The sequence below is a fragment of the Lacrimispora sp. 38-1 genome (assembly GCF_049890855.1).
Classification (GTDB): Bacteria; Bacillota; Clostridia; order Lachnospirales; family Lachnospiraceae; genus Lacrimispora.
Genome location: NZ_JBANEW010000078.1, coordinates 115,343 through 173,013 on the forward strand (window position 1 = coordinate 115,343; position 57,671 = coordinate 173,013).

The following is a 57,671-nucleotide window of genomic DNA, read 5'->3' on the forward strand; positions in this document are numbered from 1 at the left end:
GTTCTTTTTCTGTCTTTTTGTAAGTTTCCTTATGGATTTTCTTTGATAAATCAATTTTCTCCAGCATAAACAGTCCCTCCTTACTGGTTTCCGTTAAGCCTGTATCTTTTCAAACACCTTTGCAACTTCCGGCATGACCTGGCTGATTTTAATCATCTGGGGGCATTCCTTTTCACATCTGTGACAGGTTTTGCAGCTGTCCGCTTTTATCTTAAGGCCTTCATACCCGGCTTTGGCCTCATCCTCTCTGTGGGCTGCAGTCATATTATAGTAGGAGAATATCTCCGGGATCTCCAGTCCGAAGGGGCAGGGAACGCAGTAGCGGCAGCCGGTACAGCCAACTAAAGCCATGGAGTCAAAGATCTCCTTTGCCTTCCGGTACATGGCGTGTTCTTCTTCCGATACCATACCAATATGGCTTCTGTCCGCATAAAGAAGATTATCTTCCAGCTGTTGTTCATCGCTCATTCCGCTTAAAAGCAGGCTGACTTCCGGCTGATCCCATAAAAAGTCAAGGGCATATTCCACACTGGATTTTTCTTCGCCTAACACTTCTTTTACATGAGGTGCAGGATTGGCCAGTCTTCCGCCTAAGAGTGGCTCCATAATGACTACGGCAAGACCTTTTTTAGCAGCCTCTTTCAGTCCTCTTAAGCCTGCCTGATGTGTTAAATCCACATAGTTATACTGAATCTGGCAGAAATCCCATCCATCATAATAATCTAGGATATCCTGAAATACGTCATATGAATCATGGAAGGAAAAACCAATATATTTAATTTTTCCATCAGCTCTCGCTTTTTCCATCTTCTCCACCAGCTTAAACTTTTTTATCTTCTCTTCAAACCGGTCTCTGCTTAGGGCATGGAGCAGATAAAAATCCACATGATCTGTCTTTAACTTTCTTAACTGCTCATCTAATACTTCTTCAAAATCTTCTTCCTTTTCAAGCTTCCAAACAGGACATTTCGTTGCCAGATAGGTTTTCTCCCTGTATCCTTCCTGCAGCGCTTCCCCTACTATCCTCTCGCTTTCCCCTTCATGATAGGGATAAGCAGTGTCAACGTAGTTGACCCCCTGATCAATGGCATGACGGATCATGGCAACCGCCCGCTTCTCATCTACCTGATTTTCTCCCGAAAGAGGAAGCCGCATGGCTCCGAACCCGAGTGCTGAAACTTTTATTCCTGTCTTTCCAAAATCACGATATTGCATATTCTTCCTCCGCATGATAAGATTCGCTATTGAACTAAAAGCTGCTTTAATAAATATTGTATCATATTTGTTTCCTGTCCAATAGTTTTTTTTACAAAATTTCCCACAAAAAAAGACAGACTTTGCGTTTGCAAATGCCTGTCTTTCTGTTACGAATATCTATTCCCGGTTCTTACACCTCAGTTGTTATAAAAATATCGTAAATCGCCTTAATTGCTTCCTCAAAATCACTGTTTCTCACGCCGATAATGATATTTAACTCACTGGAGCCCTGATCGATCATTTTGACATTGACTCTGGAATGGGCGAGAGCAGAGAAAATTCTTCCTGCAGTCCCTCTGGTCGCCTTCATGCCTCTGCCAACAACCGCAACCAGTGCAAGATCGGATTCCATCTCCACAAAATCAGGTTCTACCGCCCTGTGGATTCCGGCAATAACAGACTGCTCATATTCTTCAAATTCAGACTGGTGAACAAAAACCGTCATGGTGTCAATTCCTGATGGCATATGCTCAAAGGAGATTCCGTATTTTTCAAAAACCTCCAGCACCTTTCTCCCAAAACCGACTTCTGCATTCATCATGGCCTTTTCAATATTGATGGAGCAGAAGCCTTTCTTTCCTGCGATTCCGGTTATGGTATAACGGGGCTGTCTGCAGGTGCTTTCCACGATTAAGGTTCCCTTGTCCTCCGGCTTGTTTGTGTTGCGGATATTAATGGGAATGCCCTCTTTTCTCACGGGAAAAATGGCATCTTCATGGAGTACGCTGGCGCCCATATAAGCCAGCTCTCTTAATTCTCTGTATGTAATGGTTTCAATCACTTCCGGATCCTTAATGATTCTCGGGTCTGCCACCAGAACTCCGGATACATCCGTCCAGTTTTCATACATATCTGCATGAATCGCTTTTGCCACCACAGAACCTGTCACATCGGAGCCGCCTCTTGAAAAAGTCTTAATGGTGCCATCCTTCTTTGAGCCGTAAAATCCCGGGATAACTGCGGTCTGAGCCTGGCTTAAACGTTCGGAAAGCACCTGATCCGTAAGCTCCGCCTCAAAATTACCATCCTCATCAAAAAAGATCACCTCTGCGGCATCAATAAACTCATATCCCAAATATTCAGCCATGATCAGACTGTTTAAATATTCACCTCTTGAAGCCGCATAATCCCTGCCTGCCTTTTCTAAGAAGTTCTTTTCAATGGTATTAAATTCCTCATCAAGGCTCATATTCAGGGAAAGTCCGCTGATAATTTCCATATAGCGGTCTTTGATTTTTTCCAGAATGCTTTTGTAGCTCTTTCCCGCTTCAGCCGCATCGTAACACTGATACAGCAGATCTGTTACCTTTTCATCCTTGTCGTTACGCTTTCCCGGCGCAGATGGAACTACATATTTTCTGCTCTTGTCTGCGCGGATGATATTTCCCACCTTCTCAAACTGCCTGGCGCTGGCTAAAGAGCTTCCTCCGAATTTCACAACTTTTTTCATGGCGTCTTTCTCCTCTGATACAGGTTAATATCTACATATTTAACGGAAATAATATCTTAATTGTCACCAGCTGTCAAGTGGTTTTCTCTAATTATGTATATTTTTCCATCATCATGCATAAATTCTCTTTTCCAGAAACATATTCAAAATCGTTTCATTGGCCAGGCTGTTTCGTTTATCCGACTCTTCAATCCGCCTGTTTCCTCCGCTGATGCTGTTATATTCCCCGCAGATATCAACTGCCAGTACCGGTTCTTTCCTGCGGATTATCTCCCATGCCTGATGAAGCTGAGCCAGTGTCATACTTCCCTGATCCCAGTCGGTGATGAGTTCATTGGAAGAAAATACATCTTTATCTACGGATAAATACACAGGATCCTTCAATTGTCTGGCGAAGTCTGATATCCAGTCAGTTCCGGATAACTCCGATTCTGTATATATCTTCACTCTGTCCTTAAACTCCTCCCTGACTGCACAGGCCAGCTCATCGGACACACCGATTAAAATAACACGCTTTAAGAAATCATTTTCCTTAAGTATCTGGCGGATCCAGTTCCCGCAGGAGAGGATGCCCTCAAAGCTGGAGGCAAGCAGATCTGCGTGATGGTCAAATACCACCAGATCATAAGGCTCTTTGCAGTTCTTTTGCAGGATGTAGCTGACATAATGAAAATTTCCGCTGTCCAGAAACCGGAAGCTGCCCCCTGTTTTTTCAGCTCTGCGCTCAATCTCAGTCAAAGATTCACTGTCACAAAAGCCATGGACACCAGTTAAATCGGAACAGTCAACCCAGTCATAAGGAACCGTTCTGTAGAAATCCTGTCTTTTGTAAACATCTGTAAAATTAAATATGGTAACCGGTTTTATTTTCCTTTCAAAGCCTCCACCTCCTGATTTACTTCTTCCTCGCAGGAACGCATGGCAAGTATTGTTTTTTCAAATAGTTCCTCTAAAGTCCAGCCAAGATATCCGGCACCGGTTTCAATGATTTCTCTGGAACAGCCGGCAGCAAACTTTTTGTCCTTATACTTTTTCTTTAAGCTGGATACTTCCATATCCATAACACTTTTTGAAGGACGCATTCTGGCCGCTGCACCGATTAACCCGGTCAGTTCATCTGATGCAAAAAGAACCTTTTCCATCTCATGCTCCGGCTTTACCTGGGAGCAGATTCCATATCCATGACTGCATATGGCATGAACCAGCTCCTGCTCTGCACCGATTTCTTTTAAAAGCTCCGGCGCTTTTGTGCAGTGTTCCTCGGGAAATTGCTCAAAATCCACATCGTGGAGAAGTCCTGCAATTCCCCAGAAATCTTCTTCTGCCCCGTAGCCCAGTTCTTTTGCATACCACCGCATAACGCCTTCCACAGTCAGCGCATGAAGATGATGGAACGGCTCCTGATTGTATTTTATGAGTAAGTGCAGCGCCTGTTGTCTGGTTATCTCTGTTTTCATCGTGAATCTCTCCTTACTGTACCTGATTTAATGCTGCTCTCTCCAGTCACTTCGATTCCGTTTTCTTCCAACAAAGCTGCAGTGACACCGCTTCCGGGAATCTTTTTTCCGGAAAAAGTTCCGTCATAGATCATTCCGCGGCCGCAGGATGGACTGCGCTCCTTTAATATGGCCCTTTTGCAGCCGTAAATTTCGGCAAGCTTTAAGGTTTCGTCAGCACCTTTTACAAAAAAAGCGGTCACATCCTCACCAGACTGGTTGATAACGGATTCCCCTCTGCGCTCAGCCGGAGGTCTTGGTGTCTGCATTCCTCCCAGCTGTTCCGGACACACGGGAACCAGATGATACTGATCAAGCAGTGCCAGAACATCTTCATTCTTACCATTATTACCGTCATAACGGCAGTTCGCACCTAAAAGACAGGCGCTTACCAGAATTGTTTCTTTTTGATCCTTCATTCCTTTTCGCCTCCTTCCATAAGTCTTACTGTAGCAAAAAATGAAAAGGGGTTCAATCCTTTTTTTCAGATTAACCCCTAATCACAGCCTTATTTTCTTTTTTCTACAATTGCATCAATGATTCCATAATCTCTGGCCTCTGATGCTGTCATAAAATGATCTCTGTCTGTATCCCGTTCAATCTCTTCTTCGGAGTGGCCTGTATTCTCCCCAAGTATCCGGTTTAACCGTCTCTTATCCTTTTGAAGCTTTTCCGAAAAAATAAATATATCAGCCGCTTTTCCGCCAATTCCCCCTGATATACCTGGCTGATGAATCATAATCTCCGCATTGGGAAGAGCAAAACGCTTGCCTTTTGTTCCTCCTGCCAGAAGAAACGCCCCAAAGCTTGCTGCCATCCCCAGGCAGATGGTGGAGACATCGCAGCGTATAAACTTCATGGTATCATAAATTGCCAGACCGGCTGTTATGGAGCCTCCGGGGCTGTTAATGTAAAAGGAAATATCTTTTTCCGGGCCCTGGGATTCCAGAAACAACAGCTGTGCGATAATCAGCTTTGCAGAATCATCGCTCACCTCTTCACCCAGAAAAATAATCCGGTCCTTTAAAAGGCGGGAAAACAGATCATAGCTGCGTTCTCCAGAACCGGTCTGTTCAACAACATAAGGAACCATGTTCATGCTGCACACCTCCAGGCCTGGGAGTGTTTCATGACTACCTCTTTTCGCCTCATCTGCCTGTTAATTCTTGCTTTTCTGTATGTCATTGGCGTACAGCCATATACTTTTTTGAATTCCAGGGTAAATGCCTGCTGGGACTGGTATAATGCATCCTGGGCGATTCTTGCGATGGAGTCCTCTTCCATAACCAGCTTCCTCGCCGCCTCGCTGAGCCTGCGTTCCTTAACATACCGGTGAATGGTACAGTCCGTTATTTCAGAAAACATCCGGTTGATATGAAATTTAGAGTAACCGGCATAGCGGGCAATCTCCTCCACATTCAGTCTTTCCGGTGCAGATAAGTTTACTTCAATATAATCAATGATCTTACCGACTATTTTTTTCTTTTCATCCATGCTTTCTACCTCCGTGATTTGCCCTTATTATAGCAGGTTTCATTTTTTCTGTCTTAATAAAAAGTGCGGTTTCCAAAAAACACTGAATTCCTACTATGTTTATAGAAAAAGACCATGACATTTTGTTAAAAATATAGTATACTTTATACAAGATACTAGAACGAGCAATAGAAAGGAAGGCTGCAACATGTACTGTATCAAAAAAATAAAAGAAGATCTGTTCTGGGTTGGCGGAAGCGACCGCCGTCTTGCCCTGTTTGAAAATGCATATCCCATTCCCAAAGGAATTGCTTATAATTCCTACGTTCTGCTGGATGAAAAAACCGCGTTGTTTGACACGGTTGACAGAGCCATTACCGGACAGTTTATAGAGAATGTGGAAGCAGTTTTAGGAGGACGGAATCTGGATTATATTTTTGTTAATCACATGGAACCGGACCACTGCGCCACCTTAGGAGAAATGGTAAGAAGATATCCTGATGTAAAGGTCGTATGCAATGCAAAAACCGTCCCCATCATCAATCAGTTTTACGAATTCGGAGTCGATGACAGGGCTGTCATTGTAAAGGAAGGAGAGACCGTCTCTACCGGAAGACACAATTTCACCTTCTATATGGCTCCCATGGTGCACTGGCCGGAAGTTATGGTCACCTATGATACCACAGATAAGATTCTGTTTTCTGCAGACGCATTCGGCACCTTTGGCGCCATGAACGGGAATCTGTTTGCTGACGAGCTGAATTTTGAGCGTGAATGGCTTGATGATTCCAGAAGATACTATTCCAACATCGTTGGCAAATACGGCATCAACACTCAGGCATTATTAAAGAAAGTCTCAGACCTGGATATTCAGTTCCTGTGCCCTCTTCACGGACCGGTATGGCGTTCCAATATCTGCTGGTACATGGACAAGTACTGCACCTGGAGCAGCTACAAGCCGGAAGAGCAGGCAGTTATGATCGCTTACGGCTCCATATACGGCAACACGGAGAATGCCGCCAACATTCTTGCATGCCGTCTTGCAGAGCGGGGAATCCGGAATATCGTAATGTATGACGTTTCCGTAACCCATCCATCCTACATTATCTCAGAGGCATTCCGCTGCAGCCATCTGGTATTTGCATCTGCAACCTACAATGCAGGCATTTTCAGCAACATGGAGCATCTGCTTATGGATATGAAGGCCCACAACGTGCAGAACCGTACCGTTGCACTGATTGAGAACGGCTCCTGGGGCGTTATGGCAGGCAAAAAGATGACCGAAATCATCTCTGAAATGAAAAACATGACGATTCTGGACCAGACCATTACAGTAAAATCTTCCCTGAAAGAGGATCAGCTGTCGGAAATCGGGGCTCTGGCCAATACCATCGCAGATTCCATGTCTTAAAATAAATATCCCCCGGAAGAACCGGCAGATCACTGTCCGTTCCTCCGGGGGATATTCTTCTTTCTTCCATCTCTTAAAATCCCTTTATATCAATCCCTTCCTCTGTAAGGCCTTCCCTGATTTTCTTCACAAACGCCAGAGCTTTGGCACCATCTCCGTGAACACATACAGAATCAGCCTGTATGGTGATATCCCGTCCTTCCACCGTTTCCACTTTCCGTTCTCTGACCATACGGATCACCCGTTTTACAGCCTGATCTTCATCCTTTATCAGTGCACCCTTCTGGTTTCTCGGAACAAGAGTTCCGTCACTTTCATATCCCCGGTCTGCAAATACCTCACTTGCACAGAATACGCCGGTTGCTTTTGCAGCACGGATCATCTCACTGCCGCTTAAAGCCAGAAGCACCAGACTTTCATCTACCTCCTTCACCGCAAGACAGACAACCTTGGCCAGCTGATAATCCTCCGCTGCCATATTATAAAGTGCACCATGGAGCTTTACATGCCAGAGCCGCACTCCTGCTCCGGTGCAGAATGCCTTTAAGGCTCCAATCTGATATTTCACAGAGGCTTTTACTTCTTCCGGAGACAGCGACATATTCCTTCTCCCGAATCCGGCCAGATCCGGAAATCCGGGGTGAGCGCCGATTCTCACCCCATGCTCCTTACATAGTGCCACTGTCCGTTCCATCACCATGGGATCCCCTGCGTGGAATCCGCATGCAATGTTTGCAGAAGTAACGTATGGAATCACCTCTTCATCCATTCCGATCTTATAAGCTCCGTAACTTTCCCCCAAATCACAGTTCAAATCAATGACCGCCATAATCACCGCTTCCTTTCTCTAAAACCGTTTTCAGTATTTCAGCTGCGCATTCTTTACATCTGTAATAAACATATGGCCGGGAGCATGGGTAATTACAAAGGAGGGACAGCTGTTCATCACCACAGCCTGGGGTGTCACACCGCAGGGCCAGAACACCGGAACCTCCCCTTCCTTTATGGTCACCCGGTCTCCGAAGTCCGGCTTCTCAATATCCCTGATACCGATTGCCTCCGGATATCCGATCTGGACCGGAGCTCCATGTACCCTGGGCATGGCTGCAGTCATGGCTGTTGCAGCCGGAACCAGGCTGTGAGGAATGGGTCTCATGCTCACCACCATATTACCGGAAAATATTCCTGCAGGGATGCAGGGAATGGTTGTCTGGTACATGGGAACATTGACGCCCTCCTCGATCTGCCTGACCGGAATTCCCGCTTCTAACAGCTCCGCTTCAAAGGAAAAACTGCAGCCGATTAAAAAGCTGACCAGCTTTCCCCTGCGTTCCTGGTACTCCTCAAAAATTCCGGTCACATCGGTGTACTCCCCGGTACAGATCCCATCTTCATAAACCCGGTATCTGGGGAGATCTGACGCAATGATGCTGCCTGGAGCTGTAAACGGAAATGTCCGGCTGCCTGTATCAGAAACTTCAAGAAGCGGACAGGATCTGGGATTTCTCTGGCAGAACAGCAGAAAATCCCATGCAAGCTCTTTTGGAAGCACCACTAAATTCCCCTGGGCATAGCCTGAGCACATTCCGGCAGTGGGAGTATCAATCAGTCCCTTTCTGATCATATTCCTCACTTCCACAGGTTTTAAGCGGCTTAATTCTGTTCCCATTATTTTCCTTCTTTCCTGTTGATATTTTACCATTTTCCCATGGCAGTCTCAATTATTTTTTTCAGCTCCAGAAGCTTTTTATTCTCTTTCCTGGCAATTTTCACCGCTTCCATGGCAGATACGTACTGAAAAGTCACCCACTCTCCGGGACGCAGCTGGGCAAGTGCCGGAACGTCCGACCCGATTACGGCAGCAATTTTTGCATACCCACCTGTTGTCTGGTGGTCTGCCATCATTACCATAGGAAGTCCAGACGGGGTAATCTGTACGGATCCCTCTGTAATTCCGTCAGATATAATGTCCGCTCCTTTCTTCATCTCTACAGGCGCTCCTTCCAGCCTGTACGCCATTCGGTCACAATTCATGGTCAGCTGATAGTGATTTCTTATAAAGGTATTTCTTCCTTCCTCTGTAAAAGCCTCTGCCTGGGGACCAGGAACAGCCCGGAGAAGTACATACCGTTTATTTCCGCTGTACCGGAAGGGATTAGAGGGCTTTATAAACCAGGTTTCATACTCCCCCAGCATGGTAGAACGATTCATCTTATTTACCCTGGCTGCAAGCCGCTCAATCTCCTCTCTGCTTTTGCCGGATTCCAGAAGATCACCTTTTTGCAGAATCCTGCCCTCCAAACCTCCCATGCGGCATTTTAAATCTGTGGACCTGCTTCCCAGAACCTCCGGGACCGACAGCCCCCCGTAAACTGCCAGATAGGTTCTCAGTCCTTTTGATGCCATTCCAAGACTTAAACGATCCCCCCTGTTCATAGCAACAGGACGATTCATGGGAACCAAAACTCCGTTTTTCAGAGGTTTCATGTCTGCTCCAGCCAAGGCAATCACTTCATCGGAGGTAAAATAAATTTCTCCCCCTTTTAAAGTGAATTCCAAAACTGCCAGCCCCGGCTCTGATAAATTGCCGGCGAATAAATTGGCTGCTGCCATGGAATATTTATCTAAGGCTCCGCTTTCAATAAACCCCTGGCTTAAATATCCCCGTCTCCCTTTATCCTGAACAGAAGTAAACGCACCCGGCAATTTTATTTCCAGTCCCATAAAGTCACCTCTTCTCCTGTTCCACTCTGATTTTATGAAACTCCTGCAATGAAATGGGAATGAACCGTATGGTATCCCCAGCTTCATAGAGAGGCTTTTCTGCCCGTTTCACATCAAAGAGCTGACAGGGCGTTCTTCCGATCAGCCGCCAGCCGCCGGGAGATTCCATTGGATAAATGCCAGTCTGCTCTCCTCCGATTCCCACAGATCCGGCAGGTATCTTTGTCCTTGGGGAGGTGAGCCTGGGGGTATGAATTCTTTTATCCAGCCCTCCAAGATAAGGAAAACCAGGAAGAAAGCCCAGCATATAAATCCGGTAATCTCTGCCGCTGTGAATACGGATCACTTCCTGTTCCTTCCTCCCTGCATGCTCTGCCACAAAGGAAAGATCCGGTCCTAAATCCCCGCCGTAGCACACCGGGATTTCCACAATCCTGCCCGCTGATTTTTTTCTAAAGGCGACAGTCTTAGATAATTCCTCCAGTCTGCTGCTTAGTAAATCATAGTCAGTAATAAGGGGATCATAGCACACCAGAACAGAACAAAAGGCAGGTACTGTCTCTGTTATCCCTTCTATGTAAGAGGCATTGATTTTCCGGTTCAGTTCCATGACTCTGCAGTTTACGGCTTCGTCTATGGTTTCTCCCAGCTCCAGCAGCACGCCCCGGTCACCCACAGCTTTGATTCTCAATATCCTTACCCCCTTTTTGGAAGAAGCCCTTTAAAATGACCGGTCCAAACCATTGATCCGAATTGCGGGAATAGTGGACTGCGTATGCCGTACACTGACGCATCAGACTTACAATTCCGGTATTCATCCGGGTATTAAAGCCGTCAATCCCCGGAAGCAGGGATCCGGTCATATCGATCAGACCGCTTCTTGATGCCACACGCATGACCTCTGCCTCCATCTCCTCTCTGTGAAGAATCTCCATGTCCCGCTTTAAGTAGGCAAGTGCAGCCATAAGTCCATAGCAGCCCCAGTCGGAGCAGGTGGCAGTAATGATATGATCTGCACTGCTGACAGCCAGAGTTCCCCCATTGCAGCCGCAGACACATTCTCCAGGTCCGGTAAATGGGACATACTGTTTGATATGCATTCCTATGGCTCCCATGCCGATTTCATTTCCCAGATCACCTATGGCAATGTTTAAAACGCCCTTTTCTCTTAAAATCTCCCATAGAATATCACTTTTTGCTTCCAGTTCCGATACATCCTTCCCCACCGCATTATGATAAATCCCCAGACTGTTGGCACCCGGGGCTTCCACGGAAATAACTGCAGAAGGAAGGGTATCTTTTATCAGCCATTCTGCCTCAATTGCCGCTCTTTTGGAATTCTTTGTAAATGCATGGACTCCCATGCTGTAGGGAAGCTCCCGCACCGTCCTTAAATCTTCATAGATATGAAGGCCAACCACAGAGGCACATTTTTTTACTGCCTCCAGACAGTCCTCCGGACAGATAATAACTGGCTTTGCTCCAAAAGCCAATACCAGAGATCTGGCTAACAGTATGGAACTTACCATTCCATCCATCTCCGGCTTTTTGTGAGGCAGAAGCACAAACCCGGTGAGAATAAAAACCAGATCCTGTTCTTTAACAGTCTCACACAGCTTTTTAGCAGCTCTCATGGCTAACGGCTCTCCCATAGCCTTTCTGCTTCCTTCATAGAGAATCCGGCAGACTCCGTAGCCTCTTGGATCCAGATTCATCAGTGCATCTAAATTTTCTCCTACGTTCCATTTTTCCAATTCTGCCCGTTCCATCTCTTACTCCCTTTTCAAGCAGCCGTCCTGTATCATCAGACCGCATCATCAAACAAGCTCTTCTTTCCTGTATATCTTAGATATTCTCCGATGACTTCATCCTGGATCTGCTTTAACCGCTGCGGGTCTTTTCCTCCTACAGCTATGCCGTCGATTTCCTTTGCGTGCAGACAGAAATTAGAGGAAGAGGTCACCAGCACCTCATCTGCATCCATCAGCTCCGCAAGAGTAAATGGGCGCTCTAAAACCTGGATACCAAGGCGGTAACAGGCTTCAATCATATGGGTCTTTGAAATTCCCCGCAGAATATACTGATCATTTGGATGGGAAAGAAAGATTCCGTCTTTTAGGATGGAAACATTGCTGTGGGCACACTCAGTTACAATATCACCTCTGTGAAACACGGTTTCCTGTGCACCCAGTTTATCAGCCTTCTGGGAGGCCATTACGGAAGGCAGAAGGTTTAAGGTTTTAATGTTGCAGTGCAGGAAACGGGTGTCCTCCGCTGTGACCAGGCTGATGGGAACCTCCGGGTCCCGCAGACGGTTCGGGCGGATCATGACCCAAAGCTTACCGGTCATCTCACTGTCATAAACGTGGTTTCTGGGAGCAGCTCCTCTTGTGACCTGCCAATAGACAAAATGAGTCTCCCCTTCCACTTTTTTAAGAAGATCTGTTAAAAGCTCTGAAAGCTCCTTCTTTTCCATGGGAATCCGGATGTCAAGGGCATTTGCACTGGAATAAAAACGGTCCAGGTGATCTTCCAGCAGATAAACACGGTGATTTCCACCTACCGTTGCATCATAAACTCCGTCACCGAAAAAATGCACTCTGTCATTAAAAGGAACCATCAGTTCCTCCGGTGCAGCAATTGTTCCATCATAATAAGCAAGCTCTTTCATAACCTCTCCTTTTTTTCCGGGCAAATGCCAAATTTCATCCTGATATACTCCTCAATCAGTTTCGCGCAGTTATCAAGCCCCAGACTTTCCGTATCCAGACACAGGTCATAATTTCGCGGATTTTTCCACTGTCTTCCGGTATGATACAGGTAATAGGCATTGCGGTACCGGTCCAGCTGGTCAATGTAGCGTTCTGCTTCCGGCTCTGAAATCCCCTGCCGCTCCATCTCACGCTTTACCCGGAATTCATAGGAAGCATCTAAATACACAGACACCACATTGGGCTCTCCCTTCAATACAAAATCAGCAGCTCTTCCCACACACACATAGGATTCCTGGGTAAGCAGCTCTTTTAACACCTTTGCCTGATAATTAAATAAATTCTGGTCTGATAAAAAGTTTCCGCTTTCTGCAGGGATGATCTCTCCATTATAAACCCTTTTAAATGCCCCATACAACAATGTTTTTTTCGTATTTTCATCTGCCTGGGCAAAAATGGTTTCGTTGATTCCGCTGTCCTCTGCAGCCAGCCGTAAAAGCTTCCTGTCATAGTAATCGATTCCGTAATCAGAAGCCAGCTTTTTTCCTATATGGCTTCCTCCTCCGCTTCCGCAGGTGCGGGTTATGGCAATTGCAAAAAAATGATTCTGTTTGTTCATGCATCTTCCTCCTACTGTCCCAGATATGCCTTTTTCACCCTGTCATCCCTTAATAATTCTCCGGCATTGCCGGATATGGTGATCTTCCCCGTTTCCATCACATAGGCACGGCTTGAAATAGACAAAGCCATCTTCGCATTCTGCTCCACTAAAAGGACGGTAATACCTCTCCGGTTCACTTCTTTGATGATTGAAAATATTTCCTTTACCAGAAGAGGGGACAGGCCCATGGAGGGTTCATCCATCAGGATCATATTCGGCTTTGCCATAAGAGCCCTTCCTACTGCAAGCATCTGCTGCTCTCCTCCTGATAAGGTGCCTGCAAGCTGCCTGCGCCGTTCCTTCAAACGTCCGAAACGTTCAAATACCTCTTCCATATTTGCCTGCATATCTTTTCTGTCGGTAAATGCCCCCATCTCTAAATTTTCTTCCACCGTCATCTGGGGGAAGATATGCCTGCCCTCCGGAACATGGGCCAGCTTTAAGGTAATAATTTTGCTGGGTTCCATTTTTCTTAAATCGGTTCCATTAAAACGGATCTCACCGTCATCTGCCTTTTTCAGGCCGGAAATGGTTCTTAAAATGGTGGTCTTTCCCGCCCCGTTTGCACCGATTAAGGACACTACCTCACCGTCATGTACTTCAAGGGAGACTCCGTGTATGGCTTTAATTGCTCCGTAAGAGACTGCCAGATTCTTAACTTCAAGCATCCTCCTCCACCTCCTCCTCTTTTCCCAGGTACGCTTCTATCACCCCTGTATCATTAGCGATTTCCTCCGGCGTTCCGCAGGCGATTGTGGTTCCGAAATCCAGCACCAGAATGCGTTCGCAGATTTTCATAACAAGGCTCATATCATGCTCGATTAAAAGGACCGATATCTTAAACTCATTGCGTATGAAATGAATGATGTCCAGAAGCTCCTCTGTTTCTGTGGGGTTCATCCCTGCTGCCGGCTCATCTAAAAGGAGCAGCTTCATATCCGTAGCCAGGGCTCTGGCTATTTCCAGACGGCGCTGCTGTCCGTATGGAAGATTTCCAGCCTCATAATCCTCCAGCCCGCTTAAATGTACGATTTTAAGAAGCTCCTTTGCCCGTTCTGTCAGTGCCTTCTCCTCGTTCCAGTAGACCGGTGTTCTGAAAACCGCATGAAACAGCCCGTAGGACAGTTTTCTTTCCATTGCTGTTTTCACATTGTCAATCACTGACATTTTCTTAAACAGGCGTATATTCTGAAAGGTTCTTGCAATTCCGGCATCCACGATCTGGTGTGTCTTCTTCCCATTCATCCGCTGTCCATTTAAGTAAAAGGAACCTTCTGTCGGCTTGTATACACCGGTGATCAAGTTAAATACCGTGGTTTTGCCGGCTCCGTTTGGCCCGATGAGGCCTACCAGCTCCGATTCTCCGATTTCCATATTAAAGCTGTCCACCGCTTTTAAACCGCCAAACTGAATTCCCAGATTCTGAACCTTTAATACGGGCGCTTTCTTTACAGCTGCTTCCATGGCTGCATACCTCCCTCCGCTTTCACCTGCTCTTTCTTTTCTGCCCTGCGTAATACTCCGGTAAGGGAAAATTCCCAATTTCCGAAAATGCCGCCTGGTTTAAAAATCATAACAATAATAAGAACGACCGAATACGCCAGCATGCGGTATTGGGAAAACTGGCGCATCATCTCGGGAAGAGAGGACAGAAAAGCTGCCCCGATAATGGAGCCGGTTAAGGATCCGATTCCACCGATAATTACCTCGGAAAGAAGCTCCGCAGAGTACATAAAGTTAAAATTGGTGGGAATCATGGCAGTCATATAATGAGCGTAAATCCCTCCCCCTACTCCTGCAAAAAAAGCGGCAACGGAAAATGTCAGTACTTTATAATAGGTCACATTAATTCCGGAGGCGGCTGCCGCAATATAATCCTCCCGTATTGCCTTTACCGTTCTCCCAAACCGGCTGCGGATATACAAATACATCACTGCCACGCAGGCTGCCATAATCCAGTAGCACCAGTAAAAGTCTGACAGTTTTAGAATGCCGCTCATCGTCTTTCCTCCCCCTGTTATGGAGAAATTACAGAAGCAGACCCGGATGATTTCTGCAAAGGCTACCGTTACAATCGCCAGATAATCTCCTCTCAGACGAAGAGCCGGTATTCCGACGAACACTCCCGTAATCCCTGCAGCAATTCCTCCTGCCAGGAGAGCCACAAGGAATAAAACAAGATCAGGCAGCCCCTTTCCAGTGAGCGCACCGGAAACAATGGCGGATGCATAGGCTCCCACAGAGACAAATCCCGCATGGCCAAGAGAAAATTCTCCCATACAGCCCACTACCAGGTTTAAGGAAGCAACCATTATGATTGTATAGCAGGCAGTTGTGCATATTCCTTTGATATACTGGGTGGCTGCTCCGAATATCCTTGACTCAAAAAGCAGGACAAAGAGCAGGAAAACAGCCACAACACCCAGGAAATTAATGATATATGAGATCTTAACCCGTTTATCCATAATCCACCCCCTAAACTTTCTCGCCCGCATTCATTCCAAGAATGCCAGACGGTTTTACCAGCAGTATAATAATGAGAATGGCATAGGTAATGGCTTCATACCACCCCGGAGCGAACAGTTTTACAAATATCTCAATCAGACCCACTAAAATTCCTCCAAGCATGGCACCGGGTATGACTCCGATTCCCCCAAGCACAGCGGCAATAAAGGCTTTCAGTCCCATCATGGATCCCATGTCATTGGTTACACGGGGATATTTGGCACAGTACATCAGTGCGGCAACTGCCGCAAGTCCGGAACCGATGGCAAATGTGACGGTAATCACTTTGTTCACATTAATTCCTGCGAGAATGGAAGCATCCCGGTCCTGGGGAACTGCCCGCATGGCCTTACCCATTCTGGTTCTTTTGATAAAAAGCTGCAGCCCCGCCATCATACATATACCGATACCGATGGTCAGAAGAACATTTAAAGGAAGAGCTGTCCCAAAGACACTGACGGAAGGAAGATCAAAGATTTTCTGTACGTTATGAGGTTTTGCCCCAAAAAGAACCATTGCAAGATTCTCCAGAAACAGGCTCATGGCAAGTGCCGTAATGAGCGCGGACATGGCTCCTGCTTTTCTTACCGGCTTATATGCCACAACCTCCACAACCACTCCTGTTCCTGCACAGATTACAATGGCGAGAAATACGGACAGCCATGGGGGCATTCCGGCATTGATCATAAGGGGAATGGTATAAAACAGGGTATAGGAACCGATCATGATAAAATCGCCGTGGGCAAAATTAATCATACGGATAATTCCGTATACCATCGTATAGCCCAGCGCAATCAGGGCGTAAATCGCCCCCTGGTTCAGTCCGTTTATCAGGCTTTGAAAAAATAATGAAAATGTCATAGGCCGTTTCCTTTCTCTTTCAAATGGAAAATGTGCACCAAAGACATTTTCATGCTTTCATGCACATCTCCTGATTGTCTTTTTAAGACTTATTTCCATCTTTTATCTCTTTATTTTTTGGTTCCTTCCGGTGATAAGGTCATCAACCATTTTACCTTGCCGCCCTCAAAGGTATTGATGGCAACGGATTTTTCAGGATCTCCGTTTTCATCAAGGGTGAAGGTTCCCCCTACACCCGTAAAGGTCATTTTCGTCATTCCCTTAATTAAGGCTGGGGTGTCTGCGGCCTTCCCGTTTTTGGCCGCTTCCGCAATCATGTAAATGGCATCATAATAAAGAGCCGCACAGGCATTTAAACTTTCTGTCCCGTATTTTTCCGTATATTTTGTAACAAAATTGGATACTGCCGGAGCTGTATCTTCTGATGAGTAGTGGTTGGTGAAATAGCAGTTATCAAACTTATCTTCCACGCCTTTTGTATCCGCGCCGTCCCATCCGTCACCGCCCATAATGGCACCGGTAAAGCCTGCATCTCTGGCTGCTCCCACTAACAGCGGAACGGTATCTAAGAAACAGGGATAGAACAGGAAATCTGCTCCCTTTGCCACCACTTGGGAAGCCTGGGAAGAAAAGTCCGTATCCTTTGTGGTGCATTCGCCGGTGTAAACAATCTCAATTCCATTTGCCTTGGCATTTTCTATAAACGCATCCTTTAAACCATTGGAATAATCATCATCCTTTGCATAGATAACCGCTGCTTTTGCCCAGCCCTTTTCTTTTGCAAACTGTGCTGCCATTTTTCCCTGATAAGGATCGATGAAGCAGTCACGGAAGATGCTGGGGCCTTTTAATGTAACATCTTTATTGGTAGCTCCGGTTGCAAGAAGGAGCATATTATCTTTGGAAGCCTGTTCTGCTATGGGGAGGGTTACCGATGAGAAAAAGCAGCCCACTATGGCATTAGGGCTTTCCTTCATCAGACTGTTATACGCATTGATTGCCTGCTTTGCGTCACTGGCATCGTCAACTACTTTTCCTCCGTTGACAATCTCAATTTTGTACTCCGAATCGCTGGAATTGATTTCTTCTGCTGCCATGGTAATGGCATTCTGGGCCCCTTCTCCATAGATGGCGGAACCCCCTGTCATAGAGCAGATGGCACCGATCTTAATGGTCTTTGAAGACTCCTGGCCTGCGGTTTTCGTTTCCCCTGAAGCCGCCTTTGTCCCTGCCCCTGCCGCACTTTGCTGTGCAGTTGAACCGCACCCGGCAAGAAGAGTGCTGGCCATAGCTCCAATCAGCACTGCAGATAATAACCTTTTTTTCATATTCCGTTCCTCCTCATGCTTTTTTTGTCATATAAAACGATATTTTGTCAAACAAAAAGAGGCTCTCCCGCTAAATACTGGGGAAAACCTCCTCGTTCTCCAAAAAGAAACTGGGATGCTCCGAGAGGATATTATGTCCAAAAAGCAAAAGAAGCCGCAACTGCCTTCCCGGCAGTTGAGACTCCATCGTTCTCTCGTTTTATATGTTGGGAGCATTATACCACTTGCGAAAAAAAAGCACAAGTGGTATTTGATTTTTTTCCATATCCTGTTATTTTTTGCCGTGATGTCCATGCCCCTCTGATTTTAAAGTACTGTTGGGGTTCGTATAGGAAATATTCAGTGCGTTGGCAACTGATTCCATAATGCCGTTGCTGCTGAAGGTAGCACCGGAAACCGCATCTACCTCGGCACTCTGACTGTTTAAAATCTCAGCCGTCACCTTCTCCACTGCCTTGTTAAAATATGGCTTATCATCTTCGTAGGATAAAACTGTTATGTCCGTAATATTTCCATTTTCTACCGTAACGCTAGTTTTGGTCTCTCCACGGAAACCCTGCCCGGTTCCTGTATAGGTACCATCTGCATAGCTTCCAGTCTCAGTCCTGACTTCGACTGCTGCCGGAGTCTGGCTGCTAACCATCTGAGCCTGCGTATTACCTGCATAAACCAGCCCGAACATAGCTGCCGCTGAGACTGCTGAGACCGCCACCGGCGCCCCGTTCGCTCTGGCATTCTGTCTTGGGCAGCCGGCTGTACACTCAAAACAGTCGATGCATTCTCCTGAAGTGACCGTATCGTACTGATAAAGAGGAATTCCCATACTGCATTTGCTGGTACACAGTCTGCAGCTTCCACATTTGCTCCTGTCTTTTTTTATCCGGAACAGACGGAATCTGGACATGATCGCAAAGACAGCTCCAAGAGGGCATAAATAGCGGCAGAAAAACCGTTCTACCAGAAAAGAACCAGCTATTATAAGAAGCAGAAGAAAACCACCTATGGTAAATAAATACTGGATCGATGGCCAGCTTCCGATTTTTGAATACATGCCGAAAACTGCCCAGGGACCAGTCATATTGTCAAGACTTCCGATATGAAATGTCCATATCCCAAATATAATAAATACCAGAATAACATATTTTAAATTTTTCAGCCATGCATCGGCCTTTTCATTTACTTTTAACCCCTTATTCCCTGTTTTCTTTGACAGGAACCAAAGAAAATCTCCCATAGCGCCGAAGCTGCATAAAAATCCACAGAAAAATCTGCCTGTAAGTATGGTAATTATCATGCTTCCCAGGAAAAGGGTAAGTTGGGGAAGCATAGCCGAAAATGAAAAGTTTCCTGCAAGAGCAGCACTGTAAATTTCTTTCATTGCATAAAAAATACTGGTGAACAGCCCCGGCAGAACCAGAAAGGATATGACCTGAATGATTCTTCTCCATACTCTGACTGAACTTCTTTTTTTCTTATTATCCATAGTTATTAATCTCCTTTTTTCCCATGTTAAATTTATCTGCCAATCCCGGTGTTACGTAAGTGGCCCCTGATTCCTCCATAAAGATTCCCTCCAAGTGATAATCATTTAAAAGCTTCATTCCTGATTCCAGACCCATGACAAAAACAGCCGTAGATAATCCATCCAGTTCGCATGCCAGGTCACCAGTCAGAGACACTCCTGCTAATCCGCTGTTGGATGGAAATCCGGTGGCTGGATTCAGAATATGGTGATATCTCTGTCCGTCTTTTTCAAAGAACCTTTCATAATCCCCGGAAGTTACAACTGCCTGATTGCAGATTTTTAACGTACCGGCTGGCACTCCTGTTGTTGCAAATGGATTTTGAATTCCAATCTGTTTTGGACTTCCAAACGCAATGACCGTTCCTCCAAAATTAATAAATCCTTCTGCTATTCCCTCATCCATTAATATTTGTTTTGCGGCGTCTGCCGCATATCCTTTGGCTATTCCCCCCAGATCCAGTTCCTGCCCCTTTTGTGACAATCCCACCTGGTCTCCGTCAAGGACAATATTTCTGAAATTTATTAAATTCATGGCTCGTTTCATATCTTCCAGGCATGGCAGTCTGTTTTCCCTTTTTGCTTTTCTCCAGAGCCTTAAGAGGCTTCCTGAGGTAATATCAAAAGCACCCTGTGAATTTTTTGAAAGTTCAACCGCCTTTTTAATCACTTCACTGGTCTCCCTGCTGACTTTTACCATATTTTTTCCTGCCGACCGGTTAATTTCTGCTATCTCACTATCCTCTCTGAAAACAGAAAACATATGGTCAAAACGAAGGATTTGCAGCTTGATACGGTCCAGAACTTTCGTAATCTGTTCCGCTGAAAGCTCCTGATCAAAAACAGCCACAGTATTGGCTGTACCCAGGGCAAAAAAAGTTTTCTGTATCTGCCTCATTTTTATGTCTCCTTTCCTCCTCGTTTCTGCTGCTATCATAATCTTCAAAAATTAAAACAAGATTAAAAATAAGTGTTATTGTGTGAACTTCCTGTGAAATAAAAAAACTGCCCGGCAGAAATTCACATCTGCCGGGCAGTTTTCTCTATTCCATATTCACATTTCAAATGGCAGGATTACGGTAAACACCGTACCTTCACCGGGTTGGCTTATTACCGTAATCTCTCCCTTATGCGCACTTACAATCCATTTCACCATGGCAAGTCCAAGTCCCGTGTTATTGCGTCCGCTGCTTCTGGATGGATCAACCTGATAAAAACGTTCCCATATATGCTTTAGATGTTCTTTCGCAATCCCGATCCCATTGTCTGCTACCTTTAATTCCACATGATCCTTCTGCCTTTTCAAAGAAAGCTTCACCCAGCCATTTTCTTTTCCATACTGAACCGCATTTTCAATTAAATTAATCAGCATTCTGATCATCATGGTTTCGTCTGCCATCAGGAAAACATCGGGCTGTACTTCTGTAATGACATCGATTTTCTTCTCCTTTGCCATCTCATTTTGCTGTTCCCCAATGATCTCCACCAATTCGCTGAAATTAATCCGTTCCAGATTCTCCAGCTGATACTGGCCATTGTCCATCCGGGCAAGAGTAAGAAGATTGGCAATCAGGGCAGACATCTTTACCGCCTGCTGCCTGATTTTTAAAAGGGATTCTTTTGCTTCCTCTGTACTGGAAGCATGTTCCAGTCCGTAATCACACTGCGCCAGAATAACCGAAGCAGGTGTCCTCAGTTCATGGGATGCGTCTGCAGTAAACCGCTTCTCATTTTCAAAATACCCCTCCAGCTTATCAAACATGCCATTAAAGGTCTTTGCCAGAGTATGGATTTCATCCGTTCCCTCTCCCAGCTGAATCCGCCGGGACAAATCTCCCGCCTCCCCGATGGCTTCAGCCGTCTGAATCATATCCTGAACAGGGCGAAGTCCCCTGTCTATGACCAGATACCCAACCACCGCGATTACCAGAACCAGAAACGGCAGCGCCAGCACAAGCAGGCGAAAGAATATATCCTCTGAGCGGACGGTATCGTGAAGCGGCAGAATACCACGGATCCATATATAAGTCCCATGATCTTTTTTTAACTGAACATCATATACAAACCACTCCTTACCGCCGGATTTCATCTTTCTGGAAGTGTCTTTTGTGAAGGTCTGCTGACTTTCAAAACCGTCCGGAGCAATTCCTGCAAGCCATGTTCCATCCATGCCGTACATGGAGATGTAGATATCATTCACAGGGACCGAGATCTTTTCTCCTAACTGATTCCGGTTCATATCTTCGATTTCATCCACGGTTTCCATTAATTTTTTCTGTAAGCTCAGACTGTTTAATTTTCTTTGTGTAAATATTAAAAAAACGGATCCCACCACAACCAGAAGCATCATAAATAAAGTAAACCACAGAGTAACCCTCATTTTAATGGAAAGTTTCTTCATCGTCTCTCCTATCTGTTCTTCTGGTTTTCTGTCCGCAGAACATACCCTGCGCCTCTGACAGTGTGAATCAGTTTTTCCGGATAATCTTCGTCAATCTTCTTTCTTAAATAACGAATATATACATCAACCAGGTTGGATTCTCCTTCATATTCGTAATTCCAAATATGCTGGCTGATTTTTTCACGGGATAGCACAATTCCCGCATTGCGGATTAAATATTCCAGTATAGAAAATTCTTTGGAGGATAACTGAATGGATTTTTTATCCCTTGTCACTGTCCTTGTATCGCAGTTTACTGTTAAATCCCCAAGTTCAAACGTATTGCTGATATTGCCGGATGACCGTCTTAACATGACCCGGATTCTTGCCAGTAGTTCATTAAAAGCAAATGGTTTCACCAGATAATCATCCGCTCCTGCATCAAGACCGGTTACACGGTCCTCTATGCTGTCCCTTGCTGTCAGCAAAAGCACCGGAGTCTTCTTTCCCTGTTTCCGGATCTTTTTTAATAATTCAAGACCGTTCATTCCGGGAATCATAATATCCAGAATAACCGCATCATAATCAGCCATCTGGAAATACTCCAGGCCATCCAGTCCGTTAAAACAACTATCAACCGTATAATGTTCCAGCTGAAGCTTTTTTACAATCAGTCCATTTAAATCAGGTTCATCTTCCACCAACAATATTCTCATTACCTGTGTTGTTCCCTTCTTTCTTATGTACATTCTTTGGGTTTCTTAATTATGCATTATTATATCACAGGAATGGGGAATGAAACATGAAAAAGTAATCAGCAAAAATAGTACCATTGCGTATCCCGATGAAAACAGAAAGATAATCAAAAGTAAAAACAGCAAAATTCCAATTCCTATCCGTATCACCATATGATGAATGAGTTTAAAACCGCTTGCCAGACCCAGAACCGCATTCCCGATAAACATGGTATTTGCAATTCCCACAATACTTTGAAATGACAACTTCCCAGAGGCATGAAGAAAAAGCACCATACCATTCACCGCCAGAAGCATCAGGGCAGTCAGCCATTTATGGTGAAATATTTCCGGTAATCCGGTATTCTCAAAACGTGCCGTAGTCTGCCGAACAACTGCCCCCGTAAAGGTTGACACGGTACAGATACAAAGACCTGCAGCCAGCCCGGAAAAGACAGCTCCTGAAAATCTGCCGGCTACCGGAATCAGCAGATCCGGCATGGAATGGCTGGGACTGTTTTGAAATGCGAAAGCTGTCAGCAGATAAACCAGGATAATTGCTGACAAACTTATCTGCATGGCACGCATCATGGTGCGTTTCGGATTCTCCACATCTTCCACATAATTCCCCAGTATCTCCCATCCCACAATCGCCCAGAATATAAGAAGAAGCGTCTTCCCTAAAGCCCCCGGTGCCGGAAGACTGCCTGGAATCGTTAGAACCGGTAAACGAAATAAAGTCGCACCACTGCCTGCGAGCAGCAGACAGGCTGTGATACTGGATAATACCAGCATAAATTTCCCCATAAAGGAAACACCCGATATAACGATCAGAGCACAAATGAGAAGAACACCACCGGCTGTAACCCATGAATTTACGTGACAAGCAGGGAAAATAGCCGGTTGAATGAACTCCGCGGCAGTAAGTGACACGGCAACAGGTCCGAAAAAGACGGCTACCGTAAGATAATTGGCCGCTAATGTCCCAAATCTGCTGCCAAACATATCCCCGACAATCGTACTGATTCCCCGGTTATCCGATACAATAATTGTCATCTTTGCAAAAACATAGGCAAATAAAATATTAAGTGCCATAATAATCACCCATGCAAAAATGGCATGTTCACCCAGCATATCATAAGCCAGAGATGGCAGAAAGATAATACCGGAGCCCAGAATCGGTCCGGTCATCAACCCGCTTACCGTAAAAACATTTAATTTTTTCTTCATACTAATACATCTCCCTTCAATCACATCAATCATAATAAAAAATCTTACATTTGTATAATTGAAGTTATTAAAGATTGACTTCAGAATTATTGATGGTAGAATAATAATAACATAATTTTGTGCCAGGTAAGAACCGGAAGGGGCGAATGAGATATGATAGAAATACGTAATTTAAGAACGCTGGTAAAGATAGCAGAGCTGGGCAGCTATACAAAGGCAGCCCAGGCCCTGGGATATGCCCAGTCTACGCTGACCTTTCAGGTAGGTGCCATTGAATCCTTTTATAATTGTCCTGTTTTTGACCGTACAGGTAAGACACTGAAACTTACTGCGTTCGGCGAACAGCTGCTGGAATATTCCAATTCGGTATTGCGGGAGTACGATACTCTGGAACAGTTAGGAAAAAGTGATGCCATTCCCCAGGGCTGTCTGCGGATCGGAGCTCCCGAATCCCTGACACTGTACCGTTTATACCCCCTTATCATTGCTTATAAATCTGCTTATCCACAGGTGGAGGTTCGTATGATCAACAGCCCGTGTGAGCTGCTGATAAAAGATTTATCTGCCGGGCAGCTGGACATCAGCTTTGTCCTTCAGCCAGAGTGCATGGATGAGAATCTTCATACGGAGCTGCTTCTGGAAGAAAAAATGTGCCTTGTTGCTCCCGCCGGACATACACAGCCCGACTTTTTGCCCGAATCCGGGGAAATGGTGCTCTATACAGAAAAAGAATGCAGCTACCGGCAGGAATTTGACCGGTACTTGCAAAGGCATCACTATGTCCCTTCCAATGTACTGGAAACGTCAAATGTGGAGGCAATCAAAAAATATGTATCCACCGGCCTGGGAGTTTCATACCTTCCTTATTACACCGTAAAGGCAGAAAGTGAAAGCGGATTACTTCGTACAAAGATGATTGAAACAGATCCTGTTTTTTTCACCCAGATTGTTTATCACAAAAAGAAATGGATCTCTCCAGCCATAAAAGCACTGTTAACACTAAGCCGGGAATATGGCCGGAAATGGTCCGTCTGACAATCAGTGATTATTAAATTCAGATTTTAAAATCGCATATTCATAAGTATCCTTCCATATGGGATTGCCGTTCTCATCAGTAAAGAAATATACATTTTGCAGCAATGTCCCCTCTCTTCTCATCCCAACGCGCTCAAGAAGTTTCCAGGAATGAGGATTACGGGGATCACACATTGCGATCATCCTTCTTACACCAAGCTCATGAAAGCCATATTTCATGAGTGCAAGCAGACCTTCGGTGGCATACCCGTTCCCCCAGTACTTTTCATTGAAAACATAACCTACTTCCCATGTTTCAAATTCTTCTTTTGCAAAATAAAAATTACCTATGAGTTTTCCGCTTTTTAAACATACGGCAAGAAACCGTTCGTCACCAGCCCGCCTCTTTGCTTCTAAATAAGACTTTTCTTTTGAATATGGCTTATATGGTTCAAATTCCAATACTTTCGGGTTGGAAAAATACTCATATAAATCCTCACCGTCATTATCTGTAAACTTACGAATAACCAATCGTTGCGTTATTATTTCCTTCATATAACTCCCCCCTGGAATTTAAAATAGTGTTACAACTAAATATTATACAGCATCATCCATGGAATTCAAAAGACTTTCCTCTACAAATAATTATTTCCACATTCTCAGGGGATGCCTGCTACACCGCCAAATGTAATGGCACTCTTACCGGCACATAAGATCTTTCACCTCAACATAAGGGTTCTTGTACCTCTGTTTTCCTTCCGTCATACTTCCGTATTGTATTGCCTCCTTGGGACATAGGTTTAAGCACGAAAGACACATCTCGCACTGATGCTTCCATACTGGTATTCCATTTTTCATTTCAATGTTATGGGCAGGGCAGAGCTGGCTGCATAATCCACAGCCAATGCACCCTTGATCCGCCTTGAACAGATGATCCAGTTTTTTAACGAACGGCGAGGCAGAACGATACAATATGCCCGTTCTCAAAATTCTGTCGGACATGGAGCCCGTTTCTACTGCATGATACTCATGGGACTTAACTGCCGAGGCAATCTCGATGACTTTCTTCTCCATTGAGTCAAAAAGTATTTTCTTTTTCTCTTCACTGGTTTCGTGTAATAATATCATGTTGGTAGGCATCACTACTGAATAACCTGCAGAAAGTCTGAGCCCCCTTGCCCGCAGCATTCTGCGGGCAAGCACTAAAGCACCCGCTACCCGACCTCCGCTGGTCGCGGCGGCAAAAATATATTTTCCCTTGTTTTTACAGGACAGGCGTTTCATAAACCGCTTAACGGCTCCTGGCAGACCAAAGGCATATACCGGAAATACAAGACCGATACTGTCGGCTTCTGGAAATACCGTTTCTTCACCCGCAGCCTGCATGGCCACTAACGTCGTATCTTCCAGCAGATTTCCAATACTTCTGGCACAGTTTAGGGAATTTCCTGTCCCTGTAAAATAGTAAATAATCGTTGACATCTTAACTGTTCTCCTTTTCATATCTGATGTTCGTATGCTTATCCCCTATCTGTCTGCAAGACCACTTCCGGTTCTGATTGTTTATGAACCGCCAGGAACAGTGTAGGAATCAATGCGGCCACTGTGAAACCCACAGACCACCAGAAAGCAACATTGTATGCACTTACAGCATTCTGTATCCCCTCTGCAGAACGGCCGGCCAACTGATGTTCTACAATTGTTGCAAGGACTGCAGACCCGAACGCCCCGCCAATTGTCTGCAATATCCTCGTGGCAATACTGGCATGGGGAATCTGTTCACTGCTTAACCCGACATAAGCAGAGACCATAAGAGGAATAAATACTCCGCCAAGACCAGCCCCCCGTATCAGAAGCGCTGCAGCTAACAAAATCCCATTTGTTCCGGAATCAGCAAAAGCAAATGGCAGAGTACCAGCTGCCGTGATTATGAGGCTTACCATAACGATTGGGCGCGCTCCTATACGGTCGGTCAGTTTCCCCATCTGGGTTCTTGTAAGCAACATACCAACTCCCTGAGGGATCAGCATAAGTCCGGCGTAGAGAACACTTTCACCACGCACCTGCTGATAAAATAACGGAAGCAGAAGCATACCGCCGTTTGTGATAATACCCGACATGAAAAGCAAAACAGACGTAGCGGAAAAATTACGTGACCGGTACAGATGCAGATCAAGCACCGGAGAAATCCTCGTATGTAAGGCGTAAAAAACAAAACCAGCCATCATAAACAGTCCGATTACTACCGGAAGAAATACCGCACTGCTGTTTAATCCGCCATGAGATGCTGTCTGTGCAATTCCATAGATGAGTAAGGCAAATGCCGGGGACAGCAGCAGAATACCAGCAATATCAAGAGGCTGTTTCTCCTTCGAGGGACTGTCCGCCGGTATTCCCCAGAAAGCCAGTAATAAAGCAATGATAGTCACCGGAATATTGACATAGAATATCCAGCGCCATCCCAGACTGTTTACGATAATACCGCCCAGAACCGGTCCCAGAATCGGTGCCAGAAGCATGGGCAGGCTGACGATTGACGCCATATGTCCAATATTTCTGCCCCCGGATATTTGAACCAGCATGTTTGTCATGGTCGGCATCAATAAACCTGCGCCAATTCCCTGAAGGAGACGAAACCCGATCAGAGTACCTATATTCCATGACAGTGATGAAAGAATGGAACCAGCAAGAAATAATGCCAGTGAAAATTCATACAGCCGCTTACCTCCAAGACGATTAATCGCCCAGCCGGATACAGGTACGGCTATTGCCATTGCAAGCACATATCCCGTGATGACCCACTGAATAACTGAAACGGTGCTTTTTAATTCACCCGCTATTGTTTTTATTGCCACGTTGACCATTGTCGAATCCAACAGCGGTGCAAGAGAACCAAACACCAGGATTACTGATACTTTAAGCAGCATCGAATCAATCTTTTCTTTTTGCTGCCTGGAATTACCTGCTATACTTTCTGCCATATGAAAGCCTCCTTATAATAAGCTCTCGTAAAGAACGTTGTATCAGATTCTTAAAGAGAACTTTACTTTATCCAACAATCTGTTGTATTATCATATTGTAATGAGATTAAAACTCTTCATCAACCAATAATCATGATTCGATTGTCGGATTTAAAAGATAAGGGGGTATTTTTTTGAAAAAACAGCCTGAAATTACGATGCAGACAAGAAAAAACTTAGCAGATGCATTCTGGCAGATCTACTGTGAAAAACGAATTGAAAAAATCACAGTAAAAGATATCACAACAAAGGCAGGTTATAACAGAAGTACATTCTATGAATATTTTACTGATGTCTACGATGTGCTGGAGCAAATTGAATCTTCGGTTTTACCAGATATTGAAAAACACAAAAAATTTCTACTGAATAAGGACATGCAGTTCCCCCTCAAACATCTCGTGGAAGTGTATAGTAAAAACAAACAATATTTAGTTGTCCTGTTAGGAAAAAACGGCGATCCGGCTTTTCAGGAAAAGATGAAAAATACATACAAAGACCTGGTGCGCCCCATACTTCAATCATATGAAACGGATGAGTACATACTGGAATACGGTTTAGAGTATGGAATGTCGGCTATTATTGGTATGATAACGTATTGCTTTACAAGGGAAGAACACCCTGATATTGAAAGGATGGTCAGGCTTCTTGACAGTTTCATGAACGATGGTATATTAAAAGATTCCAAATTAATCAAAAAAACCGGGCAGAAATCAGATTAAAAAAATCACCTGATTTCTGCCCGGTTTTTCTATCCTTTCACAATGCCCCGAACCCTCAAAACGTATCCCACGCCTCTGACCGTATGTATCAGCTTTACCGGCTGACCTTCATCGATTTTCTTCCTTAAATACCGAATGTATACATCAATCATATTGGATTCTCCATCATAGTCATAATTCCATATATGCCGGCTGATCTTTTCGCGGGAAAGCACGACTCCTTTATTGCGAATCAAATATTCTAATATTGAGAATTCTTTTGCGGAAAGCGGAATAATTTTATTATCTCTTATTACTCTCCGTGCGTCGCAGTTGACAATTAAATCACCAACCTCAAAAATATTGCTGATATTGCCGTAGTACCGCCTTAACATTGCGCGTACTTTCGTCAGAAGCTCATGTAAGGCGAATGGTTTCATCAGATAATCATCAGCCCATAATTCCGGATCGGTACCCTTAACCTGAGCGGTGTCTCCAGAAGTCATCATAAGCACCGGAGTCTTCTTTCTCTGGCTTCGTATCTTCTTTAGCAGTTCAAAACCGCTCACCCCTGGAATCATGGTATCCAGAATGACGGCATCATAATAAGTCATCTCAAGATACTCCAGTCCGTCAAGCCCATTGAGACAGGAATCTACCGTATAATGTTCCAGCTTCAGTTTTCTTACAATCAGCCCATTTAAATCCGGTTCATCTTCCACTAATAAAATTCTCATTGCCTGCGTCATTCCTTTCATTCTTCTGTGCTTTTCCGGATCTTTATACCGTATCAATATTATATCACAAGAATAATGAAAGAACAGGAAGGAAATTACAAATAATCAAAAGGCTCTTTTGCATCAACAAAAATTACAGTTTCTAATGGGAAAAGTTTTTGCACCCAGCCAACCACATGTTTCATGCCGGACTCCTCACTTCTCTCATGACCGATGATAATCATGGAGTGGCCAAGTCCAAGCATAGAGGCATCTCTGATATAAGCGCTGAGCGTCCATTCGGTAATATCTCCGCATATGACTGTATCTAAATTTTCTCTTAACATGAACTCCATGGTATTTTTCTCGTCGCCAAGGCCCAGACTGCCGCCTCCCACCAGTACACCAATGCGACGGCAGGTTCCCTCCTGGTTACCAATCACTCTGGCACATTTCACATCCAGAGAATCCTTTACTTTCATCACCAGATCCTTAAGCTTCATCTCCGGTATCTGATAACACAACCGGGCTTTCAGCAGAGGATTCTTCTCATCTTTTCCGATTTCTTTTCTTTCTTTATAATCACTCCAGCCCATATCCTGATCAAAGCCCTGATAAATCATGTCATCAGAAACCGCATGCATATAATCATGAAACCGCCATATTACAAGATGGTTTTCTTCGATCAGCTGTTTCTTTTTTATATAAACCGGATCATTGATAAGCCATTCTTTCTGATCCCTTCCGTTAAACCAGGTTGGTTCATGGGTAATAATGAAGTTGGCCCCCAGTCTGACCGCCTCTGAAATCACATCAACGGTAGCCATAAATGAAGTAACTATTTTAGTAACCTCCGTATCCGGATCACCTATAATAATCTGGTCAACGGTTTTTACCGGATCCAGAGTCACCCCAGTCTCCCTGATGATACTGTCAACGATTTCTCTCGCTTTCATTAACTGTCCCTCCTACTCAATCTGGATTACCGGATCTTTAAAGGTATCCGGCTCCATTATTTTCACTTCATGAAATTGATGCGTATTTGTCACAATAAGCATTACAGTGGTATCATATCCCGCCTCTTTTACTTTGTCAAATTCCACGTTTCCGATCACCTGGCCGGAGTTGATTCTGTCCCCTTCCTGCACAAAAATCTCAAAATATTTTCCATCAAGCTCTACCGTATTAATTCCGATATGAAGGATCATTTCCGCTCCATATTCCGTCCTGATCCCGATTGCATGCTTTGTGGGAAATACCGAAACAATCACTCCGTCTGCCGGTGCAAATATCTCATCACTGGCCGGAATCACTCCGATCCCCTTTCCCAATGTACCTGATGAAAAAACTTCATCTGCAACCTGACTAAGCTTAACAACCGTTCCTTTTGCTGGTGCGGTCATTGTCTTTTGAACCGCCAGAGTTTCCGGCGGCGAAACCGTTCCTGCAGGCATTCCAGCTGATTTCCCCGCAGATTCATAGCCAAATAGATAAGTCAGAAGAAAAGTTCCTGCAAATGCCACAGCCATGGCAATTGCGAAGCTGACAGCTGGAGTATAGGAAGGAATAACCATAATACCTCCTGCCAGCTGCGAAGCGGATATATGGAAAATTCCGCAAAGACCGCCTGCAACAGCGCTCATGGACATAGCATATAGCAGCACCCGTCTGAATTTAAAGAATATTCCGTAAATCACAGGCTCTGTAATTCCGGTTAAAAAAGCAGGTACAAATGCAGAGAAAGACAACTCTTTTAATTTAATGTCTTTGGTTTTAAAGAATACGCCCAGTGCCGCACCTGCACCTGCATAAGCCGTCGCCTGAACAGTTGGAAGAAGAAAATCCTGACCTGTTGTGGATAAATTATTAATTATAACAGGGATGAGCGCCCAGTGAAGTCCAAGCATAACCGTAGGAATTCCTATGAAGCCAAATACGATATTTGTAAGAACCGCATTTTTCCCCAGGGCAATTGTTAAAACATTAGAAATGAACGTGCCGGTATAAATACCAAAAGGTCCAAACACAATTAAGGTAATGGGTACGACCAGCATGAGAGACAGCATGGGAACAAACAACACCTGAAATACACCGGGAATAATCTTTTTTAACAGCCTGTCAATGAGAACATAAGTGCAGATTGCCAGTATTACCGGGAAAACAGTAGAGGAATAGTCCATTAATACCACCGGTATATGCATGAAATCCGTCTTCCCCCCGGCTGCTGTTAAAAGCCTGGTATAGTTCGGTTCCAGAAGCGCTGCTCCTATGACACCGGATATGTAAGGATTCACATTCATGCGGGTGCCAAATGTTATTCCCAGAATTATGGGAAGAAAATAAAATACTGCATTTGAGGCGGCTGTTAATATTGCATAGGTTCCTGACGCTGGCTGCATTACCCCTGCTGCCACAAGAATCTGAAGCAATGCCTTTAACATACCGGAGCCTAATATTGCCGGTATAATGGGCGTAAAACTTCCTGAAATTACATTGAAGATCTTTGCTGACAGCTTTTGTTCCTTTCCTACTCTGTCATCTCTCCCGCTGTTCCCATCCCCCGTCAGTTTTATCACCTCTTCATATACATCTTTCACATTGGTCCCGATGACAATCTGATACTGGCCCCCGCCCCGTACCACCTGCATAATGTCCAACTTTTCCAAAGCTACCTTATCCGCCTTTTCTTCATTTTTTAAAACAAAACGCAGCCGGGTCATGCAGTGAGTCAGACTTTGCACATTGTCCTTCCCGCCAATATTCTCAATAATCTTTTCTGCCAAATTTTTATCGCTCATGATTACACTCCATTCTTACTTAGACTTTCAGGTTCCATTTTTGAATTGCTGCTTTTACAGAACCCTCTCTTGCTGTAAATACCGTCTCAATACCTGACTCCTGGGGGAAAATCCTTAGTGAAAAACAGACCTCTCCCTGATTAACAAAAATTTCTAAGGAAGATTCATCTGAAAATATCCGGATTTCTTTTAATCCGTTCTCCAGCCTTGCCTTACGGAAACTACCGTAGTCTTTCGCAAACACCTCTCCGGAAGTGCTTCGGTCCACACAAATTATCTGGTCTTTACTGGAATATCGGATCATTGTCTGCTCCTGTTTATTCTGTCTTACACGGATCTCAAAAATTCCTGTATTCTGATTTATGATCTTAACCAGCAGTTCGTAATGTCTGCCATAAAATCTTTCGTCCTGATAGCTTTTATCTTCCATGAAAATGGTCTCACACACATGTTCACTTCTAAGCAGTTCCATCTCCTTTACCGGATTCAGCCTTATGCGCCCGTCTGCAATGGTGAGTTCTCTTGGAATAGTCAGGCAGTGGGCCCAGCCATACCGGTCCGTAGGGTATGAAATCTCAGGCAGCCCCATCCAGGCAAACAATATTCTTCTTCCCAAAGGATCCAAAAACGTCTGAGGCGCATAAAAATCGAAACCATAATCAAGTTTTTCATACCGGTTCCCGTCAAAGGTCAATGTGTCCTCATTCATGGGACTCCCTATCAGATATCCTGCTTCATAAATATTGGAGTTTTCAGACTCTTCCGTTTCCAGTCCCTGGGGACACATCATTAAAATGCCATAACCGTCTGCTTCAAAATAATCCGGGCATTCCCACATAAAAGCTTTCGACTTCCATGGGACAGACAGCTCACCGCGATACTCCCACTGTTTTAAATCAGAACTTTGATAAATCAATGCCGTTCCGGTCTGTAAAATCCTTTGGGCACCTGTAATCATCAGGAAACCATTCTTCCCCTTCCACACTTTCGGATCTCTGAAATGCTCTGTGATCCCATCCGGCGGCTTAGGTATCAGAGGGGAAGTCTCCTTTACAATTCTGCCTTCCTGATCCATAACCGCCAGACACTGGCTGCTGTGCCTTACCCAGTCATCATCTCTGTGATTACCGGTGTAAAACAGGTACAAAAGTCCATCCTTTTTCATACTGCTTCCTGAATAGACACCATGGCTGTCAAAGCTCTGGTCCGGTGCTAACCCAATTCCTAAGTCCTCCCAGATAATGAGATCTTTTGAACGGAGATGATACCAGTACTTGGTTCCATGAACCGGTCCGAACGGGAACCATTGATAAAATAAATGGTAGAAACCATTGTACCAGGCCAGACCATTGGGATCATTCAAAAGTCCGGTAACCGGCTGTATATGATAACTTTGCCGCCATGGACTGTTTTGAACTTTTTTTGCAAGTTTCAAATACTCCTCTTCAGATATTCCGTCTGGTTTTGTATGACTTGTATTCATAAATTACCTCAACTTCCGCAATATTGGAACCGGTTCCAATATTGGGTGAAATTATAAGGAACAGTTTCATATTTGGAACCGGTTCCTTATAATTGGATTTTACTTCTTCTGTTGTGGTTTGTCAACACTAAATCGCTCAATTAATTCATATGGAGAAACGATCACTTCTTCCGTTACTTCATGTTCCAATAACTTAAGGAGACTTTTTGCTGCAGTGCCCCCGGCTTCCCTGAAGAAAAATTTAATTGTTGTAATTCCAGGATATACCAGATCTGTGATCTTATCTCCCCCTACTCCCACGATTGAGAGCTGTTCCGGGACCTTTATATCCAGAAGACAGCAGGTTTTTAACACTCCCACTGCAATGTTATCGGTTGCGGCAATAATGGCAGTAGGCTGATTTTTTTCTGTAAGAATTTTCTTAGCCATAATCACAGCATCCTGGGAAGAGAATGAAGTTTCTTCTATGTTAAGAACTATGTTTTCATATTCCCCTGAAGCCTTGATCACACCCTGTTTCCTTTTTATACCAACCGATATATCGGTCTCAGGAATTCCAAGATAAGTGACGAACCGATGGCCTCTCTGGAAAATATAGTTCCCCAGACAATACCCCGCCTGATAATCGTCATGAATCACGCTGGGGACACCGGGCACCTGCTGGCCGATGACAACTATGGGAATTGAAATCTCATCAAAAGCTTTTTTATGTTTATCCGTGATTACCGTGGCAGCCAGAATGATACCGGAAACCTTCTGTTTTGCAAGAGAATAAATACTTTCAATCTCTCTGTCAATATCCTGATTGGTATTGGAAATAATCATCTGAAATCCATTCATCTGCAATACATCATCAATGCCCAGCAGCGTTTCCGACATGGCATTGGAATTAAGCCTGGGGATAATCACTCCGATAATTTTCGTTTTTTTCGCCTTTAAGCTCTGGGCGAACTGGTTGGGGGAATATCCTGTTTTTTTGATAACTGCTTCTATTCGCTCGGCTGTTTTTTCACTGACAGATCCCTGATTTAAATACCTGGAAACTGTGCTTTTCGCGACGCCGGACATTTCTGCTATTTCTTTAATACTTGCCATAAAAGTTCCAACTTTCTGCCTGCTTTGTTCTTCCAGTTAACTTTATAGTAATAAACTACATTCGATGCTTTCGTTCCATAACAAATTCCTGCAATTGCTGCACACGCTCTGTTATCGCATTTCCAATCACTTCTATCCTTTGTTCATCCATAAATTCAGATTGTTTAAATACTTCATATAAATCTTCTTTTATGTTTTTTAAATTATCAAATGGAATCCATTCAAAATCTGTAATTAATCCCATCTGTTTTGATTGCTTTGCATAGAAAGGTTTGGATTCTGTTTCATCATAAGCATGAATGACTTTTGTTAACTTATTATGCCACAAACTGGTTCCTGAATCAAAAACCGGTGCTGCGCCGATCCATTCTAAGGTTTCTACATTTCTGATAACACCAAAGTTTCCAAAATGTCTGTCTGTATTTGCTATCAAATAATCGAATACTAATAAATAATTGAGAAATTCACTCATATGAGGAATGCCCAGCCATTCACATGCCTGAATAAAATGATCATAGGTTGAATTCTGACTTCGTTTTTTCATGGATTTATTAATACTTATTGCGCTGACCAATTCAGTGTCAGTATTTATAAAGTTTTCGCACACACTATATGGCATTCCATTATCCCATAGCAAAGTATAAGATACATAATTTGTACAGCCAAGGCGTTCATGTAATTTAGTTGCATATACTTCATTCAATGGTTCCTGCATATATGGATTACTGCCTGCTTTTATCAGACATCTTTTTCCATCGATAATTTTCCACTTCTTTTTTAACCAGCCATCCGATGTGTTACAGGGTGACATCAAGTCAATTATCTCATTTTCTGCTGGTTGTCCAAATAAGATATTTCCCACATCATCCGAAAATGAATGATCAAAAAAATTTATATCAGACCATTTTAAAGTTGTATGATCCGGTTTCATCCAGTATTGATCTGATAAACTAAGTCCATAGCATCTTGCTAACAACTGCTCCGTATGGGACACATTCAGTTCTTCCAACGCTTCTCTTATTCCAGACCGGCTTGCCGGTATGGAACGGCTGAACCACCATTCATTCAGTTCTTTTTTATTAGGAATTCCAGATTTAAAATCAATTCCTATCGGAAGGTAAGCAAGTTCCAGTGCTTCTGTAATTTTCACAATTGCTGATGTGTCATCATCAATCTGCAATTTCACAACCGGTGTATTCTTATTCATTAATGTACAATGCATACTCTTGTCCTCCTTTCGATCTAATGGTTGTAGTATAACATATTCCCAATTTATTATCTATTGGGATCTTTTCTGCCTACCAGCCTAAAACTTCGCCACATATTTTGTTAATTTGCCATTTCCCACCTTACAAATCAAATCTTTATCGAGCATTTCCTTAAGAATATTAATTGCATGAGTTGTTCCAGAACCCAGAGTTTCTTCAACATCGGAGCGGGTAATTTCTTTTTGTCTCTCAAATAATTTAATTATCGGTAAATATTTTTTGTTATCATTAATCAATACTCTGGCATGTATATTGGGAAGCACAACCCGAAACGCACCTTCCACATTTTCAAACTCAGGCTGCACTGGAAATTTTTTATAGCAGCTGATTATCTTACTGATACCTGTTCCATATGCTTCAATAAGCTTGATCCTGCAAAATAGTGCTGCAAGCTTTTCATTTCTGGATTGAGACACTCCTAACATAGCTGCCTCTAATGATAATCCAGATACCAGACTTCCTAAGGATAGTATCTCCAATCTGTCTGAGTACAGATTAATGAATGTACTTCCGCTAAAAGAATAATCCCTGTGAACAATGGCATTCAGCAATGCTTCACGAACAGCATCTTCCGGATAATCTCTTTCATCCGTTCGTAGTAAATCATGGAAAGAAGCCATTGTCCCATTGTAAAAATCAATGGTTCTATAAGCATCTGTAAGCTGAGTAAACAAGGAGCCCGTAAACTCTTTTCTGTCCCTGAAAACCAACTTTTCTGTGCCTTGAAATATAGCAAATTTAATAGAATGTTTACATTGATCAGAAACAAGTAAACCCATATTTGTATAAATACCATCTGAAGAAAGTATTCCTAAATTTTTCATTTGAATTTCGGTAAATTCTAACTCCCTTATTTTTAGCTCCTCATCCAGTCTGTGAAAAGTCAGTTCTTGAACCAGGGAGCGATTTGTTTCAAACGAATCTCCATCAGTTGCTTTCATGGCTCCACTCCTTCTATCAGTTTCTATCTTTTCTATCACAATACTAACACAGCAAGTGATAGAAAGCAAGAATAATCAGCTGACAAATTGCGACAAGAGAAACCACATTCCTGCTGCTTTCCACTTTCACATAATTCCTAAAAAATACAACCCAATTACTGCAAATTCATCCCAACTGTGATATCATAATAAGTAATGGCCACACTCCCTAACTCCAATACACACCGCATAAACAAGGAGGCACTTTTATGGACACCCGCTATCTGACCTACATCCTGACAATCGCAAAAAAAGAAAACATGACCAAAGCTGCCGAAGAACTTTTTGTCTCCCAATCCACCTTAAGCCAGTACCTTTCAAAGCTGGAAAGCGAGCTGGGCACCCCATTGTTTTACCGGAGCAAAGGCCGGTTAACGCTCACACCTGCAGGCTCTCTTTATATAGAAGCTGCAGAAAAAGTTATGTCCATTAAAAATATCCTCTATCAGAACCTCCAGAATATTGAAAACCGCGGCCACATAACTGTGGGAGTAACCTCACAGTTCGGCCTTGCCATGCTGACCGATATCATCCCTGCCTTCAAGGTCCAATACCCGGATATTATCATTGAAATTTCAGAAACCAATCTTCCCGGACTTACCAGAATGATACTGGAGGAAAGCATCGACTGCGGAATCATGGCCATGAATGAAACCGATCCCTTTTCTCCTGATCAGGTAACCATCCTCCGGGAGGAAGAGGTTTTATTCTCCATCCCCATCAATCACCCCTACCGTAAAAAGAATCCGGACAGCCCCATACGGATCATGGAATTTGCAGAGAATTTCGGGGAAGAAAATATCCTGTTATCGAAAAAGGGTTCCACCCTGCGCCACCTCACCGACATGGTGCTGGAAAATGCCGGCTGGATCCCCAGTACAGTCTGTGAAACCAACAGCATATCCACAACCAGAAGTATGGTTGCCATGGGAATCGGCGTCACATTTATCAGTGAGTCCTGTGCAGCTGACCGGGACCATGTATCGTACTATAGCGTGGAGCCAAAGCTTACCAGGTTAAACACCCTGGTAACAAGAAAAAACTGGATTCAGAGTCAGGCAAGTCAATGCTTCTGTAATGCCATAAAGAACTATTTTCATTAAAAACAGCCCTGGGAGTGGATATTAAAACCAACTCCCAGGGCTGTCCTGTTTCTATTAATTTAATTATTTTGCAAGATCATCTGCAATCTGTTTAATCTCATTGTAAATCTTTTCGTCATTTACCTCAGAATCAGCAGAGCTTAAATAGTAAGGCATCATTTCAACTTTGGCAATTGCCTCTTTTACTTCCGGATCCTCGGTCATTTTCTTAACCAGCTGATCGTACCAGGCAATGACATCATCAGATGTATCCTTGGGGAAATAGAAGGAAAATTCGCAGTTTGGATATACTAAATCTACGCCCTGCTCTGTTAAAGTAGGAATATCCTTGATTAATTCATAGCGCTCTTTCGTCGGTGCTCCCAGGCATACAAACTGTCCTGCTTCCAGATAATCCTTACAGTTAATATAAGCACCTGGCATTAAATCCACCTGACCGGAAAGCATGGCTGCAACCTTATCTGAGTTGGAACCTACGTCAACCAGATCCAGATCAATTCCTGCTACCTTTTCAAATGCAAGCAGCTCATAGTAAGTATAAGCACCTACTTCGGTACATGCTTTTAACTTGCCTGGATTTGCTTTTGCTGCCTGAATGAACTCATCAAGTGTCTTATACTTTTCCGGATTTGCATATAACTGCTGTGCCGGATCAAGAGCAAAGGTCGGTCCTAATTTAAAAGCAGTATAATTATAATCGGTAACACCGGCAATGTTTGCCACGTTTACCAGGTTGTGACCATAAAGGAAGGTATGTCCGTCTGGTGCTGCAGAACGAACCTGATTTGCTGCTACGGAACCTGCAGCTCCATTGGCATTTACCACGATAAAATCAGCACCTGTCATTCTCTTTGCATATTCCGCAAATACACGGGCGGAAAGATCTGTGTTGCCGCCTGCTCCTGCCGGAACCACGATGGATACGGTGGTGGTTGGCTTCCAGGTGGAAGCTGCTGCTTCAGTGGTTGCCGCTTCCGATCCCTTTGTGGTGGCTGCCTCAGAACTGGCTGCCGCTTTTGTTGTTTCTGCTGCTGTTGTTGACTGTGTCTGGCTGCCCCCGCATGCTGTCATACCAAGAACCATTCCTGCCGCCATTACTGTTGCCAAAAATCTTTTTTTCATAGTTTTTGCTCTCCTTTTTTATGATTGTTCAGTTGCCTTACCCGCTTTTTTAATTAAGTACATCTTGTATTCTTTATAAACCGACCAAACCACTACTCCGATTGCGACAAAAAAGAATGCGTCGAATATCGGTCTCTGGAAAAATGCTCCAAATGATTTGTACTGCATGATTCCTCTTCGGAGATATGTCTCCAGCATTTTTCCTATGAGGAAGCATAATACAAACGGTGTAGTTGGCAGTCTGAACTTATGATATAAGTATCCCACCAGTCCGAATAACAGTATGGACTGTACGTCAAAAATCCGGTTGTTGGTTGCATAGGCACCCACACAGCATAAAACCAGGATCAGAGGCATCAGGATGTGCTTCGGAATTTTCAAAAGCTGTACAAATACTTTAATTCCAAAGAACTCAATTAACAGCATCAGGGTGATACAGATCATGCAGGCTGCAAAAATTCCGTATACCACATCTGCATTTTTAACAAAGAGAAGAGGTCCTGCCGATAAGCCGTGGATCAAAAATCCTCCAAGCATCATGGCCGTTACTCCGTCCCCGGGAATTCCGAGAACCAGAAGCGGAATCATGGCTCCGCCTATGGTGGCGTTGTTAGCGGTTTCCGTAGCTACAATTCCGTCTGGACAGCCCTTTCCGAATTCTTCCGGATGCTTTGACATGTTTTTAGCAGTTACATAGGCAAGCATTCCGGAGGTACTTCCTCCGATTCCGGGAAGAATACCGATTCCAGTACCAATAAGAGCGGAACGAATGGCGTTTGGAATCTGATAAACAAATTCCTTCCAGGTAAAGCCGAAGCCTTTGATGGGCTTCATTTTGATAACATCCATCTTTCCATGACCCATGGATTCCGCTGTTACGAGAATCTCTGAAATAGCGAAAATACCAATTAACGTGGGAAGTGTATCAAATCCAGCCATCAGGGAGCTTGAACCAAAGGTGAAACGTGCTGTTCCGTCAATGGGAGCCATACCCACCAGGGAAAAAATGAGTCCCAGCATACCTGCCAGTACACCTTTTAACATTGATCCGGATGCCAGAACTGCAACCATAGTCAAAGCAAAAAATGAAATTCCGAAGTTCTCAGCCGGTGTAAACTTAAGTGCAATATTTGCAAGCAGCGGAGCGCAGAACGTTAAAACAATAAAGGAAAAGATAGATCCCAAAAAGGAAAATACAATTCCATATCCAAGGGCCTTCCCTGCTTCCCCGTTCTTTGCCATTGGATGCCCGTCAAAGCAGGTTGCAATGGAGGAAGCCGTACCTGGCATGTTAAGAAGAATGGCTGAGATCAGACCTCCTGAAATACCTCCGATATAAACCGCCACCAGCATATTCATACCCATGGATGGGGACATGCTGAATGTGAGGGGTAAAAACAATGCCACAGCCATGGAAGCCGATAAACCGGGAATGGAACCAAATATAATCCCCACACTCACTCCTGCTGCCATAAGCAGAAGAGAAGACGGAGTAAAAATTCTTGCATAAGCGTTACCTAATGAAATTAATGCGTTCATTGCTTCCCCTCCTATAAATTAATGGTGAATATACCAGCAGGCAATATGATCTTGAATCCATACCGGAACAGGAAAAATACAATAAAGGTAAATACAACGGAAGTTACTGCCAGCTGTATGATGTCCTTTTTCGTTTTTTTCTCATCCGGTGCCAGAACATACATCTGAAATGGTAAGTAAAGAATCGTGGTAACAATAAAACCAACCGGCTGAAGCAGATAAACATAAACCAGAATAAGGATAAAGCTGATGAGCATTCGTTTGTAATCCAGATCTTCCTTTTCCATTTTTTCAGCTTCTGCTGTTCTCATTTTCAAGTTTTTTACATTGAAAACTGCCAGGGCTGCCGCCAGAACAAAGGTCACAATACCGATGCACATCGGCATGAAATCCGGACCGATTTCCATAATTGATGATTTCGGCAGCATCTTCGCCATGATCATCATTCCGGCAGACAGAATCATAAAAAATCCGCCGACAATCATATCCCCATATTTTTTAATAAACATTGACTGTCCTCCTCCTTTTATCTTACCAATGCCGGTTTTTTACAGTCATACTTCCAGCCAGGTATTAAATACTGCATCGCCAGAGCGTCATCCCTGTCATGGGAGGAAAGGCTGTTATACAACGCATTCGCCTCCATTACCCGCTCCATGTTTATCGTCACTCCCAGTCCCGGTTTGTCAGGCACCTCTAAGTAACCGTTTTTAATAGACGGAGTATCGTTTAAGAGATTCTGCCCATCCTGCCAGATCCAGTGGGTATCCAGTGCTGTTGGATTTCCCGGTGCTGCAGCTGCCACATGGGCAAACGCTGTCAAAGTGATATCAAAGTGATTATTGGAATGGCTTCCCCAGGTCAGTCCCCAGTCATTTAAAATCTGAGCCATTCTCACACTTCCTCCAAATCCCCAGAAATGAGGATCTGCCAGAACGATATCCACCGCTTTTAATGCTGCCGAATGATAAAACTGTCTCCAGTCTGTTGCAATCATGTTGGTGGCTACCGGAAGGTTAACGGCATTTTTAAATTCCGCCATAATTTCTCTGCTGGAAAAACCGGATTCCGGACCACAGGGATCTTCTATGTAGGATAAGATTCCCTCCATTGGCCTGCTAAGTTCAATTGCTTCCTTTAAGCTCCAGGCACCGTTTGGATCAATATTGATACGGCCGTTGGGAAACGCCTGTTTCAGCGCCCGCACCGCTTCCATCTCTTCGAAACCTGAAAGCACACCGCCTTTTAACTTAAAATTTTTAAATCCGTATTTTTCATGAAGAACACTGGCCTGCTCAACGATCCGTTCCGGAGTAAGCATCTGCATACGCCGGAGGCGAAACCACGGATCTTTGCTGTCACTCTCATCCAGATAGGAAAGCACTGGTGCAGCCTTTTCTTTTTTGCTGACATAGAATAAATACCCCAGCGTCTCAACCTGATCCCTCTGTTTTCCCTCTCCTAAAAGTTCACAGATGGGCAGTCCCAAATGCTGTCCCAAAAGATCAAGAAGTGCACACTCAATGGCCCATTCCGCTTTTACAACGAATTTCAGCTTGCTGATATCAAGGGTCTGTATTCCTTCCCCGTCATCCTCTTTTGCTTTGGATGATGCTTTATGAATTGAATTTAAAATACTCCGGTATTTTCCAATCTGCTGTCCAACTACAAGAGGGGTGCAGCTTCTTAACGCTTCACAGGTATAATCTCCTCCATGAATCTCCCCGATTCCCGTATTTCCGGCGCTGTCCTTTAAAATCACTATATTTCTGGTAAACCAGGGTGCATGAGCTCCGCTTAAAGTCATCAGCATGCTGTCATAGCCTGCTACCGGGATAACCTGCATTTCTGTAACAACCGGCGTTCCTGAGTACTCCATATCTTCTATTTCCTTCCTTTGGTTATATTGCACATTTTTATTTCTCTTTCTCTTACTTTCATACGCATTATACCAATGACCGCTCAATAAATCCAATAATTAATACCGATTGCAGCGATAAGAAACAGTGATAATCCGTTAAATTAACGAACAAGGCAGGGTTTCTTTGGATTAAATTTCCATCCTGGAATCAGATACTGCATACCCATGGCATCATCTCTTCCGCCAAGGCAGTGATCCAGATACAGCTGATGGGCTTTCTTAATCTGTTCCATGTCCGCTTCAATACCAAGCCCCGGCTTCTTTGGAACCTGGATACAGCCATTTTCAATTTTAAGAGGTTCTTTTGTCAGACGCTCTAAGCCCTCCTGCCAGATCCAGTGGGTATCCAGTGCATTGTACTCACCCGGAACTGCTGCACCAACCTGGGTAAACATGGCAAGGGAAATATCAAAATGGTTGTTGGAATGGGAGCCCCATGTATAACCAAAATCGTGGCACATCTGTGCAACGCGGACAGAACCGCTCATTGTCCAGAAATGGGGATCCGCCAGTATGATATCTACTGCCTGGGATTCCAGGGAATGTCCTACTTCTCTCCAGTCTGTTGCAATCATATTAGTTGCAGTGGGGAAACCAGTACGGCGGCGGAATTCGCTGACAATCTCTCTTCCGGAATAAACCCCTTCCGCTCCGCATGGATCTTCACAGTAAGTTAAAATGCCCTGCATTCCCTTTACATATTCTACCGCTTCTTCAAGAAGCCAGCCCCCGTTGGGATCCAGATCAATGCGAGCATCAGGAAATGCTTTCTTTAATTCCCGGATTACATCCATCTCTTCATTTCCAGGAAGCACGCCGCCTTTCAGCTTAAAGTCCTGGAATCCGTATTTTTCCCTGGTCGCTTTTGCAAAAGCCACGATCTGACCAGCAGTAAGGGCCTCCTCATGGCGGATGCGGTACCACTCACAGTCAGCGTCCGGCTCCGAGTCATATGGAAGATCTGTCTTGTTTCTGTCTCCCACAAAGAACAGATAGCCCAGCATCCGTACGCTGTCTCTCTGCTTTCCTTCGCCTAAAAGCTCACAGACCGGAACGCCTAAATATTTCCCCAGAAGATCCAGACAGGGAGCTTCAATGGCAGTAATTACGTGAACTCCTGTCCGTAAATCAAACGTCTGATTTCCTCTTACGTCTGCTTCTCCTTTGGAATCTAAATGTGCTTTCACTTTTAAAAGCGTGCTTTTATATTCACTGATTTTTGTGCCTGTTACAAAGGGTACGCACTCTAAAAGTGCATCGGTTATTTTTTTCCCTCCGGGCACCTCTCCTACTCCCATTTCTCCGTTATCTGCATACAAAACCACAATGTTTCTGGTAAAAAACGGTGCATGGGCTCCGCTTAAATTCAGCTCCATACAATCTTTACCCGCTACTGGATATACTTCCATTTTGGTTATTACTGGTATCATTCTATATTCTCCTTTATCACAGATCATCTTTGAACATGACTTAATTATACCGGTATGGAAGTACTTCTTCTATTGGCAGACATACTAACACTGTCCCATTTTTCTTGTCATCTTTCTTATTCTTTCAGAAAATGAAAAAGGGATTGCAATCAATTGCAATCCCAGCCTCCAATTCCGTAGCGCTTCATTTTTCTCCACAGTGTTGTTGTGCTGATATTCATTGCCTCTGCCACCTCCGTTCTTCTTCCTTTGCAGCGTTCCAGAAGCATTTCTATGCGGAGGGCTTCCGGATTTTGGCTTCTTACGGTCTGACTGATTCCGTTTTCTTCCCTGATAACCGGATACAGCTCCTGCAGAAGGTTCTGCACCATCCCCTCCTCCGCCTTTCTTCTGTGAGCTGCCAGCACCAGCCTTTCACAAAAGCTTTCCAGCTGAAGTAAATTTCCCTCCCAGAAATATTCCTCCATTATTTTTAACGCAGCCTCGCTGATTTCCACATATCTGGAATAGGCTGTATTATATTTGTCGAGATAAAGTCCTGTAAAGCGGCGGATTTCCTCCGGCTCCTTACGAAGCGGGGGAAGGCTGATCTTTAATGCAGACAGGTAGAAATATAAATCTTCCCTGAAATTTCCCTGCTTTACAAGATATGACAGTTCCTTTCCCGCAGCAGCAATCAGACGAACAGACAAAACCCGTTTTGTCATAGAATTCTGTTCCCAGAAAAGCCGGTCATGAACCGCTTTGAAAAGCAGATACTGACATTCCAAGGATAAGCAGTCCACCTCTTCTATAAATACGGTACCAAATTCTGCCGCCTCCAGGGTACCTTTTTGCTTTTTCTTATTCTCATCACCAAAGCCAAACAACACCTCTTTCTGCTCCTTAGGAGAAAGACAGCTTACATTAACTGCCATAAAAGGGCCTCCCTTTTGGGGACTGTTATTGTGAATCGCTTCAGCAAGTATATCTTTTTCTGTACCGGTTTCCCCGTAAATCAATACCGGATTTCTGGAAATGGCATAGGACCTTGCCTGTTTGATGCACCGTTTCATTTCTCCTGACTCTCTTAGAATGTGAAAGAAATTACGGGGAGCATTATGACCATTCATCAGCTTAGCTCCTGAGCTCTGCCCTTCGCCCCGCTCTGCCGAACGTACCTTGTGACACGTCAGTATGGCACCGCTGTAATGCCCGTCGTATTGAATTGGCGCTCCAATCACCATCAGCAGCTGATTTTTTATAGAAAAGGAAGTGGAATAAAGCTCCTCTCTTCCGCTTAAAATTCCATCTATGCCTTCTGCGTCAATTCCGTCAAATACTTTGTCAATGGGAAAGCCGATTACCTCAGCAGATGACCTCCCCAGCAGCTGCTCGATCACCCGGTTTACTGCCACAATCTCCTGATATGCATTAATTTTAATGATTCCGCTGAAGGATGTATCAAGAAGCGTATCCAGCTGAGCTTTATTCTGCTTTTCCAGTTCCGCAAGCTCAAGTATATGAACTGCCATCTGAAGCGCCTTGCGTATGGATTCCTCTCCTGTTTCCATAAACAGGCTGGGAAATCCGATCTCAAAAGCAATCTGGTTCGTTTTTACTCCGCCGATAATTAAGTCCACTCCGTCTTTAATCGCCTGACTGACTAAGTCTCTCGTTTCTTCCAGTTCCGTCAGTTTATAAAAATGCAGTTCAAAGTCAAACAGCTCGTCCAGTTCATCAAGGCTTTCAAACATATTTTCAAATGCAATAATTCCGATAGAAGGGTGGTTCTTTTTCAGCATATTTCTGGCTTTAAGAATCATAAACCCGATTTCGCGTACAGTAATGGGCATCTCCACTACCGGTACATTTATATCGTCCTTAATCAGCGTGGCCTGCAGCCCCCTGGCAATGATAACGCGGGCTCCTGCTTCCACTGCAGCCTTAGCCTCCGAAACTGCACTTGAATTTTCCACAACTTTTAAAATCTGGACCTTTGTCCCCTCTTTTTCCAGGACCGCATTTGCATACTCTAAAATTGTCTGCCTTGGAAGCAGAATTGCAATCCGTTCCATTTTCTACCTCGCTTCCATCATTTCTATTTCTATTATTGTAACTGCAGGATAACATTATTACAACTTATCGTACTAAGTATTATCACAGGCTTTTAAAAGCATCATAATAAGATCTTTCACGGGTTTTGTGAGAATACTGCTTTTGCGGTATGCAATTACAAGATGAAAATTTGCCGGATGGTTTAATGGCAGGCAGACATAATTACTTTGTTCCTCTCCCATGGACTCCGGTAAAAAGGCTATTCCTTTCCTGCAGCTTACCATATGTTTTATTACGGTAAAATCATTGGATTCACAAAGGATAGACGGAGTAAACTGATGGCTGGAAAATATCTCATTTTCACAGGCACGGAAGGTGCTTTTTGCAGGATTTAAAATAAAAGAATCATCACAAAAGCAGGAAAAGTCCACTCCATTTTTATAAAGCCGGTCCAGGCACCGGTGATTGTCCGGCACCGCCAGTACCAGATTCTCTTTTCTCAGAGGAATATATTCCAGCATGCTATGGGAAAGCTCCCTTGTCACCAGAACTGCCAGATCCGCCATGCCGTTAATCACATAATCTTTTGCAATGTAACCGTCTGCATCGATGGTATCAATAAAAATGTTCTTATGCAGATCAGCCAGTGAAGGCAGCACTTTCTTTGAAATCACCGGAAGCATATCATTGCGGTAAATGAACGTAAGCTTCTTTTTCCCCGAATTATTTAAATTTTCAATCTCCTTTAAAGCATTGCTGTACAGGCTGAGGATATATTGTGCCCCATTTACATAGATTCTTCCGGCATCCGTAAGAAGATAATCATTTTTATCTTTATAAAACAGCTTTGTCTGAAGCTCTTCTTCCAGCTTTTTTAACTGCTGGCTCAATGCCGGCTGGGTGACAAAAAGCTTTCCTGCAGCTTTTGATAAATTTTTTTCCTCTGCAATTGCTATCACATATTCTAATTGCTGAGTATTCATGCATTTTACCCCTCATTCTCAAATTCACGATAAATGGCTCTTGCACACGCACTGTAAGCAGAGGTATATAATGGATTATTCCTATCCTGCCTCATCACAAGATAAATAAAATACCTTTCTGCTTCAGACAGAACCTTCCCTTTTTTTACAATTGCTCCAAGGCCCAGATAATATCTGGGGGAAAGAGAAAAGTAAACGATCTTATTATCAGAATCCGCCATTGAAGACCTTGGAATCAGCCCCACTCCTGCTCCCTGACGTATCATATTGCTTAGTACCAGGTTATTATTCGTTTCAAAAACCACAGTAGGTTTCATTTTAGCTGCCAGAAAGATGCTGTCAGAAATAGCTCTGATGGAGGTTCCCTGGCACATGAGCACAAAAGGCGAATCGGAAAACCGGCTTATTTCCATTGGAGTCAGCCTGTTGTCACATTTAACTGCCAGATTAGCCAGTTTATGAAAAGATGGTGCGCTTAAAATGACCTCTTCTCTATACATCATAACAAAATTAACATCTTCTTCCTCACTATCATAACAAGAACCTAATGCAAAATCCACATCTCCTGCGATCACATGGGTTCTTAAGTCTTTCATATAGCATTCTTTTATTTCTATTCTCACATTAGGAAACCGTTTGCTGAACTGAGTAAATATCTGTGCCACCAAAACAGCACCCCTCAGCGGTGTGGCTCCAATGACAACCGTCTCTTCTAATTCCTGAGTCAGGGAACGAATGGCCAGATACGTCTGGTCCTTTGCTTCAAGAATCTGGCTGGCAGTATCCAGATAAATCTTTCCCGCCGGCGTGGGAATCAGCCACTTTTTCTCCCTTATAAACAGATCAGTTCCAAGGCTTCTTTCCAGCCTGGATAAATAAATACTTAATGTGGGCTGGGATATCCCCAGTTTTTTTCCGGCTGCAGAAATGCTTCTTTCCCTTGCTATGGTTGTTATATAAAGCAGGCTTTTTGTATTCATAATTTAACAGCTCCTTCTCATGTAAATAAGTCACACAAAAAACATCTATAGCTTTCTCTTATAACTTTTATAGTTATTACTGAATTGAACCTTATTAAGTATTACTATATAATCCGATCTGTAGCGAACTTACAAAAGATAATATGCACAATCCGGGCGCCCATTTTCATGAAGGATACGGTACATTATACTTTTGCACGAAAGTAATGGAGGATTTTAGTAATGACGTATGAAATGATAGTCGTATTATTAATTATGGCATTTATGGTTGTTATGCTGCTGTCTCATGCACTTCCGTATGGCGTAACAGGAATGATCTGCTGCGTGGCTCTTGTACTGACAGGAGTTGCTGATATACCGACTGCGTTCTCCGGTTTTTCCAATAGCACTACCATCATGGTAGCAAATATGCTGGTAGTAGCCAGCGCCCTGGGAAAAACCAGTTTAATTCACAGGCTGCGCCAGGCCATGAACCGTCTGCAGGGAAAAAGCGGTATTGTTCTGGTTCTTGCACTGCTCCTTATCACCATCGGTTTATCCCAGTTAATGGGTCAGATTGCCTGCCTTTCCATGATGCTTCTGTTTGTTCAGACGCTTGATGATGAAAGCGATATTTCTCCGGCACGCATGCTTTTTATCGTCGCCTGTGTAAATACCATCTGGACCTCAAAAATTCCCATTGGTATGGGTGCAACCATGCCAGGAACTATTAATTCCTTCTACCAGGGTATGGTGGAAGCAAAAGACTTACTTGGAATCACGGATTATCTGAAAGCAGGATTTTTTCCGGCTGTAGCAGGCACCATTTATTGTCTTTTCATGTATAAAATAATACCCAGCAGTAAACTTGACAGTTCCCAGGTAAGGGAAGTTAAAGAATCTGACGCAATCTCTAAAAAACATGAGACAATTATCTTCCTGGTATTCTTTTGTGTTATCATGGGATTCATGTTTGGTAACCAGTTAGGCAGCAACATCAGCAACATTCTGCCAGCAGTTGGAGTACTGGTCTTAATAATTACCGGCGTTCTTAGTGTAAAGGAAACAGTTGCAACCATTACCAGTGACATGATATGGATGATCGCAGGTATGTCAGTTATTTCTTCCGTTCTGGGAAAAACCGGCGTCGGAGAACTGATTGGACAGACTGTACTAAATCTTCTTGGAAATAACCCAAGCGGCTTATATGTAACCATTGTTTTCTGCGTAGTCACCACAATCATGACAAATTTCCTTTCCAATCTGGGAACCATGGCTCTTATGTGCCCTATTGCTGCAGCAACCGCGCTGGCAGGGGGCATGAATGTCAAAGCAATCGTTCTGGTAACTGCAGTTTCCTGCTGGTTTGCCATTGCTATGCCTACCGGCTGTTCTGCCGCCATGATGGCTTTTGGTATCGGAAATTTCAACACATTCAAACTGATGAAGTTTACGCTGCCTCTTGTATTAATATTAATGATCTCACTGATCATTGGCATCAATCTGTTCTTCCCGATTTTTATATAAAGGAAAGCACTGAAAGGATCATGAAAGGAACGAAAGAATAATGAAAAAATATATTAATCCGGGACATGAGCGAAAATCATTAACTCTGATTGACAACATTGTCTTCTCTAACCAAACGGATTTAAACAGCAAGCCAATGGAACTTAAAATGTCCATCCTGCTTCAAAACGGCAACAGTGAGATGAAGCTGGCAGCCGGTGAAGATGATCCAAAAGAAAACCATGATACAAAACCTGCACTACTCTGGATCCCTGGAGGAGGCTGGAGAGGAGTCGATAAAAACCTCATGCTTGGCGAGATGAGTCAATTCGCAGATGCCGGCTATGTGGTAGCATCCATGTACTATAGAAGCAGTAGTGAAGCACATTTTCCTGCACAGATCATTGATGTAAAAACCGCTATCCGGTTTCTGCGGGCAAATGCCATGAAATATGAAATTGATCCCAACCGGATTGGTGTATTCGGACGATCCGCAGGCGGACACCTGGCCGCTTTTGCAGCAATGAATACGGATACTTTCGAAAATGAAGAATGGTCCGGCTATTCATCTAAAGCAAATGCCTGCTGCAATATGTTTGGTCCTACCGATGTAGTGGCACTGATGAATGAGGAAGAAAAAAGTTTTAATAATCCCAACAGCCGGTGGCACCGAATCGAAGATACCCATGGCGGAAAACTCATAGGAGGAGATCCTTCTACCATAAAGGAACGTGCAAAATCGGCTAGCCCGGCAAATTATGTAAATCCGGACATGTGTCCTATGCTGATACTCCATGGAGACAACGATCCGCTGGTTCCCATGGAACTTAGCAGTGACGTTTTATACAGCAGAATCAAAGAAGCAGGCATGGAAGACAGAACAGATTACTATGTACTGGAAGGAGCCGGACACGGTTCCAGAGAATTCTTCCAGGATTCTGTCAAGCAGCTTATGATCTCTTTTTTTGATAAGTATTTAAAATAACATTGCAAAGACATGCTCCTTCTGAAATATAGTTAAAAAAGAAGGAGCATGTTTTTATTATACAATATCCAGATAGACCTTTCTTACTGGCGCAGGAAACACCTGGTTTATCTCCATAAGTTCATCCCCCGTCAGTTCTATTTCCCATGCCTTTGCATTGTCCAGTGCGTGATCCCTGTTTCCGGTACGGGGTATGGCCACCACATTATTATTTCGGATAACAAAAGCCAGAAGAATATTGGAAACTGTACACTGGTGGGCATTTGCGATGCGGATCAGCACCGGGTTCTCGTAAAGACCCCGTTTTAAATCACCTGCCTGTGCAAGAGGGCAGTATGCCATGACAGGGACTTTGTGTTCTTCCAGCCACGGGATCAAATCATACTCAATTCCTCTGGAAGCCACATGATAAAGAACCTGATTTATCTGGCAGTTACTTCCTCCCGGAACACTCCAAAGTTCCTTCATATCGGCAGTGTCAAAGTTTGATACACCCCAGCGCCTTATCTTTCCTTCTTTTTTCAGCTGCTCCATACATTCCACCGTCTCACTTAATGGAATACTTCCCCTCCAGTGTAAAAGATATAAATCCAGATAATCCGTGTTCAATCGATCCAGAGTTCTGATACAGCTTTTAAATATATTCTTTCTGCCAGCATTATGAGGATATACCTTGGACACCAGAAACAGACTGCTGCGATCAATCCCATGTATGGCCTCTCCAAGAAGTTCCTCTGCTTTTCCATCTCCATACATCTCAGCTGTATCAAGGAGTGTCATACCGGCTGATATTCCAGTCCTTAAGCTATTCAGTTCTTCCTTTCGCCTGCTTTTTTGTTCTCCCAGGAACCAGGTTCCCTGCCCCAGAGACGGTACAGCAGTTCCGTCCGGAAGCATGACACATTGTTTCCTATTTTCCATTTTCTCCTCCTGTTCTCCTTCTCCTGCCATGAAAGCTTATGATTATTCTCACGAAAATCCCATGGACCAGAGAGGAATTGTAAGCATGGATAAAAGTGTGGATATTACCACACATTTCGTTGCAAATACATAATCGCAGTCATACTTTGCCGCAAGTATTGCAGAAGTACTCCCTGCCGGCATCCCGGTCATCAGTACACAGATCGCCGTAAGATAATTCTCCATCTTCAACATTCTGCACAATGCCAGGGTGAAAAAAGGCAGAATGATCAGACGCATAAAGGATATAAAAAGAGCATCCCTGTGAAACAGACTTTTGAAACTGACCTCAGAAAGCATCATTCCGATTAAAAGCATGGTCAGTGCCGTTGTACAGCTTCCCGCCGAACGGACCGCCCTGTCAAGTGCCAGCCCAATAATATTCAGTATCGAATGGACAGCGATAGGCAAATGAACCATGAGACTTGCATTGATTGTCTCAATGGGGGCCTGAAACAACAGCAGAAACAGACCGATATAAACGGCCACGATACAGGGATGAATTGCAATTTTTTTCACAACTGACTTAAAATCCGGGCTTTCCGTAAAGCATGCAATTCCGGCTGACCACATCATAATCCGCATAGGGATAATGAATATGGAAGCATACATCATACCTTCCGCACCATAAATTCCTTCTGCAATGGGAAGGCCTAAAAACCCGGAGTTTGAGACTATGGTTGCGTACTGAAGAACCCGTTTTACTGCATGGGGCCTTTTATTATACAATACCCGGCTTAAAACATAACTTACTATCTGTACAAGAACAGACAGGAAAAGTACTGCCCCGAACCGGAGCAGTATTTTACTGTCAAACTTCATGCGGAAGGAATTAATGATATTGCAGGGCAGAAAAAAATACAGCACGGCATCTGTAAGCACCGTCTTTCCTGATTCCTTTAAAATACCTTTCCTCTTCAATATGGCACCTGCTCCAGTGAGCAGAAACATCATGCACTGAAGTGACCATAATCCGGTTATATCCATTTTTTCCCCTTTTTATCCGTTCAGACTCATCCCGGCTCTCAGCATACGAAACGTACGCTGTGCCGCTCCCCGATATAGTTCCACAGACCGCTCCATTGCTTCCTCTATGGGCATTGCTCCCTGAATGGTTGTGGTTATGCTTTCTATTCCGTATTCATAAATTTTTTCGGCTCCATCTCCCATGCCTCCTACTATGGCAACGGCCGGAATACCTCTTTTTTTACACCGCATTCCGATTCCGCTTGGAACCTTTCCGAACGCAGACTGCCAGTCCATTCTGCCCTCTCCGGTAACGACTAAATCCACCCCTTCTAACAGGGTATCAAACTGAATCAGATCCAGGACAGTTTCAATTCCTGATTTCATATTGGCATTTAAAAATACGTTTAAAGCAGCTCCAAGTCCTCCTGCTGCTCCTGTTCCCTGAATCTGGTCCACATCAATACCAGTCAGTTCAAACAGCTTTCCTGCATAGGATTTCATATCCTTTTCCAGCCGGTCAAGGATTTCAGGAGTTCCTCCTTTTTGTTTTCCAAAGGTATAGGTTGCGCCGTTTTGTCCAGTCAGCGGATTTGTCACGTCACACATCACAGTAAATTCTGTCTCTTTTACGGCCGGGTGAAGTCCGCTTATATCAATATGCTCCACTTTTCCCAGATCTTCGCCGCAGCCAGTCAGCAGGTTCCCTGCTTTATCAAGGAATTTCACACCAAGAGCCGTCATGGCTCCCATACCGCCGTCGTTGGTTGCGCTTCCGCCGATTGCAATGGCAATCTTTCTATAGCCTTCATCCAAAGCCGCTTTAATCAGTTCCCCTGTCCCATAGGTTGTGGTATAAAGGGGATTTCTCTTTTCTGACGGAACCATGGGAAGTCCGGAAGCTTTTGCCATCTCGATCACTGCATGGCTGCCATCAAACACTCCATACACTGCAGTTGTCTCTTCCATCAGCGGACCGTGTACGGATACGGTGCGGATCTGTCCATTCATGGCATCAATCACCGCCTCTATGGTCCCTTCCCCTCCGTCTGCCACAGATACTCCGCTGCACTCACAATCCGTAAAAATACGTTTTGCTTCTTCTGTCAGGATTCCTACTATCTCCACAGATGATAAGGATCCTTTAAATGAATCAGATGCAAATAAAAATTTCATCGCCTGCCCCTTTCCTCTTACGCCTGAAACGAAAAACAGGCCGGCAGCCTATCAACAGCCACCAGCCTGCCCTCTTTCTTATATTAATATCTTCCGTAACGATCTCTTATTTCTAAATGAGCCCCGCTGTTTCCATCTCTTTTCTGATCTGGCCAAGAACCGGTCCTTCCGGTGTGGCAATATTGGGTTTATAAGGAAGTCCTACGTTTCTTCCTCTTAGATTTGCCATATCCTTGGCTGCTACCGGGAAGCTTGCCGGATCCATGGAAAGACGGACAGGATTTAACTTAAACTGTGCTTCCAGAGAGCCATTTAAATCACCGGCCACAAATTTATTGTAAACATCAGTTATCAGTTCCGGCATAAAGTTGGCAGCTGTACATACACCGCCTACTGCGCCGTGGCACATGGATGCATATAACAGCGTATCCTTTCCGCCGAATACTTTAAAATCTGTTCCCCGGGTTCTGCGGATGAATTCTGCCGTCTGGGTGATATCACCGCTGGTATCCTTCATGCCGACTATGTTATCAAATTCCTTTGCCAGACGCTCAACCAGACCAGCGGTCATGGTATATCCCACACGTCCCGGATTGTTGTAAAGCAGCATTGGAGTTTCCGGTATGGATTCTGCTATTGTTTTAAAATGGTTATAAAGCTCTGTTTCAGTAGGCTTTAAAAACATGGGCTGAAGAACGGAAATACCTGCAGCGCCGTTTTCTACAGCCATCTTAGCCAGACGGCAGCATTTTTTCGTGCTGATGGCGCCGATGCCAAAATATACCGGAACTCTTCCAGCAGCCTGATCTACCATGATTTTCAGCCCGCGTTCCATCTCATCGTCTTCCACTGCGTAGAACTCTCCATTGCTTCCGAATGCCAGAATACCAAGCACACCGCCGTTAATGACATAATCAACCTGATCTCTTAATTTTGCTTCATCAATCAGCTCATTTTCGTCAATTGGCGTAAGGATTGGCACAATAACGCCTTTAATAAAATCTGTATTCATGTTTTTTTGTCCTCTCCGTCCGGCTTATTTTTGCGGTTCTACAGTTGTGTTTGCAATTTTCTCGTAATACTTCACGATGCTGGAATGATCCTCTTTGTCAAAACCGTCTGCTTTCAGTCCCTGCATAATCTCCATTAACTGACCTGTTAAAGGAACGGGAGAACTTACATTATGAGCTGCATTCAGTGCATTATTTAAATCCTTGATGTGAAGCTCAATGCGGAAACCTGGCTTAAAGTTTCTATTAAGCATCATAGGTGCCTTTGCATCCATAACTGTAGAACCAGCAAGACCGCCGCGGATTGCCTGATATACAAGCTCCGGATCAGTTCCCGCTTTTTTAGCGAAGGTAAGTGCTTCTGATACAGCCGCGATATTTACTGCAACAACAATCTGGTTTGCCAGCTTTGCTACATTTCCTGCACCAAGCTCACCTACATAAACAACGGAGCCGGCCATAACCATAAGCATATCATAATACTTGTCAAACAGTTCTTTCTTTCCGCCTACCATTACAGATAAGGTTCCGTCAACTGCCTTTGGCTCTCCACCGGATACCGGAGCATCAAGCATATCAATTCCCAGCTTTTCAAGCTCTGCGCCGATGGCTCTGCTCTCAGTTGGATCAATGGAGCTCATATCAATGACTACAGTTCCAGGCTTTGCCCCTTCTGCTACGCCGTTCTCGCCTAAAACTGCTGCTCTTACATGTGGAGAGTTTGGCACCATGGTGATCACAACGTCACACTGGGAAGCTAAATCCTTTCCGGTTTCAGCGGAAGCTGCGCCATTTGAAACCAGATCTGCAACTGCTTCTTTATTAAAATCAAATACAACTAATTCATGACCTGCCTTTAACAGGTTCTTTGCCATAGGTCTTCCCATAATTCCCAAACCGATAAATCCAATTTTCATATGCTTTTCCTCACTTTTTCATTCTGTTTACAGTGACCGACGGGTACTTCCCATCTCTGCTGTGATTATAGATAAAAATCAGAGGTTCTGCTATGGGCGGAATTAACGAATGGAGGAGCTTTCTTTATACAAATCATCTATAGTTTCATTTTCGTATCATTATCATTTCATTTTAATTTCACTCCAGATGATATTTTTTCATTTTTCTCCATAATGTTGCCTTGCTGATTCCCAGCTCCTTTGCTGTCTTTTCCCGGTTTCCACCCAGTTTTAAAAGAGTATCCTTAATTTCACCGGCTTCCAGGGGGTATGAAATTTCTGCATTTTTTATAACGGAGTCTTCTTTTTCCACTTTACTTTCACCTGGATACAGTTCAGCGAGAAGATCTTCCACCGCAGCTTCGTCAAGACTCCTCTTTTCCGCTGTCAGTATCAGTCGTTCACAAAAGTTTTCTACCTGAATCAAATTGCCTTTCCACGGATAATCAAGCAGTACTTTACAGGCTCCATTTGTCAGTACATGAAATCTGGAATAATGTTCACAGCAGTCCCTGATTGTTTCCCGGATCTTGAACTCTAAGTCTTCTTTCCGTTCTCTTAAAGGAGGAATGGTGACCGTCAATCCCTCAAGAAGATAATACAGTTCTTTCCGGAAATCTTTCTTTTTTACAAGCTCAGATAAAGGAAACGTGGCAGTCACCATGATTCTGACCTCCGCTCCGGCATACCGCTGCCCTTCTCTCCCAAGCCTGTGCTTATGACGGATCAGCTGGTAAAGCCTGTACTGGTTTGCCTTCGTTAAAGCCTGTATATCTTCGATCAGCAGGGACCCGCCCTTCGCCTGGGCAGCTGCGCCCTTATCTCCAAATATCATGTCATACTGCGCCTCTTCTCCCAGCCCGTCACAGGAGATGTTGACAAAGGGTCCTTCCTTATGAAGCCCTGCATTATGAATGCACTGAGCCAGAAGCTGCTTCTCTGTTCCCGGCTCACCGGTAATGAAAACAGCCTTTTCCGAAAGGGCATACAGCTTGGCAAGGCGCAGACAGTCCTGCATATTCTTTGATTCCTGAAAAAGATCTCCGAATTCACCCAGTGCTCCCGCTCCTCTTAACTGGCTTTTTCCCTTTAACTCCTGCCCCTTATGCTGTTTTCGCTTCATGCGGTGACAGGTGAGTATGGCTCCCTCCACCTTTTTTTCAATCACCACCGGCGCCACAATGGCAAACACAGAGGTCCGGCTGATCTCCATAAACAGAGAATAGGATTCTTTTCCGTATTCCAGCACCTGACGGAAGGGCTCGCCCAAAAGTTCGGGGAATACCTCACCTACAGGTCTTAAAAGGACTTCCTCCTTCTTTTTCTCCAGAATATCTTCCATGGTTGCGTTGATATCCACAATACTTCCAGACGCATCAAGCCTCGCCACTCCGTTAAAAGAATAATCCAGAAGCGTCTCGATCTGGGCAGCATTGCGTTTTTCCACGCTCATGGCATAATCAACACTTTCCGCCATGGACAAGGCGTTTCTCATGGAATCCTCTGTGTTTGACAAAAACAGGGAAGGGATACCAGTCTCACCTGCAATCCCCACAGCAGTATCCCCTCCAATAATCAAATCCACATTGTCACGGACTGCCTGCCTCGCCATATCCTCCAGCAGATCCCCTTTTTCTGCAAAATAAGTCCGCATTTCAATTCCGTAAATAATATCAAAATAAGACATGTCACAAAACATGTTTTTAAATCCCACCACGCCAAGAACCGGATTGTCCTTTTTTAGTATCTGCTTTGCCTTGCTCACTAACAGCGCCATCTCCTGGGCCGTTATGACGATTTCCACTACAGGAATATCGGTGTACTGCTTAATGAGAGAAGCCTGAAGACCTCTTGCGATGATGATAGAGGCACCGTTTGCAATGGACTGGCGGGCTTCAGAAACCGCATCCTCTGTTTTAATTACCCTCATTTCCCCGATCTCATGTTTTTTCTCCTGAAGAATGTTATGCGCCTGATAAATCATCTCTTCTCTGGAAACAAGCAACGCAATCTTTCCCATATGGATTCCTTCCTTCTGTTTGTCCTGTTTGGTTCATTTTACTATAAGTAAAAGACGGTGTCTATTTTCTTTCTGTTTTTATTATTATTCCCAGACATCATATCAAAAAACAGCCCCGAAACCATATAAAAACAGTTCCAGGGCTGTTGCCTATTCCAAAACTGACTCTTTTTCCAGAGCCAT

Annotated in this window: 56 protein-coding genes (2 of these 56 running past the window's edge); 6 read left to right on the forward strand and 50 right to left on the reverse strand. The window is 44.1% G+C overall.

Annotated elements, in window-relative coordinates:
* From pap to V7D18_RS22545, 8 genes are all read right to left on the reverse strand, one after another.
* Nucleotides 1-67: the beginning of a polyphosphate:AMP phosphotransferase gene (pap, locus tag V7D18_RS22510; protein WP_426157697.1), read on the reverse strand. It extends 1,433 nt beyond the left edge of the window; only the first 67 of its 1,500 coding nucleotides appear in the window; its start codon is at nt 65-67; its stop codon lies off the left edge, out of view.
* A 26-nt stretch (nt 68-93) separates the two neighbouring features.
* Nucleotides 94-1,215, reverse strand: coding sequence for an aldo/keto reductase (locus tag V7D18_RS22515; protein WP_426157698.1), 1,122 nt, complete (start codon nt 1,213-1,215; stop codon nt 94-96).
* 172 nt (nt 1,216-1,387) lie between these two features.
* Nucleotides 1,388-2,707 (reverse strand): aspartate kinase, encoded by a 1,320-nt coding sequence (locus tag V7D18_RS22520; protein WP_426157699.1) that lies wholly within the window; start codon nt 2,705-2,707, stop codon nt 1,388-1,390.
* A 111-nt stretch (nt 2,708-2,818) separates the two neighbouring features.
* Nucleotides 2,819-3,445 (reverse strand): arginase family protein, encoded by a 627-nt coding sequence (locus tag V7D18_RS22525; RefSeq protein ID WP_426157701.1) that lies wholly within the window; start codon nt 3,443-3,445, stop codon nt 2,819-2,821.
* A gap of 125 nt (nt 3,446-3,570) precedes the next feature.
* A complete protein-coding gene (locus V7D18_RS22530) occupies nt 3,571-4,164 on the reverse strand; it encodes a hydrolase (protein ID WP_426157703.1) in 594 nt (197 codons plus the stop codon).
* Nucleotides 4,161-4,622 (reverse strand): DUF523 domain-containing protein, encoded by a 462-nt coding sequence (locus tag V7D18_RS22535; RefSeq protein ID WP_426157705.1) that lies wholly within the window; start codon nt 4,620-4,622, stop codon nt 4,161-4,163. The genes V7D18_RS22530 and V7D18_RS22535 overlap by 4 nt, the downstream gene beginning before the upstream one ends.
* 89 nt (nt 4,623-4,711) lie before the next feature.
* Nucleotides 4,712-5,302, reverse strand: a complete 591-nt coding sequence (locus tag V7D18_RS22540) for an ATP-dependent Clp protease proteolytic subunit (RefSeq protein WP_426157707.1) — start codon at nt 5,300-5,302, stop codon at nt 4,712-4,714.
* Nucleotides 5,299-5,697 (reverse strand): helix-turn-helix transcriptional regulator, encoded by a 399-nt coding sequence (locus V7D18_RS22545; protein WP_426157709.1) that lies wholly within the window; start codon nt 5,695-5,697, stop codon nt 5,299-5,301. The genes V7D18_RS22540 and V7D18_RS22545 overlap by 4 nt, the downstream gene beginning before the upstream one ends.
* A 187-nt stretch (nt 5,698-5,884) precedes the next feature.
* Here V7D18_RS22545 and V7D18_RS22550 point away from each other — a divergent pair, with 187 nt between their 5' ends.
* Nucleotides 5,885-7,087, forward strand: coding sequence for an FprA family A-type flavoprotein (locus V7D18_RS22550; protein WP_426157710.1), 1,203 nt, complete (start codon nt 5,885-5,887; stop codon nt 7,085-7,087).
* Between the two features lie 73 nt (nt 7,088-7,160).
* Here V7D18_RS22550 and V7D18_RS22555 read toward each other — a convergent pair whose 3' ends face one another.
* The 17 genes from V7D18_RS22555 to V7D18_RS22635 form a co-directional block, all read right to left on the reverse strand.
* Nucleotides 7,161-7,916, reverse strand: a complete 756-nt coding sequence (locus tag V7D18_RS22555; protein WP_426157712.1) for a LamB/YcsF family protein — start codon at nt 7,914-7,916, stop codon at nt 7,161-7,163.
* 30 nt (nt 7,917-7,946) lie between these two features.
* Nucleotides 7,947-8,756, reverse strand: coding sequence for a putative hydro-lyase (locus tag V7D18_RS22560; protein ID WP_426157713.1), 810 nt, complete (start codon nt 8,754-8,756; stop codon nt 7,947-7,949).
* 26 nt (nt 8,757-8,782) lie between these two features.
* Entirely contained in the window at nt 8,783-9,811 is a 1,029-nt protein-coding gene (locus V7D18_RS22565) for a biotin-dependent carboxyltransferase family protein (RefSeq protein WP_426157715.1), read from the reverse strand.
* 4 nt (nt 9,812-9,815) lie between these two features.
* Nucleotides 9,816-10,502 carry a 5-oxoprolinase subunit PxpB gene (pxpB, locus tag V7D18_RS22570; RefSeq protein ID WP_426157717.1) on the reverse strand — a complete coding sequence of 229 codons (687 nt, stop codon included), beginning with the start codon at nt 10,500-10,502 and terminating at the stop codon, nt 9,816-9,818.
* Complete coding sequence (locus V7D18_RS22575; RefSeq protein WP_426157718.1) at nt 10,480-11,580, reverse strand: DUF4392 domain-containing protein; 1,101 nt, start codon at nt 11,578-11,580, stop codon at nt 10,480-10,482. Before V7D18_RS22575 ends, pxpB begins: the two co-directional genes overlap by 23 nt.
* Before the next feature lie 35 nt (nt 11,581-11,615).
* Nucleotides 11,616-12,482, reverse strand: coding sequence for an aminotransferase class IV (locus V7D18_RS22580; protein WP_426157720.1), 867 nt, complete (start codon nt 12,480-12,482; stop codon nt 11,616-11,618).
* Nucleotides 12,479-13,141, reverse strand: coding sequence for an AAA family ATPase (locus V7D18_RS22585; RefSeq protein WP_426157722.1), 663 nt, complete (start codon nt 13,139-13,141; stop codon nt 12,479-12,481). Before V7D18_RS22585 ends, V7D18_RS22580 begins: the two co-directional genes overlap by 4 nt.
* Nucleotides 13,142-13,152: 11 nt before the next feature.
* The gene (locus tag V7D18_RS22590; protein WP_426157724.1) at nt 13,153-13,851 is read right to left on the reverse strand and encodes an ABC transporter ATP-binding protein; all 699 of its coding nucleotides are present in this window, start codon (nt 13,849-13,851) and stop codon (nt 13,153-13,155) included.
* A complete protein-coding gene (locus V7D18_RS22595) occupies nt 13,844-14,647 on the reverse strand; it encodes an ABC transporter ATP-binding protein (RefSeq protein WP_426157726.1) in 804 nt (267 codons plus the stop codon). Before V7D18_RS22595 ends, V7D18_RS22590 begins: the two co-directional genes overlap by 8 nt.
* Complete coding sequence (locus V7D18_RS22600) at nt 14,632-15,648, reverse strand: branched-chain amino acid ABC transporter permease (protein ID WP_426157728.1); 1,017 nt, start codon at nt 15,646-15,648, stop codon at nt 14,632-14,634. The genes V7D18_RS22595 and V7D18_RS22600 overlap by 16 nt, the downstream gene beginning before the upstream one ends.
* A 10-nt stretch (nt 15,649-15,658) precedes the next feature.
* Nucleotides 15,659-16,549, reverse strand: coding sequence for a branched-chain amino acid ABC transporter permease (locus V7D18_RS22605; RefSeq protein WP_426157730.1), 891 nt, complete (start codon nt 16,547-16,549; stop codon nt 15,659-15,661).
* A 110-nt stretch (nt 16,550-16,659) separates the two neighbouring features.
* On the reverse strand, nt 16,660-17,877 hold the full coding sequence (locus tag V7D18_RS22610; RefSeq protein WP_426157732.1) for an ABC transporter substrate-binding protein: 1,218 nt from the start codon (nt 17,875-17,877) through the stop codon (nt 16,660-16,662).
* A gap of 271 nt (nt 17,878-18,148) precedes the next feature.
* On the reverse strand, nt 18,149-19,360 hold the full coding sequence (locus V7D18_RS22615; RefSeq protein ID WP_426157734.1) for a 4Fe-4S binding protein: 1,212 nt from the start codon (nt 19,358-19,360) through the stop codon (nt 18,149-18,151).
* Nucleotides 19,353-20,297 (reverse strand): FAD:protein FMN transferase, encoded by a 945-nt coding sequence (locus V7D18_RS22620; protein ID WP_426157736.1) that lies wholly within the window; start codon nt 20,295-20,297, stop codon nt 19,353-19,355. Before V7D18_RS22620 ends, V7D18_RS22615 begins: the two co-directional genes overlap by 8 nt.
* A 156-nt stretch (nt 20,298-20,453) precedes the next feature.
* Entirely contained in the window at nt 20,454-21,800 is a 1,347-nt protein-coding gene (locus V7D18_RS22625) for a sensor histidine kinase (RefSeq protein WP_426157738.1), read from the reverse strand.
* Nucleotides 21,801-21,808: 8 nt separating this feature from the next.
* Nucleotides 21,809-22,495: a response regulator transcription factor gene (locus V7D18_RS22630; RefSeq protein WP_426157855.1), complete on the reverse strand. Its 687-nt coding sequence runs from the start codon at nt 22,493-22,495 to the stop codon at nt 21,809-21,811.
* 45 nt (nt 22,496-22,540) lie between these two features.
* Nucleotides 22,541-23,743, reverse strand: a complete 1,203-nt coding sequence (locus V7D18_RS22635) for an APC family permease (RefSeq protein ID WP_426157739.1) — start codon at nt 23,741-23,743, stop codon at nt 22,541-22,543.
* Nucleotides 23,744-23,896: 153 nt separating this feature from the next.
* Here V7D18_RS22635 and V7D18_RS22640 point away from each other — a divergent pair, with 153 nt between their 5' ends.
* The gene (locus V7D18_RS22640; protein WP_426157741.1) at nt 23,897-24,778 is read left to right on the forward strand and encodes a LysR family transcriptional regulator; all 882 of its coding nucleotides are present in this window, start codon (nt 23,897-23,899) and stop codon (nt 24,776-24,778) included.
* Nucleotides 24,779-24,781: 3 nt separating this feature from the next.
* Here V7D18_RS22640 and V7D18_RS22645 read toward each other — a convergent pair whose 3' ends face one another.
* The 3 genes from V7D18_RS22645 to V7D18_RS22655 form a co-directional block, all read right to left on the reverse strand.
* Nucleotides 24,782-25,312: a GNAT family N-acetyltransferase gene (locus V7D18_RS22645; RefSeq protein ID WP_426157743.1), complete on the reverse strand. Its 531-nt coding sequence runs from the start codon at nt 25,310-25,312 to the stop codon at nt 24,782-24,784.
* 144 nt (nt 25,313-25,456) lie between these two features.
* Nucleotides 25,457-26,239 (reverse strand): EFR1 family ferrodoxin, encoded by a 783-nt coding sequence (locus V7D18_RS22650; protein ID WP_426157744.1) that lies wholly within the window; start codon nt 26,237-26,239, stop codon nt 25,457-25,459.
* A gap of 38 nt (nt 26,240-26,277) precedes the next feature.
* The gene (locus V7D18_RS22655; protein WP_426157745.1) at nt 26,278-27,738 is read right to left on the reverse strand and encodes an MDR family MFS transporter; all 1,461 of its coding nucleotides are present in this window, start codon (nt 27,736-27,738) and stop codon (nt 26,278-26,280) included.
* Nucleotides 27,739-27,911: 173 nt separating this feature from the next.
* On the opposite strand from V7D18_RS22655, the gene V7D18_RS22660 reads away from it, so the two are divergent.
* Nucleotides 27,912-28,496, forward strand: a complete 585-nt coding sequence (locus tag V7D18_RS22660) for a TetR/AcrR family transcriptional regulator (RefSeq protein ID WP_426157747.1) — start codon at nt 27,912-27,914, stop codon at nt 28,494-28,496.
* A 29-nt stretch (nt 28,497-28,525) separates the two neighbouring features.
* Here V7D18_RS22660 and V7D18_RS22665 read toward each other — a convergent pair whose 3' ends face one another.
* The 7 genes from V7D18_RS22665 to V7D18_RS22695 all read right to left on the reverse strand — a co-directional run bounded on the left by V7D18_RS22665 (nt 28,526) and on the right by V7D18_RS22695 (nt 36,776).
* Complete coding sequence (locus tag V7D18_RS22665; protein ID WP_426157749.1) at nt 28,526-29,212, reverse strand: response regulator transcription factor; 687 nt, start codon at nt 29,210-29,212, stop codon at nt 28,526-28,528.
* 95 nt (nt 29,213-29,307) lie between these two features.
* The gene (locus tag V7D18_RS22670; RefSeq protein WP_426157751.1) at nt 29,308-30,147 is read right to left on the reverse strand and encodes a Nif3-like dinuclear metal center hexameric protein; all 840 of its coding nucleotides are present in this window, start codon (nt 30,145-30,147) and stop codon (nt 29,308-29,310) included.
* A gap of 12 nt (nt 30,148-30,159) precedes the next feature.
* Nucleotides 30,160-31,989 carry a beta-glucoside-specific PTS transporter subunit IIABC gene (locus V7D18_RS22675; protein ID WP_426157753.1) on the reverse strand — a complete coding sequence of 610 codons (1,830 nt, stop codon included), beginning with the start codon at nt 31,987-31,989 and terminating at the stop codon, nt 30,160-30,162.
* Between the two features lie 19 nt (nt 31,990-32,008).
* Entirely contained in the window at nt 32,009-33,472 is a 1,464-nt protein-coding gene (locus tag V7D18_RS22680) for a glycoside hydrolase family 32 protein (RefSeq protein WP_426157755.1), read from the reverse strand.
* Between the two features lie 99 nt (nt 33,473-33,571).
* Nucleotides 33,572-34,567 (reverse strand): LacI family DNA-binding transcriptional regulator, encoded by a 996-nt coding sequence (locus V7D18_RS22685; RefSeq protein WP_426157757.1) that lies wholly within the window; start codon nt 34,565-34,567, stop codon nt 33,572-33,574.
* Nucleotides 34,568-34,622: 55 nt separating this feature from the next.
* A complete protein-coding gene (locus tag V7D18_RS22690; RefSeq protein ID WP_426157759.1) occupies nt 34,623-35,789 on the reverse strand; it encodes an excisionase in 1,167 nt (388 codons plus the stop codon).
* Between the two features lie 84 nt (nt 35,790-35,873).
* Nucleotides 35,874-36,776 carry an ATP-binding protein gene (locus tag V7D18_RS22695; protein WP_426157760.1) on the reverse strand — a complete coding sequence of 301 codons (903 nt, stop codon included), beginning with the start codon at nt 36,774-36,776 and terminating at the stop codon, nt 35,874-35,876.
* 248 nt (nt 36,777-37,024) lie between these two features.
* Here V7D18_RS22695 and V7D18_RS22700 point away from each other — a divergent pair, with 248 nt between their 5' ends.
* On the forward strand, nt 37,025-37,918 hold the full coding sequence (locus V7D18_RS22700) for a LysR family transcriptional regulator (RefSeq protein WP_426157762.1): 894 nt from the start codon (nt 37,025-37,027) through the stop codon (nt 37,916-37,918).
* A 63-nt stretch (nt 37,919-37,981) separates the two neighbouring features.
* Here the strand turns inward: V7D18_RS22700 and V7D18_RS22705 are convergent, their stop codons facing one another.
* The 8 genes from V7D18_RS22705 to V7D18_RS22740 form a co-directional block, all read right to left on the reverse strand.
* The gene (locus V7D18_RS22705) at nt 37,982-39,040 is read right to left on the reverse strand and encodes a tripartite tricarboxylate transporter substrate binding protein (protein WP_426157763.1); all 1,059 of its coding nucleotides are present in this window, start codon (nt 39,038-39,040) and stop codon (nt 37,982-37,984) included.
* Between the two features lie 18 nt (nt 39,041-39,058).
* Entirely contained in the window at nt 39,059-40,579 is a 1,521-nt protein-coding gene (locus V7D18_RS22710; RefSeq protein ID WP_426157765.1) for a tripartite tricarboxylate transporter permease, read from the reverse strand.
* A gap of 11 nt (nt 40,580-40,590) precedes the next feature.
* Nucleotides 40,591-41,088: a tripartite tricarboxylate transporter TctB family protein gene (locus V7D18_RS22715; RefSeq protein ID WP_426157766.1), complete on the reverse strand. Its 498-nt coding sequence runs from the start codon at nt 41,086-41,088 to the stop codon at nt 40,591-40,593.
* 17 nt (nt 41,089-41,105) lie between these two features.
* Nucleotides 41,106-42,458: an enolase C-terminal domain-like protein gene (locus V7D18_RS22720; RefSeq protein WP_426157768.1), complete on the reverse strand. Its 1,353-nt coding sequence runs from the start codon at nt 42,456-42,458 to the stop codon at nt 41,106-41,108.
* A 143-nt stretch (nt 42,459-42,601) separates the two neighbouring features.
* On the reverse strand, nt 42,602-43,930 hold the full coding sequence (locus V7D18_RS22725; protein WP_426157770.1) for an enolase C-terminal domain-like protein: 1,329 nt from the start codon (nt 43,928-43,930) through the stop codon (nt 42,602-42,604).
* A gap of 149 nt (nt 43,931-44,079) precedes the next feature.
* Nucleotides 44,080-45,987, reverse strand: a complete 1,908-nt coding sequence (locus V7D18_RS22730; RefSeq protein ID WP_426157772.1) for a PrpR N-terminal domain-containing protein — start codon at nt 45,985-45,987, stop codon at nt 44,080-44,082.
* 72 nt (nt 45,988-46,059) lie between these two features.
* Nucleotides 46,060-46,950, reverse strand: a complete 891-nt coding sequence (locus V7D18_RS22735) for a LysR family transcriptional regulator (RefSeq protein WP_426157774.1) — start codon at nt 46,948-46,950, stop codon at nt 46,060-46,062.
* 5 nt (nt 46,951-46,955) lie between these two features.
* The gene (locus V7D18_RS22740; protein ID WP_426157776.1) at nt 46,956-47,930 is read right to left on the reverse strand and encodes a LysR family transcriptional regulator; all 975 of its coding nucleotides are present in this window, start codon (nt 47,928-47,930) and stop codon (nt 46,956-46,958) included.
* 222 nt (nt 47,931-48,152) lie between these two features.
* On the opposite strand from V7D18_RS22740, the gene V7D18_RS22745 reads away from it, so the two are divergent.
* Nucleotides 48,153-49,436: an SLC13 family permease gene (locus tag V7D18_RS22745; RefSeq protein ID WP_426157778.1), complete on the forward strand. Its 1,284-nt coding sequence runs from the start codon at nt 48,153-48,155 to the stop codon at nt 49,434-49,436.
* Nucleotides 49,437-49,476: 40 nt separating this feature from the next.
* Complete coding sequence (locus V7D18_RS22750; protein WP_426157779.1) at nt 49,477-50,400, forward strand: alpha/beta hydrolase fold domain-containing protein; 924 nt, start codon at nt 49,477-49,479, stop codon at nt 50,398-50,400.
* Between the two features lie 57 nt (nt 50,401-50,457).
* Here V7D18_RS22750 and V7D18_RS22755 read toward each other — a convergent pair whose 3' ends face one another.
* The 7 genes from V7D18_RS22755 to V7D18_RS22785 all read right to left on the reverse strand — a co-directional run.
* Nucleotides 50,458-51,321 (reverse strand): aldo/keto reductase, encoded by an 864-nt coding sequence (locus V7D18_RS22755; protein WP_426157781.1) that lies wholly within the window; start codon nt 51,319-51,321, stop codon nt 50,458-50,460.
* Nucleotides 51,322-51,369: 48 nt separating this feature from the next.
* Nucleotides 51,370-52,347, reverse strand: coding sequence for an AEC family transporter (locus V7D18_RS22760; protein WP_426157783.1), 978 nt, complete (start codon nt 52,345-52,347; stop codon nt 51,370-51,372).
* Nucleotides 52,348-52,359: 12 nt separating this feature from the next.
* Entirely contained in the window at nt 52,360-53,502 is a 1,143-nt protein-coding gene (locus tag V7D18_RS22765) for a glycerate kinase (RefSeq protein ID WP_426157785.1), read from the reverse strand.
* A 112-nt stretch (nt 53,503-53,614) separates the two neighbouring features.
* A complete protein-coding gene (locus V7D18_RS22770; protein WP_426157787.1) occupies nt 53,615-54,514 on the reverse strand; it encodes a dihydrodipicolinate synthase family protein in 900 nt (299 codons plus the stop codon).
* Nucleotides 54,515-54,538: 24 nt separating this feature from the next.
* Entirely contained in the window at nt 54,539-55,429 is an 891-nt protein-coding gene (gene garR / locus V7D18_RS22775; RefSeq protein ID WP_426157788.1) for a 2-hydroxy-3-oxopropionate reductase, read from the reverse strand.
* A gap of 178 nt (nt 55,430-55,607) precedes the next feature.
* Nucleotides 55,608-57,488, reverse strand: a complete 1,881-nt coding sequence (locus tag V7D18_RS22780) for a PrpR N-terminal domain-containing protein (RefSeq protein ID WP_426157789.1) — start codon at nt 57,486-57,488, stop codon at nt 55,608-55,610.
* 150 nt (nt 57,489-57,638) lie between these two features.
* A protein-coding gene (locus V7D18_RS22785; protein ID WP_426157791.1) for an MBL fold metallo-hydrolase crosses the window boundary here: on the reverse strand, nt 57,639-57,671 show its end. The gene runs 828 nt beyond the window's last position; 33 of the gene's 861 nt are visible here — the last part of the coding sequence; its start codon lies off the right edge, out of view; the stop codon is at nt 57,639-57,641.

Excerpts from the sequence above, each read along its gene's own strand:
- V7D18_RS22515 (WP_426157698.1), bottom strand. The coding sequence starts at position 1,215 with ATGCAATATCGTGATTTTGGAAAGACAGGAATAAAAGTTTCAGCACTC.
- V7D18_RS22520 (WP_426157699.1), bottom strand. The coding sequence starts at position 2,707 with ATGAAAAAAGTTGTGAAATTCGGAGGAAGCTCTTTAGCCAGCGCCAGG.
- V7D18_RS22530 (WP_426157703.1), bottom strand. The coding sequence starts at position 4,164 with ATGAAAACAGAGATAACCAGACAACAGGCGCTGCACTTACTCATAAAA.
- V7D18_RS22535 (WP_426157705.1), bottom strand. The coding sequence starts at position 4,622 with ATGAAGGATCAAAAAGAAACAATTCTGGTAAGCGCCTGTCTTTTAGGT.
- V7D18_RS22540 (WP_426157707.1), bottom strand. The coding sequence starts at position 5,302 with ATGAACATGGTTCCTTATGTTGTTGAACAGACCGGTTCTGGAGAACGC.
- V7D18_RS22545 (WP_426157709.1), bottom strand. The coding sequence starts at position 5,697 with ATGGATGAAAAGAAAAAAATAGTCGGTAAGATCATTGATTATATTGAA.
- V7D18_RS22550 (WP_426157710.1), top strand. The coding sequence starts at position 5,885 with ATGTACTGTATCAAAAAAATAAAAGAAGATCTGTTCTGGGTTGGCGGA.
- V7D18_RS22555 (WP_426157712.1), bottom strand. The coding sequence starts at position 7,916 with ATGGCGGTCATTGATTTGAACTGTGATTTGGGGGAAAGTTACGGAGCT.
- V7D18_RS22560 (WP_426157713.1), bottom strand. The coding sequence starts at position 8,756 with ATGGGAACAGAATTAAGCCGCTTAAAACCTGTGGAAGTGAGGAATATG.
- V7D18_RS22565 (WP_426157715.1), bottom strand. The coding sequence starts at position 9,811 with ATGGGACTGGAAATAAAATTGCCGGGTGCGTTTACTTCTGTTCAGGAT.
- V7D18_RS22575 (WP_426157718.1), bottom strand. The coding sequence starts at position 11,580 with ATGGAACGGGCAGAATTGGAAAAATGGAACGTAGGAGAAAATTTAGAT.
- V7D18_RS22580 (WP_426157720.1), bottom strand. The coding sequence starts at position 12,482 with ATGAAAGAGCTTGCTTATTATGATGGAACAATTGCTGCACCGGAGGAA.
- V7D18_RS22585 (WP_426157722.1), bottom strand. The coding sequence starts at position 13,141 with ATGAACAAACAGAATCATTTTTTTGCAATTGCCATAACCCGCACCTGC.
- V7D18_RS22590 (WP_426157724.1), bottom strand. The coding sequence starts at position 13,851 with ATGCTTGAAGTTAAGAATCTGGCAGTCTCTTACGGAGCAATTAAAGCC.
- V7D18_RS22595 (WP_426157726.1), bottom strand. The coding sequence starts at position 14,647 with ATGGAAGCAGCTGTAAAGAAAGCGCCCGTATTAAAGGTTCAGAATCTG.
- V7D18_RS22600 (WP_426157728.1), bottom strand. The coding sequence starts at position 15,648 with ATGGATAAACGGGTTAAGATCTCATATATCATTAATTTCCTGGGTGTT.
- V7D18_RS22605 (WP_426157730.1), bottom strand. The coding sequence starts at position 16,549 with ATGACATTTTCATTATTTTTTCAAAGCCTGATAAACGGACTGAACCAG.
- V7D18_RS22610 (WP_426157732.1), bottom strand. The coding sequence starts at position 17,877 with ATGAAAAAAAGGTTATTATCTGCAGTGCTGATTGGAGCTATGGCCAGC.
- V7D18_RS22615 (WP_426157734.1), bottom strand. The coding sequence starts at position 19,360 with ATGGATAATAAGAAAAAAAGAAGTTCAGTCAGAGTATGGAGAAGAATC.
- V7D18_RS22620 (WP_426157736.1), bottom strand. The coding sequence starts at position 20,297 with ATGAGGCAGATACAGAAAACTTTTTTTGCCCTGGGTACAGCCAATACT.
- V7D18_RS22625 (WP_426157738.1), bottom strand. The coding sequence starts at position 21,800 with ATGAAGAAACTTTCCATTAAAATGAGGGTTACTCTGTGGTTTACTTTA.
- V7D18_RS22630 (WP_426157855.1), bottom strand. The coding sequence starts at position 22,495 with ATGAGAATATTGTTGGTGGAAGATGAACCTGATTTAAATGGACTGATT.
- V7D18_RS22635 (WP_426157739.1), bottom strand. The coding sequence starts at position 23,743 with ATGAAGAAAAAATTAAATGTTTTTACGGTAAGCGGGTTGATGACCGGA.
- V7D18_RS22640 (WP_426157741.1), top strand. The coding sequence starts at position 23,897 with ATGATAGAAATACGTAATTTAAGAACGCTGGTAAAGATAGCAGAGCTG.
- V7D18_RS22645 (WP_426157743.1), bottom strand. The coding sequence starts at position 25,312 with ATGAAGGAAATAATAACGCAACGATTGGTTATTCGTAAGTTTACAGAT.
- V7D18_RS22650 (WP_426157744.1), bottom strand. The coding sequence starts at position 26,239 with ATGTCAACGATTATTTACTATTTTACAGGGACAGGAAATTCCCTAAAC.
- V7D18_RS22655 (WP_426157745.1), bottom strand. The coding sequence starts at position 27,738 with ATGGCAGAAAGTATAGCAGGTAATTCCAGGCAGCAAAAAGAAAAGATT.
- V7D18_RS22665 (WP_426157749.1), bottom strand. The coding sequence starts at position 29,212 with ATGAGAATTTTATTAGTGGAAGATGAACCGGATTTAAATGGGCTGATT.
- V7D18_RS22670 (WP_426157751.1), bottom strand. The coding sequence starts at position 30,147 with ATGAAAGCGAGAGAAATCGTTGACAGTATCATCAGGGAGACTGGGGTG.
- V7D18_RS22675 (WP_426157753.1), bottom strand. The coding sequence starts at position 31,989 with ATGAGCGATAAAAATTTGGCAGAAAAGATTATTGAGAATATTGGCGGG.
- V7D18_RS22680 (WP_426157755.1), bottom strand. The coding sequence starts at position 33,472 with ATGAATACAAGTCATACAAAACCAGACGGAATATCTGAAGAGGAGTAT.
- V7D18_RS22685 (WP_426157757.1), bottom strand. The coding sequence starts at position 34,567 with ATGGCAAGTATTAAAGAAATAGCAGAAATGTCCGGCGTCGCGAAAAGC.
- V7D18_RS22690 (WP_426157759.1), bottom strand. The coding sequence starts at position 35,789 with ATGCATTGTACATTAATGAATAAGAATACACCGGTTGTGAAATTGCAG.
- V7D18_RS22695 (WP_426157760.1), bottom strand. The coding sequence starts at position 36,776 with ATGAAAGCAACTGATGGAGATTCGTTTGAAACAAATCGCTCCCTGGTT.
- V7D18_RS22700 (WP_426157762.1), top strand. The coding sequence starts at position 37,025 with ATGGACACCCGCTATCTGACCTACATCCTGACAATCGCAAAAAAAGAA.
- V7D18_RS22705 (WP_426157763.1), bottom strand. The coding sequence starts at position 39,040 with ATGAAAAAAAGATTTTTGGCAACAGTAATGGCGGCAGGAATGGTTCTT.
- V7D18_RS22710 (WP_426157765.1), bottom strand. The coding sequence starts at position 40,579 with ATGAACGCATTAATTTCATTAGGTAACGCTTATGCAAGAATTTTTACT.
- V7D18_RS22715 (WP_426157766.1), bottom strand. The coding sequence starts at position 41,088 with ATGTTTATTAAAAAATATGGGGATATGATTGTCGGCGGATTTTTTATG.
- V7D18_RS22720 (WP_426157768.1), bottom strand. The coding sequence starts at position 42,458 with ATGGAGTACTCAGGAACGCCGGTTGTTACAGAAATGCAGGTTATCCCG.
- V7D18_RS22725 (WP_426157770.1), bottom strand. The coding sequence starts at position 43,930 with ATGATACCAGTAATAACCAAAATGGAAGTATATCCAGTAGCGGGTAAA.
- V7D18_RS22730 (WP_426157772.1), bottom strand. The coding sequence starts at position 45,987 with ATGGAACGGATTGCAATTCTGCTTCCAAGGCAGACAATTTTAGAGTAT.
- V7D18_RS22735 (WP_426157774.1), bottom strand. The coding sequence starts at position 46,950 with ATGAATACTCAGCAATTAGAATATGTGATAGCAATTGCAGAGGAAAAA.
- V7D18_RS22740 (WP_426157776.1), bottom strand. The coding sequence starts at position 47,930 with ATGAATACAAAAAGCCTGCTTTATATAACAACCATAGCAAGGGAAAGA.
- V7D18_RS22745 (WP_426157778.1), top strand. The coding sequence starts at position 48,153 with ATGACGTATGAAATGATAGTCGTATTATTAATTATGGCATTTATGGTT.
- V7D18_RS22750 (WP_426157779.1), top strand. The coding sequence starts at position 49,477 with ATGAAAAAATATATTAATCCGGGACATGAGCGAAAATCATTAACTCTG.
- V7D18_RS22755 (WP_426157781.1), bottom strand. The coding sequence starts at position 51,321 with ATGGAAAATAGGAAACAATGTGTCATGCTTCCGGACGGAACTGCTGTA.
- V7D18_RS22760 (WP_426157783.1), bottom strand. The coding sequence starts at position 52,347 with ATGGATATAACCGGATTATGGTCACTTCAGTGCATGATGTTTCTGCTC.
- V7D18_RS22765 (WP_426157785.1), bottom strand. The coding sequence starts at position 53,502 with ATGAAATTTTTATTTGCATCTGATTCATTTAAAGGATCCTTATCATCT.
- V7D18_RS22770 (WP_426157787.1), bottom strand. The coding sequence starts at position 54,514 with ATGAATACAGATTTTATTAAAGGCGTTATTGTGCCAATCCTTACGCCA.
- garR (WP_426157788.1), bottom strand. The coding sequence starts at position 55,429 with ATGAAAATTGGATTTATCGGTTTGGGAATTATGGGAAGACCTATGGCA.
- V7D18_RS22780 (WP_426157789.1), bottom strand. The coding sequence starts at position 57,488 with ATGGGAAAGATTGCGTTGCTTGTTTCCAGAGAAGAGATGATTTATCAG.